At 62.2% G+C, this 54,273-nt stretch carries 62 protein-coding genes; 24 read left to right on the top strand and 38 right to left on the bottom strand.

Going from position 1 to position 54,273, the window contains the following annotated elements:
• The first annotated feature begins 52 nt into the window (after positions 1 to 52).
• The 7 genes from AC2VLV_RS09135 (at position 53) to AC2VLV_RS09105 (ending at position 5,849) form a co-directional block, all read left to right on the top strand.
• Positions 53 to 472 carry a gamma-butyrobetaine hydroxylase family protein gene (locus tag AC2VLV_RS09135; protein WP_486989691.1) on the top strand — a complete coding sequence of 140 codons (420 nt, stop codon included), beginning with the start codon at positions 53 to 55 and terminating at the stop codon, positions 470 to 472.
• 19 nt (positions 473 to 491) lie between these two features.
• A complete protein-coding gene (gene ubiE / locus AC2VLV_RS09130) occupies positions 492 to 1,241 on the top strand; it encodes a bifunctional demethylmenaquinone methyltransferase/2-methoxy-6-polyprenyl-1,4-benzoquinol methylase UbiE (RefSeq protein WP_486989690.1) in 750 nt (249 codons plus the stop codon).
• An 86-nt stretch (positions 1,242 to 1,327) separates the two neighbouring features.
• A complete protein-coding gene (locus AC2VLV_RS09125) occupies positions 1,328 to 2,242 on the top strand; it encodes a Tim44 domain-containing protein (RefSeq protein WP_486989689.1) in 915 nt (304 codons plus the stop codon).
• Positions 2,243 to 2,382: 140 nt separating this feature from the next.
• On the top strand, positions 2,383 to 3,042 hold the full coding sequence (locus AC2VLV_RS09120; protein WP_486989688.1) for a ubiquinone biosynthesis accessory factor UbiJ: 660 nt from the start codon (positions 2,383 to 2,385) through the stop codon (positions 3,040 to 3,042).
• 7 nt (positions 3,043 to 3,049) lie between these two features.
• On the top strand, positions 3,050 to 4,621 hold the full coding sequence (gene ubiB, locus AC2VLV_RS09115; protein ID WP_486989687.1) for a ubiquinone biosynthesis regulatory protein kinase UbiB: 1,572 nt from the start codon (positions 3,050 to 3,052) through the stop codon (positions 4,619 to 4,621).
• A 12-nt stretch (positions 4,622 to 4,633) separates the two neighbouring features.
• Positions 4,634 to 5,494, top strand: coding sequence for an aldo/keto reductase (locus tag AC2VLV_RS09110; RefSeq protein WP_486989686.1), 861 nt, complete (start codon positions 4,634 to 4,636; stop codon positions 5,492 to 5,494).
• Between the two features lie 79 nt (positions 5,495 to 5,573).
• Positions 5,574 to 5,849, top strand: coding sequence for a DUF4404 family protein (locus tag AC2VLV_RS09105; RefSeq protein ID WP_486989685.1), 276 nt, complete (start codon positions 5,574 to 5,576; stop codon positions 5,847 to 5,849).
• On the opposite strand, the gene pdxA is transcribed toward AC2VLV_RS09105, so the two are convergent.
• Together pdxA and AC2VLV_RS09095 are read right to left on the bottom strand one after the other, a co-directional pair.
• Positions 5,844 to 6,905: a 4-hydroxythreonine-4-phosphate dehydrogenase PdxA gene (gene pdxA, locus AC2VLV_RS09100; protein ID WP_486989684.1), complete on the bottom strand. Its 1,062-nt coding sequence runs from the start codon at positions 6,903 to 6,905 to the stop codon at positions 5,844 to 5,846. The genes AC2VLV_RS09105 and pdxA overlap by 6 nt on opposite strands.
• Positions 6,874 to 7,617, bottom strand: a complete 744-nt coding sequence (locus AC2VLV_RS09095; RefSeq protein WP_486989683.1) for a Nif3-like dinuclear metal center hexameric protein — start codon at positions 7,615 to 7,617, stop codon at positions 6,874 to 6,876. Before AC2VLV_RS09095 ends, pdxA begins: the two co-directional genes overlap by 32 nt.
• A gap of 64 nt (positions 7,618 to 7,681) precedes the next feature.
• Between AC2VLV_RS09095 and AC2VLV_RS09090 the strand changes: the two genes are divergently transcribed.
• Complete coding sequence (locus AC2VLV_RS09090; protein WP_486989682.1) at positions 7,682 to 8,863, top strand: S1C family serine protease; 1,182 nt, start codon at positions 7,682 to 7,684, stop codon at positions 8,861 to 8,863.
• Positions 8,864 to 8,888: 25 nt separating this feature from the next.
• On the opposite strand, the gene tatC is transcribed toward AC2VLV_RS09090, so the two are convergent.
• The 24 genes from tatC to AC2VLV_RS08970 all read right to left on the bottom strand — a co-directional run bounded on the left by tatC (position 8,889) and on the right by AC2VLV_RS08970 (position 26,379).
• Positions 8,889 to 9,692 carry a twin-arginine translocase subunit TatC gene (tatC, locus tag AC2VLV_RS09085; protein WP_486989681.1) on the bottom strand — a complete coding sequence of 268 codons (804 nt, stop codon included), beginning with the start codon at positions 9,690 to 9,692 and terminating at the stop codon, positions 8,889 to 8,891.
• Between the two features lie 78 nt (positions 9,693 to 9,770).
• Positions 9,771 to 10,259, bottom strand: a complete 489-nt coding sequence (tatB, locus tag AC2VLV_RS09080) for a Sec-independent protein translocase protein TatB (protein WP_486989680.1) — start codon at positions 10,257 to 10,259, stop codon at positions 9,771 to 9,773.
• A 116-nt stretch (positions 10,260 to 10,375) separates the two neighbouring features.
• Positions 10,376 to 10,618, bottom strand: a complete 243-nt coding sequence (gene tatA, locus AC2VLV_RS09075; protein ID WP_486989679.1) for a Sec-independent protein translocase subunit TatA — start codon at positions 10,616 to 10,618, stop codon at positions 10,376 to 10,378.
• Between the two features lie 25 nt (positions 10,619 to 10,643).
• Positions 10,644 to 10,994, bottom strand: coding sequence for a histidine triad nucleotide-binding protein (locus AC2VLV_RS09070; protein WP_486989678.1), 351 nt, complete (start codon positions 10,992 to 10,994; stop codon positions 10,644 to 10,646).
• A 29-nt stretch (positions 10,995 to 11,023) separates the two neighbouring features.
• Positions 11,024 to 11,392 carry a DUF4870 family protein gene (locus AC2VLV_RS09065; protein WP_486989677.1) on the bottom strand — a complete coding sequence of 123 codons (369 nt, stop codon included), beginning with the start codon at positions 11,390 to 11,392 and terminating at the stop codon, positions 11,024 to 11,026.
• Positions 11,393 to 11,402: 10 nt separating this feature from the next.
• The gene (gene hisIE / locus AC2VLV_RS09060; protein WP_486989700.1) at positions 11,403 to 12,158 is read right to left on the bottom strand and encodes a bifunctional phosphoribosyl-AMP cyclohydrolase/phosphoribosyl-ATP diphosphatase HisIE; all 756 of its coding nucleotides are present in this window, start codon (positions 12,156 to 12,158) and stop codon (positions 11,403 to 11,405) included.
• Between the two features lie 47 nt (positions 12,159 to 12,205).
• Positions 12,206 to 12,979 carry an imidazole glycerol phosphate synthase subunit HisF gene (gene hisF / locus AC2VLV_RS09055; RefSeq protein ID WP_486989676.1) on the bottom strand — a complete coding sequence of 258 codons (774 nt, stop codon included), beginning with the start codon at positions 12,977 to 12,979 and terminating at the stop codon, positions 12,206 to 12,208.
• 22 nt (positions 12,980 to 13,001) lie between these two features.
• The gene (gene hisA, locus AC2VLV_RS09050) at positions 13,002 to 13,736 is read right to left on the bottom strand and encodes a 1-(5-phosphoribosyl)-5-[(5-phosphoribosylamino)methylideneamino]imidazole-4-carboxamide isomerase (RefSeq protein ID WP_486989675.1); all 735 of its coding nucleotides are present in this window, start codon (positions 13,734 to 13,736) and stop codon (positions 13,002 to 13,004) included.
• Positions 13,737 to 13,823: 87 nt separating this feature from the next.
• Complete coding sequence (hisH, locus tag AC2VLV_RS09045) at positions 13,824 to 14,483, bottom strand: imidazole glycerol phosphate synthase subunit HisH (protein WP_486989674.1); 660 nt, start codon at positions 14,481 to 14,483, stop codon at positions 13,824 to 13,826.
• Between the two features lie 93 nt (positions 14,484 to 14,576).
• Positions 14,577 to 15,164, bottom strand: coding sequence for an imidazoleglycerol-phosphate dehydratase HisB (gene hisB / locus AC2VLV_RS09040; RefSeq protein ID WP_486989673.1), 588 nt, complete (start codon positions 15,162 to 15,164; stop codon positions 14,577 to 14,579).
• Between the two features lie 56 nt (positions 15,165 to 15,220).
• Positions 15,221 to 16,306, bottom strand: coding sequence for a histidinol-phosphate transaminase (hisC, locus tag AC2VLV_RS09035; protein WP_486989672.1), 1,086 nt, complete (start codon positions 16,304 to 16,306; stop codon positions 15,221 to 15,223).
• 12 nt (positions 16,307 to 16,318) lie between these two features.
• On the bottom strand, positions 16,319 to 17,638 hold the full coding sequence (gene hisD, locus AC2VLV_RS09030; RefSeq protein ID WP_486989699.1) for a histidinol dehydrogenase: 1,320 nt from the start codon (positions 17,636 to 17,638) through the stop codon (positions 16,319 to 16,321).
• Positions 17,639 to 17,640: 2 nt separating this feature from the next.
• The gene (gene hisG / locus AC2VLV_RS09025; protein ID WP_486989671.1) at positions 17,641 to 18,309 is read right to left on the bottom strand and encodes an ATP phosphoribosyltransferase; all 669 of its coding nucleotides are present in this window, start codon (positions 18,307 to 18,309) and stop codon (positions 17,641 to 17,643) included.
• A 10-nt stretch (positions 18,310 to 18,319) separates the two neighbouring features.
• Complete coding sequence (murA, locus tag AC2VLV_RS09020) at positions 18,320 to 19,612, bottom strand: UDP-N-acetylglucosamine 1-carboxyvinyltransferase (protein ID WP_486989670.1); 1,293 nt, start codon at positions 19,610 to 19,612, stop codon at positions 18,320 to 18,322.
• A gap of 70 nt (positions 19,613 to 19,682) precedes the next feature.
• Positions 19,683 to 19,934 carry a BolA family protein gene (locus tag AC2VLV_RS09015; RefSeq protein ID WP_276727690.1) on the bottom strand — a complete coding sequence of 84 codons (252 nt, stop codon included), beginning with the start codon at positions 19,932 to 19,934 and terminating at the stop codon, positions 19,683 to 19,685.
• 5 nt (positions 19,935 to 19,939) lie between these two features.
• Entirely contained in the window at positions 19,940 to 20,695 is a 756-nt protein-coding gene (locus tag AC2VLV_RS09010) for an ABC transporter permease (protein WP_486989669.1), read from the bottom strand.
• Entirely contained in the window at positions 20,692 to 21,591 is a 900-nt protein-coding gene (locus tag AC2VLV_RS09005; protein ID WP_486989668.1) for an ABC transporter ATP-binding protein, read from the bottom strand. Before AC2VLV_RS09005 ends, AC2VLV_RS09010 begins: the two co-directional genes overlap by 4 nt.
• 62 nt (positions 21,592 to 21,653) lie before the next feature.
• Positions 21,654 to 21,944, bottom strand: a complete 291-nt coding sequence (locus AC2VLV_RS09000; RefSeq protein ID WP_486989667.1) for an STAS domain-containing protein — start codon at positions 21,942 to 21,944, stop codon at positions 21,654 to 21,656.
• A gap of 13 nt (positions 21,945 to 21,957) precedes the next feature.
• The gene (locus AC2VLV_RS08995) at positions 21,958 to 22,590 is read right to left on the bottom strand and encodes an MlaC/ttg2D family ABC transporter substrate-binding protein (protein ID WP_486989666.1); all 633 of its coding nucleotides are present in this window, start codon (positions 22,588 to 22,590) and stop codon (positions 21,958 to 21,960) included.
• A gap of 72 nt (positions 22,591 to 22,662) precedes the next feature.
• Positions 22,663 to 23,487, bottom strand: a complete 825-nt coding sequence (locus AC2VLV_RS08990) for an MlaA family lipoprotein (protein ID WP_486989665.1) — start codon at positions 23,485 to 23,487, stop codon at positions 22,663 to 22,665.
• The gene (mlaD, locus tag AC2VLV_RS08985) at positions 23,484 to 23,960 is read right to left on the bottom strand and encodes an outer membrane lipid asymmetry maintenance protein MlaD (RefSeq protein ID WP_486989664.1); all 477 of its coding nucleotides are present in this window, start codon (positions 23,958 to 23,960) and stop codon (positions 23,484 to 23,486) included. The genes AC2VLV_RS08990 and mlaD overlap by 4 nt, the downstream gene beginning before the upstream one ends.
• Before the next feature lie 27 nt (positions 23,961 to 23,987).
• Entirely contained in the window at positions 23,988 to 24,773 is a 786-nt protein-coding gene (gene mlaE, locus AC2VLV_RS08980) for a lipid asymmetry maintenance ABC transporter permease subunit MlaE (protein WP_486989663.1), read from the bottom strand.
• On the bottom strand, positions 24,770 to 25,603 hold the full coding sequence (locus AC2VLV_RS08975; RefSeq protein ID WP_486989662.1) for an ABC transporter ATP-binding protein: 834 nt from the start codon (positions 25,601 to 25,603) through the stop codon (positions 24,770 to 24,772). The genes mlaE and AC2VLV_RS08975 overlap by 4 nt, the downstream gene beginning before the upstream one ends.
• A gap of 98 nt (positions 25,604 to 25,701) precedes the next feature.
• The gene (locus AC2VLV_RS08970; protein WP_486989661.1) at positions 25,702 to 26,379 is read right to left on the bottom strand and encodes a Crp/Fnr family transcriptional regulator; all 678 of its coding nucleotides are present in this window, start codon (positions 26,377 to 26,379) and stop codon (positions 25,702 to 25,704) included.
• 174 nt (positions 26,380 to 26,553) lie between these two features.
• On the opposite strand from AC2VLV_RS08970, the gene AC2VLV_RS08965 reads away from it, so the two are divergent.
• From AC2VLV_RS08965 to AC2VLV_RS08930, 8 genes are all read left to right on the top strand, one after another.
• Positions 26,554 to 28,509 (top strand): AMP-dependent synthetase/ligase, encoded by a 1,956-nt coding sequence (locus AC2VLV_RS08965; protein WP_486989660.1) that lies wholly within the window; start codon positions 26,554 to 26,556, stop codon positions 28,507 to 28,509.
• An 88-nt stretch (positions 28,510 to 28,597) separates the two neighbouring features.
• Positions 28,598 to 29,371: an ABC transporter ATP-binding protein gene (locus AC2VLV_RS08960; protein ID WP_486989698.1), complete on the top strand. Its 774-nt coding sequence runs from the start codon at positions 28,598 to 28,600 to the stop codon at positions 29,369 to 29,371.
• Between the two features lie 6 nt (positions 29,372 to 29,377).
• A complete protein-coding gene (locus AC2VLV_RS08955) occupies positions 29,378 to 30,274 on the top strand; it encodes a branched-chain amino acid ABC transporter permease (protein ID WP_486989659.1) in 897 nt (298 codons plus the stop codon).
• Positions 30,275 to 30,288: 14 nt separating this feature from the next.
• Complete coding sequence (locus tag AC2VLV_RS08950) at positions 30,289 to 31,353, top strand: branched-chain amino acid ABC transporter permease (protein ID WP_486989658.1); 1,065 nt, start codon at positions 30,289 to 30,291, stop codon at positions 31,351 to 31,353.
• A 64-nt stretch (positions 31,354 to 31,417) separates the two neighbouring features.
• Positions 31,418 to 32,761 carry an ABC transporter substrate-binding protein gene (locus tag AC2VLV_RS08945; RefSeq protein WP_486989697.1) on the top strand — a complete coding sequence of 448 codons (1,344 nt, stop codon included), beginning with the start codon at positions 31,418 to 31,420 and terminating at the stop codon, positions 32,759 to 32,761.
• A gap of 64 nt (positions 32,762 to 32,825) precedes the next feature.
• Entirely contained in the window at positions 32,826 to 33,656 is an 831-nt protein-coding gene (locus tag AC2VLV_RS08940; RefSeq protein ID WP_486989657.1) for an ABC transporter ATP-binding protein, read from the top strand.
• Positions 33,657 to 33,699: 43 nt separating this feature from the next.
• Positions 33,700 to 35,013 (top strand): phenylacetate--CoA ligase family protein, encoded by a 1,314-nt coding sequence (locus tag AC2VLV_RS08935; protein WP_486989656.1) that lies wholly within the window; start codon positions 33,700 to 33,702, stop codon positions 35,011 to 35,013.
• A gap of 15 nt (positions 35,014 to 35,028) precedes the next feature.
• The gene (locus AC2VLV_RS08930; protein ID WP_486989655.1) at positions 35,029 to 35,655 is read left to right on the top strand and encodes an SAM-dependent methyltransferase; all 627 of its coding nucleotides are present in this window, start codon (positions 35,029 to 35,031) and stop codon (positions 35,653 to 35,655) included.
• Here AC2VLV_RS08930 and AC2VLV_RS08925 read toward each other — a convergent pair.
• The 5 genes from AC2VLV_RS08925 to AC2VLV_RS08905 form a co-directional block, all read right to left on the bottom strand.
• Positions 35,574 to 36,413, bottom strand: coding sequence for a Crp/Fnr family transcriptional regulator (locus AC2VLV_RS08925; RefSeq protein WP_486989654.1), 840 nt, complete (start codon positions 36,411 to 36,413; stop codon positions 35,574 to 35,576). The two genes, AC2VLV_RS08930 and AC2VLV_RS08925, sit on opposite strands and share 82 nt — an antisense overlap.
• A 187-nt stretch (positions 36,414 to 36,600) precedes the next feature.
• Complete coding sequence (locus tag AC2VLV_RS08920; RefSeq protein ID WP_276707111.1) at positions 36,601 to 36,900, bottom strand: H-NS histone family protein; 300 nt, start codon at positions 36,898 to 36,900, stop codon at positions 36,601 to 36,603.
• 116 nt (positions 36,901 to 37,016) lie between these two features.
• Positions 37,017 to 38,441 carry an NAD(P)(+) transhydrogenase (Re/Si-specific) subunit beta gene (locus AC2VLV_RS08915; RefSeq protein ID WP_486989653.1) on the bottom strand — a complete coding sequence of 475 codons (1,425 nt, stop codon included), beginning with the start codon at positions 38,439 to 38,441 and terminating at the stop codon, positions 37,017 to 37,019.
• Positions 38,442 to 38,556: 115 nt separating this feature from the next.
• On the bottom strand, positions 38,557 to 38,859 hold the full coding sequence (locus AC2VLV_RS08910) for an NAD(P) transhydrogenase subunit alpha part 2 (RefSeq protein ID WP_013122565.1): 303 nt from the start codon (positions 38,857 to 38,859) through the stop codon (positions 38,557 to 38,559).
• Positions 38,860 to 38,904: 45 nt separating this feature from the next.
• The gene (locus AC2VLV_RS08905) at positions 38,905 to 40,026 is read right to left on the bottom strand and encodes a Re/Si-specific NAD(P)(+) transhydrogenase subunit alpha (RefSeq protein ID WP_486989652.1); all 1,122 of its coding nucleotides are present in this window, start codon (positions 40,024 to 40,026) and stop codon (positions 38,905 to 38,907) included.
• A gap of 238 nt (positions 40,027 to 40,264) precedes the next feature.
• Between AC2VLV_RS08905 and AC2VLV_RS08900 the strand changes: the two genes are divergently transcribed.
• Together AC2VLV_RS08900 and mnmA are read left to right on the top strand one after the other, a co-directional pair.
• Positions 40,265 to 40,753, top strand: a complete 489-nt coding sequence (locus AC2VLV_RS08900; RefSeq protein WP_486989651.1) for an NUDIX hydrolase — start codon at positions 40,265 to 40,267, stop codon at positions 40,751 to 40,753.
• A 28-nt stretch (positions 40,754 to 40,781) separates the two neighbouring features.
• Positions 40,782 to 41,888 carry a tRNA 2-thiouridine(34) synthase MnmA gene (gene mnmA, locus AC2VLV_RS08895; RefSeq protein ID WP_486989650.1) on the top strand — a complete coding sequence of 369 codons (1,107 nt, stop codon included), beginning with the start codon at positions 40,782 to 40,784 and terminating at the stop codon, positions 41,886 to 41,888.
• A 6-nt stretch (positions 41,889 to 41,894) separates the two neighbouring features.
• Here mnmA and AC2VLV_RS08890 read toward each other — a convergent pair whose 3' ends face one another.
• From AC2VLV_RS08890 to AC2VLV_RS08860, 7 genes are all read right to left on the bottom strand, one after another.
• Positions 41,895 to 42,188 (bottom strand): metal-sensing transcriptional repressor, encoded by a 294-nt coding sequence (locus AC2VLV_RS08890; protein ID WP_486989649.1) that lies wholly within the window; start codon positions 42,186 to 42,188, stop codon positions 41,895 to 41,897.
• Between the two features lie 105 nt (positions 42,189 to 42,293).
• Entirely contained in the window at positions 42,294 to 43,289 is a 996-nt protein-coding gene (locus AC2VLV_RS08885; RefSeq protein ID WP_486989648.1) for an SLAC1 family transporter, read from the bottom strand.
• A 12-nt stretch (positions 43,290 to 43,301) separates the two neighbouring features.
• Positions 43,302 to 43,526 (bottom strand): YgaP family membrane protein, encoded by a 225-nt coding sequence (locus AC2VLV_RS08880; RefSeq protein ID WP_486989647.1) that lies wholly within the window; start codon positions 43,524 to 43,526, stop codon positions 43,302 to 43,304.
• Positions 43,527 to 43,564: 38 nt separating this feature from the next.
• Entirely contained in the window at positions 43,565 to 46,891 is a 3,327-nt protein-coding gene (locus AC2VLV_RS08875; RefSeq protein WP_486989646.1) for an efflux RND transporter permease subunit, read from the bottom strand.
• A complete protein-coding gene (locus tag AC2VLV_RS08870; protein ID WP_486989645.1) occupies positions 46,884 to 47,975 on the bottom strand; it encodes an efflux RND transporter periplasmic adaptor subunit in 1,092 nt (363 codons plus the stop codon). The genes AC2VLV_RS08875 and AC2VLV_RS08870 overlap by 8 nt, the downstream gene beginning before the upstream one ends.
• Positions 47,976 to 48,061: 86 nt before the next feature.
• A complete protein-coding gene (locus tag AC2VLV_RS08865; protein WP_486989644.1) occupies positions 48,062 to 49,531 on the bottom strand; it encodes a TolC family protein in 1,470 nt (489 codons plus the stop codon).
• Positions 49,532 to 49,775: 244 nt separating this feature from the next.
• On the bottom strand, positions 49,776 to 50,216 hold the full coding sequence (locus tag AC2VLV_RS08860) for a thioredoxin family protein (RefSeq protein ID WP_486989643.1): 441 nt from the start codon (positions 50,214 to 50,216) through the stop codon (positions 49,776 to 49,778).
• A gap of 219 nt (positions 50,217 to 50,435) precedes the next feature.
• On the opposite strand from AC2VLV_RS08860, the gene AC2VLV_RS08855 reads away from it, so the two are divergent.
• From AC2VLV_RS08855 to AC2VLV_RS08830, 6 genes are all read left to right on the top strand, one after another.
• The gene (locus AC2VLV_RS08855; RefSeq protein WP_486989642.1) at positions 50,436 to 51,008 is read left to right on the top strand and encodes a hypothetical protein; all 573 of its coding nucleotides are present in this window, start codon (positions 50,436 to 50,438) and stop codon (positions 51,006 to 51,008) included.
• Between the two features lie 50 nt (positions 51,009 to 51,058).
• Positions 51,059 to 51,520: a PTS sugar transporter subunit IIA gene (locus tag AC2VLV_RS08850; RefSeq protein WP_486989641.1), complete on the top strand. Its 462-nt coding sequence runs from the start codon at positions 51,059 to 51,061 to the stop codon at positions 51,518 to 51,520.
• Entirely contained in the window at positions 51,489 to 51,758 is a 270-nt protein-coding gene (locus tag AC2VLV_RS08845) for an HPr family phosphocarrier protein (protein ID WP_486989640.1), read from the top strand. Before AC2VLV_RS08850 ends, AC2VLV_RS08845 begins: the two co-directional genes overlap by 32 nt.
• 108 nt (positions 51,759 to 51,866) lie before the next feature.
• Positions 51,867 to 52,451 (top strand): Spy/CpxP family protein refolding chaperone, encoded by a 585-nt coding sequence (locus AC2VLV_RS08840; RefSeq protein WP_486989639.1) that lies wholly within the window; start codon positions 51,867 to 51,869, stop codon positions 52,449 to 52,451.
• Positions 52,452 to 52,547: 96 nt separating this feature from the next.
• Positions 52,548 to 53,294, top strand: coding sequence for a response regulator (locus AC2VLV_RS08835; protein WP_486989638.1), 747 nt, complete (start codon positions 52,548 to 52,550; stop codon positions 53,292 to 53,294).
• 2 nt (positions 53,295 to 53,296) lie between these two features.
• The coding region (locus AC2VLV_RS08830) for a sensor histidine kinase (protein ID WP_486989637.1) at positions 53,297 to 54,273 on the top strand (977 nt) is incomplete at its 3' end.

The following is a 54,273-nucleotide window of genomic DNA, read 5'->3' as shown; positions in this document are numbered from 1 at the left end:
CTGTCGGAGACTCTGAGAGACAATAGATCTGTCTCAAGCCCGGTATCTGCGTATGTCCTCTCCCCCCCCTCGCACCGATTGGCCTCAGGCCATCGTTCTGCACAAGTTATCTCGCGTGCTCGAACTCACCTATGCCGACGGAACGCAATACCTCCTGCCGTTTGAGCTGATGCGAGTCTTTTCGCCGTCTGCCGAGGTACGCGGGCACGGGCCTGGGCAGGAAACCTTGCAGACTGGCAAGCGTCTCGTCGAGATTGATAGTGTGATGCAGGTCGGGAACTACGCCATCCAGCCGCACTTCTCGGACGGCCATGACAGCGGCATCTACAGTTGGGACTATTTGCACTTCCTGGGGCAAAACCAGGAGTCGCTCTGGGCCGACTATCTGAACCGCCTACAGGCTGCCAGTGCCGACCGCGACGCGCCCATGCCCGAGGCAACGTCCAACGCGCACCACTGCTCGTCTCACTGACCCTCATATTGAGTTTCCCATGTCCGATACCCACTCCACCTCCACCACCCATTTTGGCTACCAGCAGGTCGCCGAAGATGAAAAAGCTGCGCGCGTGCGGGGTGTGTTCGATTCGGTCGCGTCGCGCTATGACGTGATGAACGATTTGATGAGTGGCGGCCTGCACCGCGTCTGGAAGGCGTTCACGATTGCCGTCTCGGGTGTGCGCACAGGTCAGCGCGTGCTGGATGTCGCTGCGGGAACCGGCGATCTGTCGCGCGCGTTCGCCCGCAAGGTCGGGCCCACGGGCCTGGTGGTGATGAGCGACATCAATGGCTCCATGCTGCGGGCGGGCCGAGACCGGCTCATCGACTCTGGCGTGCTGGTGCCAACGGTCTTGTGCGATGCTGAAAAGCTGCCCTTCCCAGACGCGCAATTCGATCTGGTGAGCGTGGCATTCGGTCTGCGCAACATGACCCACAAAGATGCGGCTCTGCGTGACATGCAGCGTGTGCTCAAGCCGGGCGGCAAATTGCTCGTACTAGAGTTTTCCAAGCCCTGGACGCCGTTGCGCGGGGCCTACGACCTCTACTCTTTCCAGGTTTTGCCGCGCCTGGGCAAGATGGTTGCGGGCGATCCGCAGAGCTACCAATACCTGGCCGAATCCATCCGTATGCACCCGGATCAGGAAACCCTCGCCGGTCTGATGCGAGATGCGGGTTTCGGCCATGTCGATTGGCACAACCTCACGGCTGGCGTCGTCGCGCTACACATCGGGCAGAAATTTTGAGCTGACGCAATGCAAAACGCGCGCATTGAACTTTTCCATCGATCTGGTAACAAAATGTCAACTCTTCTCGACTTTCTGGAACTTGCATGAAAACGAACGGTTTGCTTCGCACCCTTATGACTTTCGGCCTGACGCTGACTCTCGCTCTGGGTCTCGCACTGAGCGCCGTCGATGCGCATGCCAAACGCATGGGCGGCGGCAAGAGTATGGGGCGGCAGAGCAATGCCGTTACGCAGCGCGAAGCGGCACCGCCGCAACAAGCCGCGCCCGCCGCCACGCGTCAGCAGGCCGCGGCCACACCGCCCGCCAAGCAGCCCAGCCGCTGGGGTGGCATTCTCGGCGGTCTGGCTGCCGGTCTGGGTCTTGCAGCGCTGTTCCACGCACTCGGCTTCGGCGGCGCGCTGGGCTCCTTCCTCGGCTCGGCGCTGATGATCGGTCTGCTCGCGCTGGCCGCGTTCTGGATTTTCAATTTGCTGCGCCGCAAGTCCAGCACCAACAAGTCCGCCCAGCCCATGCAATATGCAGGCGCTTCGCAGGGCTATGCGCAGGCGCCCCTGGGCGTCGAAACGCAGATGCCGGCGCAATGGACACCTGGCGCCGGTTCGCAAAACGCAAGTGTGGCTGGCATTCCTGCCGATTTTGATCGCGAAGGGTTTCTGGCGAGCGCCAAGCAGCACTACACCCGCTTGCAGCAAGCCTGGGATGCGGCTGATCTGAACAGCCTGAAAACCTTCACCACCGCCGAGATGTACGACGCCTTGGCTGCCGATTTGCAGCAGCGCGGCATGACGCCCAACAAGACGGAAATCGTCACCCTCGAAGCCTCCCTGCTTGCGCTGGAAGAGACCCCGGCCGAATACATCGCCAGCGTCGAGTTCTCCGGTCTGGTGCGCGAAGAAACCTGGGGTGGCGCGAGCCCAGTGCGCGAGGTGTGGAACCTGGTTAAACCTCGCGATGGCTCCAGCGGTTGGCAACTGGCCGGTATTCAGCAGTTGAATTGACGCGCCGAATCTACCCTGCAACTCGCTCACCCTACGCCGCAGTCGCGCAAGCGCTGCGGCGTTTTTCATGCAGCGCTTGCTGCGACCGAATTCCTCAACGGAGACAGACTCCTAGAATGCGTCATTAAACGCCATTCCTCATGCGCATTCCCGACATTCAGCCCTTGATTCCCGATCGCACTTCGCTGGTGCGCAGACTGCAGTACCTGGTCTTGCCAGCGCTCAATCATCTGCTCGCTGCCGACCCGCACGCCCAGGGCAAGCTTGGCGCCCATGCAGGCAAGAAGGTGGTGTTCACCGCAATGGGTATTGATTTGCCGTGGGAGATCGAACCGGAAGGTTTGCTGCGCGCCGCAACGTCAGCCGTGCCCGGCAATGATGAGGCCGACCTGCACATCACCCTCGATCTGGACGCCTTGCGTGAGGCCATCGCCAAGCGCGCGCCGCTGAATCTGACGGGCGCCCGCATCACCGGTGACGCCGAGCTTGCTCAGACGCTGTCCTGGCTGATGGCGCATGTGCGCTGGGATGCGGAAGACGATCTCGCGCAACTCGTCGGCGACATTCCCGCACACCGCATTTCCCGGGCCGGGCAAAAGCTGGCGACACAGGGGCAGCAAACCTGGACACGTACCCACAACGATGCGCGCGACTGGTTTGCCGCGAGCCCGCGCGCGCTGGTCAGCCGCGGGGAATTGGCGCAGATGCAGGATGAAGTGCGCGAATTGCGCGATCAAGCCGCACGGCTGGAAAAGCGTCTCGCTCTGTTGCGCAAGCAATTCGGCGCCCGCGAGAACTGAACGACCCATGCGCCGCCTGCTCCGCCTGCTGAAGATTGTTTCCGTCATCCTGCGCCACGGCCTGGACGAAATGGCGCTGTCGAGCTTCCGCCATCCCTGGCTGCGCCGACTCTCCCGCATGCTCAGCTTCGGGCGTCCGCTCAATCGCCCGCGCGGCGAGCGTTTGCGTCTGGCGCTGGAGAGTCTGGGGCCGATTTTTGTCAAATTCGGCCAAGTGCTTTCAACCCGCCGCGACCTGCTGCCACCCGACATCGCCGACGAACTCGCCAAGCTTCAGGACAACGTGCCCCCGTTCGACTCCGAGGTCGCCGTAGCCATCATCGAGCGTTCGTTCGGCAGACCCATCGATACCTTGTTTGCCACCTTCGAGCGCAAGCCGGTGGCCAGCGCCTCCATCGCGCAGGTGCATTTCGCCACCTTGCCCTTGCAACAGGGCGGCGCCGAGGTGGCGGTCAAGGTGCTGCGCCCGGGCATGCACAAAGTCATTGAAGAAGACCTTGCGTTGATGCACACCATGGCTGCCTGGGTGGACCGGCTATGGAGTGAGGGCAAACGCCTGAAGCCGCGCGAAGTGGTCGCTGAATTCGACAAATACCTGCATGACGAGCTCGACCTGGTTCGCGAGGCGGCCAATGGCACGCAACTGCGGCGCAATATGGCTTCGCTCGACTTGCTGCTGATTCCCGAGATGCACTGGGAGCTGTGCCGCAGCGACGTGATCGTGATGCAGCGCATGTACGGCGTGCCGATCGGCCGCGTCGATGCGCTGCGCGCTGCCGGCGTCGATTTCAAGCAACTGGCCAAGGCCGGGGTGGATATCTTTTTCACCCAGGTGTTCCGCGACGGGTTCTTTCATGCCGACATGCACCCGGGCAACATCATGGTCAGCCTGCAACCCGAGACATTCGGCCGCTATATCGCGCTGGACTTCGGCATTGTCGGCACCCTGTCCGACTTCGATAAAGACTATCTGGCGCAGAACTTCATTGCTTTTTTCCGCCGCGATTACAAGCGCGTGGCCGAACTGCATGTGGAGTCTGGCTGGGTGCCGGCCGATGCCCGCATCGACGAACTCGAAGCGGCGGTGCGCAGCGTTTGCGAGCCGCAGTTCGCCCGCCCGCTGAAAGACATTTCGCTCGGCCAGGTGCTGCTGCGGCTGTTTCAGGTTTCGCGCCGCTTCAAGGTGGAAATCCAGCCCCAACTCGTGCTGCTGCAAAAAACCCTGTTGAACGTCGAAGGGCTGGGTCGCCAACTCGACCCCGATCTCGATCTCTGGACGACAGCGCAGCCCTTTCTCGAAAAGTGGATGAAAAGCCAGGTGGGCTGGCCTGCCTTCCGCGACAAGTTCAAGAACGAATCGACCCGCTACGCGCAATACCTGCCGGAAATCCCTCGCCTGCTGCATCAGGCACTGCTGGCGCAGGAAAAGCGCGACGACCCCGTGCTGCGCGAACTGCTGCAGGAACAACGGCGGACCAATGCCCTGCTGCAGACGTTGATGGCGTTCGTCGTCGGCTTCATCGTGGCCGTACTGCTGCTCGCCGCGGTGGACAGCCGCTGGCTGCAATTTCTGTTTTAACGTCCCTCTGCCATGCTCATGCCACAACGCACATTACCCGACGGTAGCGCCATCCCCGCACTGGGGCTGGGCACTTGGCGTATGGGCGAACGCGCCGAGGCGCGCGCCGCTGAAATCCTTGCGGTGCGCGAAGCGCTGCGCATGGGATATCGCCTGATCGACACCGCCGAGATGTACGGCGAAGGCGGTGCCGAGAGCATGCTGGGCGAAGCACTACGGCTGGCGTTTGCCGCTGGCGAGGTGCAACGCGGAGACCTCACCATCGTCAGCAAGGTGTACCCGCACCATGCCAGCGCCCGCGGGGTGGTCGAGGCCTGCGAACGCAGCCTGCAGCGCTTGAAGCTCGACCGCATCGATCTATACCTGCTGCATTGGCGCGGCGAGTATGCGCTGGCTGAAACGCTGGCCGGGTTTGCCCAGCTCCAGAGCCGCGGTTTGATCCGTCACTGGGGCGTGAGCAATTTCGATGTGGCTGATCTGGAAGAGCTGTTTGCGCTGCCAGGCGGATCGGCCTGCGCCACCAATCAGGTCTATTACAGCCTGGGCGCGCGCGGCGTGGAGTTCGATCTGCTGCCCTGGCAGGCGAGCCACCGGCTGCCGCTCATGGCCTACAGCCCCATTGATCAAGGCGCGCTCGGAGGCCACCCCGCAGTGCAGACGATCGGCCGGCGGCTCGGCGTCAGCGCGGCTCAGGTGGCGCTGGCCTGGGTGCTGCGCCAGCCCGAGGTCGTTGCCATTCCCAAGGCCGTGCGTACCGCGCACCTGCAAGACAATCTGGCCGCGGCCGAGTTGCAACTCTCGACAAGCGATCTGCAAGCTTTGGACGCCGCCTTTGTCCCGCCAGGCCGCAAACAGCCTCTGGCCATGATTTGACCGCTGTGTTTGAGCTGTATGCTTGCCGCGCCTGGCGCGTCTGGGCACAATGCCTTCGTCCCCTGCAATCAACTACATCATGTCTGACACACAAATCCGCGACACCCTGCAGCGCCTGCACACCGTGCTGCAATCGCAACCCGCCCTCGACCCCGAGCTCAAGAGCCTGCTGCAAACCCTGGATCGCGACATTCAGGCCGCACTCGATCGCAAGCAGACCGAATCGGCTCCCGCGCAGAACGACGATCTCGCGGAACAGGCGCAAACCCTGGCCACCCGTTTCGCCGCCGAGCACCCGAATGTCGATCTGGTCCTGCGCGAACTGCGCAGCCTGCTGCTCGGCCTTGGGCTATAAAAACACCCGCTGCGCTGAAAGATCGCGGGCCATACGAATGGCCGCAATCAGGCTGGAGGGGTCGGCCAGATCGCGTCCGGCGATGTCGAACGCCGTACCGTGATCAGGGCTGGTCCGCACGAAGGGCAGCCCCAGCGTGACGTTTACGCCCTGCTCCACGCCGAGATACTTCACCGGAATCAGGCCCTGATCGTGATACATCGCCACCACGATGTCGAAGGCACCCGGGTGCTCGGGCGGTGCGTGACGCGCCCGCATGAACACGGTATCGGGCGGGTAAGGCCCGCTGGCGGCGATGCCTTCGCTGCGCGCCTGAGCGATCGCCGGGGCGATGATCCGCTCTTCCTCGTCGCCGAACAGGCCTGACTCGCCCGCGTGCGGGTTCAGCCCGGCAACGGCGATGCGCGGCTGCGCCAGCCCCCAGCCACGGGCAGCCTGATGGGCGATGCGCAAAGTCTGCAAAACGGCTTCGGTCGTCACCGCATCGATGGCCTGCCGCAAGGCCATGTGCACAGTCACCAGCACGGTCTTGAGTTGCGCGTTGGCCAGCATCATGCGCACGGGTACGCCGCCCGCGATGTGCTGCAGGATTTCGGTATGCCCGGGAAAGTTCACGCCCGCGGCATGCAGCGCCGCTTTGTGGATGGGCGCCGTCACCACGGCGGCCACCCGGCCCGCGAGGGCGTCTTGGGCCGCGGCTTCGATGCACGCATAGGCCGCCGCACCGGCGCGGGCGTCCACCTGCCCGATGACCAGATCGGCAGGCAAGGCGATGATGGGCAGCACGGGAATGGCCCCACGCGGAACCTCCTTCCACTCTGCCAGCTCGTCGAGTTCCACGATGGACGGACGGCTGCTGTCGGGTGAAAACCGCAGGGCGCGCACCGTGCGAGCCAGCCAGGCCGCATCGCCATAGACCACGCACCCGTTCGCCTCGCCTTGCGCAAACGCCCGTACGAGGATTTCAGGGCCGATACCGCAGGGGTCGCCCAGAGTCAGGGCAATGGGACGGCTGGGCGACGATTCAGGCGGGGTTGTCGAGGTCGATGAAGACATGGTCGAGTCCGTAGTGAGCGGCCAGATGGTCGCCGAGCGCACGAATGCCGTCGCGCTCGGTGGCATGGTGGCCGCAGGCCAGATAAGTAATGCCCATTTCACGCGCGAAATGCGCCGTGGGTTCGGAAATCTCGCCGCTGACAAAGGTGCGCGCACCGGCAGCCCAGGCGTCTTCGATCCAGTCCTGCGCGCCGCCGGTGCACCAGGCCAATGTCCCGACAGGCGCATCGGCCTCGCCCACCACCAGGGGCGTGCGCCCCAGATCGCGCGCAACGGCCTGCGCGAGTTGGCCGACCGTCGCCTGCGGCGCGCTGCCCAGACAGCCCAGTTGCTGTTTGCCGAAGCGGCCCTGCACCGACCAGCCCAGACGCCGCGCCAGCATGACGTTGTTGCCGACTTCGCAGTGCGCGTCGAGCGGCAGGTGATAGGCGAACAGGTTGAGATCAGCGGCGAGCAGCAGCCCCAGGCGCTTGCGCTTCTGGCGGATGATGCGTGGATCTTCGCCGCGCCAGAAATAGCCATGATGCACCAGCAGCGCATCGGCCCGCAGCGCGATGGCGCGCTCGATCAGCGCCAGGCTTGCCGTAACGCCGGTGACGATGCGCGCAATCTCTTCACGACCCTCGACCTGTAGGCCGTTTGGGCAATAATCGGTAAAACGCGCGCAATCGAGGTAAGTGTCGATTTCGCCCTGCAAATGGTCTCTGCGCATGGTGGCCTTGAAGCGTGATGACGCGCCGCCATGTGGGGAGACATCTCCTCACTCGGTCTTTTGTATGCGACGCCTCTGGCTGCTATTTTCCCAGACTGTGACGATTGCGCTCGCCGCGCTGTTCGTCGTCTCCACCCTCAAGCCGGAATGGGTGCGTTTCGGCGCCCCGGTTTCCACGCTGGCCAACGCGCCGGCCGTCGTCACCATTCAGGACGCCCCGGCTGCGCCTACCGCTCTGCCCGCCGCAGGCAGCTATAGCGCGGCGGCGCTCAAGGCCATGCCGGCCGTCGTATCCATCACCACCTCGAAGGCTCCGCGCCGTCTGCCGGGCCGTGACCCTTGGCTACGCCAGTTTCAGGGCAGCCGCCAGCCGACCGTCGGCCTCGGTTCGGGCGTGATCGTCAGCCCGGACGGCTACATCCTCACCAACAACCACGTCATCGAAGGCGCGGACCAGATCGAAGTCAAGCTGGCCGATGGACGCGAAGCCCGGGCCACCCTGGTCGGGCGCGATCCCGATACCGATCTCGCGGTGCTGCGCATCGGGCTGAACAAGCTGCCGGTCATCACTTTCGGCAGCGATGCCAACGCACATGTGGGCGATGTGGTGCTGGCCATCGGCTACCCGTTCGGCGTGGGCCAGACCGTCACGCAGGGCATCATCAGCGCCCTGGGCCGCACCCAGCTGGGCATCAACACCTTTGAGAACTTCATCCAGACCGATGCCGCCATCAACCCCGGCAACTCCGGCGGCGCGCTGGTGGACGCCAACGGCAACCTCATCGGCATCAACACCGCCATCTTCTCGCGCAGCGGCGGCTCGCTGGGTATCGGTTTCGCCGTACCCGTCTCAACGGCGCGCAATGTGATGCAACAGCTCATCAGCACCGGGCAGGTGGTGCGCGGCTGGATCGGCGTGGAACCTCAGGACGTGACCGATCAGCTCGCTCGCACCCTGAATCTCCCGCATCCGGAAGGCGTGGTGATCATCGGCGTGCTGCGCAAAGGCCCGGCTGACGAGGCGGGTGTGCGCCCTGGCGATGTGGTGCTCGATGTGGCGGGCAAACCGGTGATCAACACCGGCCAGTTGCTCAACGCCGTGGCCGCGCTCAAGCCCGGAAGCGAAGCCGCGATTCAGGTGCTGCGCGGCGGCAAAACCACCACCTTGCAGGTCCGCATCGGCACCCGACCGCAGAACATCAGCCAGACGCCGCCCGCCGAAGACGGCGAAGGCGTGCTGCCCTGAGAAAAAAAAACGATGTGCGCAGTGCTCAGGCTGCTGGCGACTGCGCGTCTTTTTCTTCGTCGGAAGGCGGCGCCGAATACTTGACCAGATACTTCGCGGCGAGGATGCCGACCTCGAACAGCAGAATCATCGACAGCGCCAGCGAAGTCTGCGACACCACATCCGGCGGGGTGACGATGGCCGCCACAATGAACGCCACCACGATGAAATAGCTGCGCCACGATTTGAGCTGCTCAACCGTCACCAGCCCGAAGCGCACCAGCACCATGAGCACCACCGGCACCTCGAACGCCGTGCCGAACGCCATGAACATGGTCAGCATGAAACTCAAGTACGCCTCGATGTCCGGGGCGGCGGTGATCACTTTCGGGGCAAACCCCTGAATGAAGGTGAACAGACGCCCGAACACGAAGAAGTAGCAAAACGCCACCCCCATGTAAAACAACAGCGTGCTGCTGATGATCAGCGGCATGACCAAGCGCTTTTCATGGGTGTAGAGGCCGGGCGCAACAAAGGCCCAGACCTGATAGAGCACCGCAGGCAAGGCGATCATGAACGCCACCAGCAGCGTGACCTTGATGGGCACCACAAAAGGCGAGATCACGCCAATGGCGATCATCGTCGAGCCCTTGGGCAGATGCGCGATGAGCGGTTGGGACAGCAGGTCGAACAGACCCGAAGGGCCGGGGTAGATCGACAGCACGATGAACACCACACCGATGGCCGCGATGGCGCGGACGAGCCGGTTGCGCAGTTCGACCAGATGCGTGATGAACGGCTGCTCGGCCTCGGGGCTGTCCGGTGTCACTGTTTTCTTGGGGTCAGACACGGGCGATGCACTCGTTTGCAAAGAGAAGATGGAACAGGCAGAAGGGGTAGCAGAAGAGGCGCCGCATCAGCACGGCGATCAGCGTTTGACGCGATAACGCGCCATGCGCGCCGCACCCGACAAGGCCTGGGTGCGCACACGCGCCTGCCGCCGGTACCACTGCGGAACCGTATTGCCCGAGAGCTTTTTTCGCTTCTTGGTCGGATAGTCCGGGCTGGGCAGACTGGGGGACGAAAAACCATCGGCCATGGAAGGCTCTGACTCGCCACTCAGACCCGACGTGGCTTCCTTCCAGGCATCGTCAAAACTCCCCTGAACCTCGGCCACGTTGTCGCTCACCGACTTTTTCATATCTTGCGCCGCGGTCTCAAGGGACGATTTCACGTTGCGCAGTTCTTCAAGATCGATTTGACGATTGACCTCGGCTTTCACGTCTGCCAAGTAGCGCTGCGCCCGGCCCAGCAGATTGCCCGCAGTGCGAGCCACGCGCGGCAATTTTTCGGGCCCCAGAACGACGAGCGCTACCACGCCGATCAAGCCGATTTCGGACATTCCGATGTCAAACATGGGCGGTCAGTGGGAGCAATGGCGCAGCAGGAGGGCCGAGCAAGAAAAGAGATGCGGAAAAAATAGGGGCAAGACAAAAAACCGGCATCGCTGCCGGCTCGCGGTGAGGGCCAATTTCAGGAAGACGACTTCTCTTTGGCTTGCACGTCAATGGCTTCCTTCTTGGCGCTAGCTTCAGCGGCAAACTGCTTGTCGGCCTCGGCAGGTTTGTCATCTGCGCTGGCATCGCGCATGCCGTCCTTGAAGCCTTTCACCGCAGAACCGAGGTCGGAACCCATGTTCTTCAGCTTCTTGGTGCCGAACACCATCATCACAATCACCAGCACGATCAGCCAGTGCCAAATGCTAAATGAGCCCATGTTTTACTCCTTCGCCGCAAAAAAATTAAGGGGCCTGTTTTTTCCACGGACGGGGGCCGCCCATAACGTGCAAGTGCAGGTGAAACACTTCCTGCCCTCCGTTCTGGCCGGTGTTGATGACGGTACGAAAACCATCATCACAACCCTGCTCACGCGCCAGTCGGGGTACAAGCTGCAACATTTTACCGAGTAAAGCATTGTGCTCAGTACCCACATCGAACAAAGACGATAGATGCAGTCGGGGAATGATCAGGAAATGGACGGGCGCGGCCGGGTGAATGTCGTGAAATGCGACCACATCCTCGTCCTGGTACAGCACTTTGGCGGGCAGTTCACCCGCGGCGATTTTGCAGAAAATGCATTGGGAATCAGTCATGGCGGGACGGCAACAACGAGGGAAAAGATTCAGAGAGAAGGACGCACCTGCTTGCGCTCGGTGAGCTTGAGCCAGCCTTTGACCACACGGTAGATGGTCCAGAAATACACCACGGCCAGCACCAGAAACCCCAGGCCGAAAACCCAGATCAGGGCAAAGCCGAGAACCGACCAGAATAGCGCCCACCAGAAGGTGCGAATCTGCCAGCGCAGGTGATTTTCCACCCAGGTGCCGCGGGCGTCATCGAGCTTCACATAGTCGATGATCACGCCGATGACCGCCGTGATGCCCCAGAAAAAACTCAACGCCTGCAGCACATAGACGACCAGTGCCATCGTTTTGAGCCCCTCGACGTCTTGAGGGCCGGGTTGATCGATGATGATTTTTGGATCGTTCATGGCGCCGTGCTCAGGGGTTAGCCGCGCGTGCGGCAAACTCGGCCAGACCCGACCTGCCTTCGCGACGCTCCAGTTCGGCAAGCACTTGCTGCGGCGTGAGGCCATGCTGGGCCAAGGCGATCAGACTGTGGAACCACAGGTCAGCGGTCTCATACAGAATTTTCTCCGCCTCGCCATCCTTGGCCGCCATGACGAGTTCGGTGGCTTCTTCGCCGATTTTTTTCAGAATGGCGTCTTCGCCCTTGTGAAACAGCCGCGCCACATAAGACGCGCTCGGGTCGGCCCCTTTGCGGCTGACGATGGTGGCGTAGATGCGCTCCAGCACCGCGCGGGAGTCGGCGGACCCGGCCGCGTCAGCCTGCCCATGCGCGGCCGCGCCGTCATAGATCTGTGCCGGGTCTTTCAGTACCGGATCGGCCTCCTTCCAGTGGCCGTGATCGAGGCTGTTGAAAAAACAGGACTCCCGCCCGGTGTGGCAGGCGATGCCGCCCGCCTGCTCCACCTGCAGCAGCACCACGTCGCCGTCGCAATCGAGGCGGATGTCGCGCACGGTCTGTACATGGCCGGATTCTTCGCCCTTGTGCCAAAGCCGGTGCCGCGAGCGCGACCAATACACCGCTTCGCCGCGTTGGTGCGTCAGTTGCAGGGCCTCACGGTTCATCCAGGCGAACATGAGCACGCGCCCGGTGTGCGCATCTTGCGCGATGGCGGGCACAAGCCCGCGGGCGTCCCATTTGACTTGATCGAGCCAGTTCATGGAATGGATTTTAGGCGCTCCACCCCCGCGCTGGCCCAGCAGTTTGCGCACGAAGCTCACAGCGACAAATCGGGCCGCATGGCAATGCCGCGCCCAGCCAGATGTTGCTTGGCCTGCCCCACGGTGTATTCGCCATAGTGGAAGATGCTGGCGGCGAGCACGGCGTCGGCGTGGCCTTCGAGAAACCCTGCGGCCAGATGATCGAGATTGCCCACGCCGCCCGAGGCGATGACGGGCACGCTCACCGCGTCTGACACGGCGCGGGTGAGCGCCAGATCGAAGCCGATCTTGGTGCCGTCGCGGTCCATGCTGGTGAGCAGGATTTCACCGGCCCCGGCGCGCACCATGTCCGCGGCCCACTGTACGGCGTCGAGCCCGGTCGCCTTGCGGCCGCCGTGGGTGTAGACCTCCCAGCCCTCGCCGTCGGTGCGGCGCTTGGCGTCGATGGCCACGACGATGCATTGCGCGCCATATTTGGCCGAGGCATCGGAGATGACTTGCGGGTTGGCCACTGCGGCGGAGTTGAAGCTGACCTTGTCGGCCCCAGCATTGAGCAAGCGGCGCACGTCGTCCACGGTGCGCACGCCACCGCCCACGGTGAGCGGAATGAAGACCTGCGACGCAACCGCCTCGATCTGGTGCAGCAGCAGATCGCGGGCGTCGCTAGTGGCGGTGATGTCGAGAAAGGTGAGTTCGTCCGCGCCCTGGGCGTTGTAGCGGGCGGCGATTTCCACCGGATCGCCGGCATCGCGCAGTCCGACGAAGTTGACGCCCTTGACCACGCGGCCGCCGTTCACGTCGAGACAGGGGATGATGCGTTTGAACAGCATGATGGGGTCGCTTAGAGCCGCGTCAGCGGCTGGTGACGTAGCGTTGGGCGGCGGCGAAATCGAGCGCGCCGGTGTAGATGGAGCGGCCGCAGATCACGCCTTCGACGCCGCTGCTTTCCACCGCGCAGAGCTTTTCGATGTCGTCCATGCCCGACAGGCCGCCGGAGGCGATGACCGGCACGTCGAGTGCTTCCGCCAGACGCACCGTCGCCTCGATATTGATGCCGGTGAGCATGCCGTCGCGGCCGATGTCGGTGTAGATCACGCCTTCGATGCCATAGTCTTGGAACTTGCGTGCCAGATCGGCAACTTCGTGGCCGGTGAGTTTGCTCCAGCCATCGGTGGCGACTTTGCCGTCGCGGGCGTCGAGGCCGACGATGATGTGCCCGCCGAAGGCGCTGCAGGCATCCCGAAGGAAACCAGGGTTCTTCACGGCGGCCGTGCCGATGATGACAAAGCTCAGGCCTTGGTCGAGATAGGCCTCGATGGTGTCGAGATCGCGGATGCCGCCACCGAGTTGCACCGGAATCTCATCGCCCACCTCGTCGAGAATCGCGGCAATGGCCTCGGCATTGCGCGGTTTTCCAGCGAAGGCGCCGTTGAGATCAACCAGATGCAGGCGTTCAGCGCCCTGGTCGATCCAGTGCCGAGCCATGGCAGCGGGATCTTTGGAGAACACCGTGGCGCCTTGCATTTCACCTTGTTCGAGGCGAACGCACTGGCCGTCCTTGAGGTCGATTGCCGGAATGAGCAGCATGATGTCAGGGCAGTGGAAAGAGATCAGAGATCAGAACTGAAAGGTCAGAACAGGAAGCAATGCAGGAAACTCGGCTTCACCGGCAACTCAGGGCGACCAGTGTAGAAAATTGCGATACAGCATCAGCCCCGCGTCGGCGCTTTTTTCGGGGTGAAACTGGGTGGCGAACAGATTGTCGCGCGCCACCGCGCTGGCAAACCGCACGCCATACTCGGTTTCGCCCGCACTGTGGCTGCCGTTTTGCGGCGCGGCGTAAAAGCTGTGGACGAAGTAGAACGCCGCGCCATCGGGCACCTGTGCCCATAGCGGATGCAGCGCCCCACGCGTATCGCGCCCCTGCCACACCGCGTTCCAGCCCATATGCGGCACTTTGTAGCGGCTGCCATCGGGCTGAAACTGGCCGTCGAGCTCGAAGCGTTGCACCTGGCCGGGAATCAGACCGAGTCCATCGACATGACCTTCGGTGCTGTGATCGAGCAGCATCTGCATGCCCACGCACACGCCGAACAGCGGTTTGCTGGCGGCGGCTTGCAGCACGGCATCCTGCAGGCCGGATTCGCGCAACTCGCGCATGCAGTCGGGCATGGCGCCCTGGCCGGGCAGCACCACGCGGTCGGCCGCGCGCACCACGGCGGGGTCGGAGGTCACGACCACGTCAAACTCGGAACCTGCGGCAACATGCGCCACAGCTTGCGACACCGAGCGCAGATTGCCCATGCCATAGTCCACAACGGCAACGCGTTTCATCGATTCAGGAAAGGAGGCGGTTTGACTTCAGGAAGCAGCGCGAAAGACAGAAAGGCAAGAGCAAGTCTCTGATGCCAATTTACAGCGGCCAATTTACAGCGAACCTTTGGTCGAGGGAATCACTTCGCCCATGCGGGGATCGCGCTCGGCGGCTGCACGCAGGGCGCGACCGAAGGCCTTGAACACGGTTTCGCACTGGTGATGAGCGTTGTCGCCGCGCAGATTGTCGACATGCACGGTGATGGCGGCATGGTTGACCAGTCCCTGAAAGAATTCGTGGGCCAGATCGACGTCGAATTCACCAATCATCGCACGGGTGAATGGCACCTGCCATTCCAGGCCGGGGCGGCCTGAAAAATCGATGACCACGCGGCTCAGGGCTTCATCGAGCGGCACATAGGCATGGCCGTAACGACGGATGCCCTTCTTGTCGCCGATGGCGCGCGCCAGCGCCTGGCCCAGCGTGATGCCGACATCTTCGACCGTGTGATGCGCGTCGATATGCAGGTCGCCCTTGGCCTGGATGTCGAGGTCGATCAGTCCGTGCCGGGCGATCTGGTCGAGCATGTGGTCAAAAAAGCCAACACCCGTGGACAGTTTGGAGACGCCCGTGCCATCGAGGTTGATGGAGACGGTGATTTGCGTCTCGGCGGTGTTGCGGGAAACCTGAGCAGTGCGCATGGGAAAGTGGCGTGAAAACGGCGGTCGACAGGCGGCCAATAGGCGCAATCGTAACGTCAGCGGGGCGCGGGCGTCTGTTCGGTGATGGTGTCGTAGGCGTTCAGCAAGGCTTCACACTGCTGCGGGGTGCCGATGGTGATGCGCAGGAAGTCGGCAATGCGCTGCGGGCGCGCGAACTGCCGCACGAGAATACGGTGCTCGCGCCACTGCGCCGCCAGCCGTGCGCCCTCGTGTGCGGGGTGGCGCGCGAACAGGAAATTCGCCTGGGAGGGCAGCACCTCGAAACCGCGCGCGCGCAGGCCTTCGCTCAACGCCTCGCGGCTGGCCTGAATGCGTGCGCAGGTCTGGGCCAGCCACGCGGCATCGGTCATGGCGGCCGTGGCGCCGGCCAGCGCCAGACGGTCGAGGGGATAGGAGTTGAAGCTGTCTTTAACCCGGCTGAGTGCATCGATCAGATCGGGGTGACCCAGCGCATAGCCCACGCGCAAGCCGGCCAGCGCCCAGGCCTTGGACAGGGTACGGATCACCAGCAATTGCGGATAGCGATCGATCAGCGCGGCGGCGGTCTGCGCACCGAAATCGACATAGGCCTCATCGACCACCACCACGGAATCGGGATTGCCCGCCAGCAGACGTTCCACTTCCGCGAGGGGCAGCGCCATGCCTGTCGGGGCATTCGGATTGGGGAAAATGATGCCGCCGTTCGGCCCGGCCTGCAGATAGTCATCGACCGCAATCGAGAAATCGGCGCGCAGCGCGATCTCGCGGGTCTCGATGCCATACAGGCGAGCGTAGACGGGATAGAAGCTGTACGAAATATCGGGGTGCAGCAGCGGCGCCGTGTGCCGCAGCAAGGCCATGAAGGCATGGGCCAGCACTTCGTCCGATCCGTTGCCGACAAACACTTGCTCAGGCTTCAGCCCGTGATGGTGCGCGATCGCCGCCTTGAGCCCTGCGGCCTGCGGATCGGGGTAGAGGCGCAAGTCGCCCGTGGTCTGCGCCGCGATGGCCCGCAACACCAGGTCGCTGGGCGGATAGGGGCATTCATTGGTGTTGAGCTTGATCAGCCCGTCGATGCGCGGCTGTTCGCCCGGCACATAAGGGGTCAGACCGTGAACGACTTCGCTCCAGAATCGGCTCATGGCATTTTCGTCTCAGCGCAGCCGCATTTCGGCGGCGCGGGCGTGCGCGGTGAGGCGCTCGCCGTGGGCCAACACGCTGGCAATGCGGCCGAGTTTCTGCGCGCCCTCGGCGCTGACCTCGATGATGCTGGAGCGCTTGATGAAGTCGTAAACCCCCAGCGGCGAGGAAAAGCGCGCCGTGCCCGAAGTGGGCAAGACATGGTTGGGCCCGGCGCAGTAGTCGCCCAGCGATTCGGAGGTGTACGCCCCGAGGAACAGCGCGCCGGCGTGCTTGAGCGCGGGCACGTACTGGTGCGGGTCTTTGGCGGAAATTTCCAGGTGTTCCGGCGCGATGCGGTTGGCCAGCTCGCAGGCCTGCGCCATATCGCGCACCTGCACCAGCGCACCACGGCCGTTCAGCGAGGCGGTGATGATGTCCTTGCGCGGCATGTCGGGCAGCAGCCGGTGGATCGCCTCGGCCACGGCGTCGATGTAGGCCGCATCCGGGCACAGCAAAATGCTCTGCGCCAGCTCGTCGTGCTCGGCCTGGCTGAACAGATCCATCGCCACCCAGTCGGGCGGCGTGCTGCCGTCGGCCAGCACCAGTATCTCGGAGGGCCCGGCGATCATGTCGATGCCGCAGACGCCGAACACCCGGCGCTTGGCCGCGGCCACATAGGCGTTGCCGGGGCCGACGATCTTGTCCACCGCGGGCACGGTGGCCGTGCCGTAGGCCAGTGCGCCCACCGCCTGCGCGCCGCCGATGGCGAAGGCCCGGCTCACGCCGGCCACGGCCGCCGCGGCCAGCACCAGCGGATTGCGCTCGCCGTCAGGGGTGGGCACGACCATGATGATCTCTTGCACGCCCGCCACATGCGCCGGAATGGCGTTCATCAGCACCGAGGAGGGATAGGCGGCCTTGCCGCCGGGCACATAGATGCCCACACGGTCGAGAGGCGTGACCTTCTGTCCGAGCAGCGTGCCGTCTTCGTCGCGGTACTCCCAGCTCTGGCCCACTTGCTGCAACTGGCGCTCGTGGTAGCGGCGCACCCGCGAGGCGGCTACTTCGAGCGCGCTGCGCTGCTCCGGGGTGATGGCGGCAAGCGCGGCCTGCAGTTCGGCCTGGCTGATTTCGAGCGCTGCCATGTCGGGCGCATCGAGGCGGTCGAACTTGCGCGTGCAGTCGAGCACGGCGGCATCGCCGCGCTGCTGCACGTCGCGCAGGATGTCGGCCGCACGGGCATCGATCTCGGCGTTTTCATCGGCCATGCGGGCAAACAGGGCGCGGTATTGGGTCTCGAAGTCGAGACCGGTGGCGTCGAGCCTGCGCAGCGGCAGGGCATGGAGCGGCATATTCATGCGGCGGTCTCCTCCGGCGTCTGCGCGGCTTCGCGCAGTTGGTCGATCAGGGGCTTGAGCAAAGCCGTGCGGGTTTTGAGCGCGGCCTGGTTGACGATGAGACGCGCTGAGATGTCCATGATGTGCTCGACTTCGACCAGGCCATTGGCCTTGAGCGTGCCACCGGTGGACACCAGATCGACGATGGCATCGGCCAGCCCGGTGAGCGGCGCCAGCTCCATCGAGCCGTAGAGCTTGACCAGATCGACGTGCACGCCCTTGGTGGCGAAATGCTCGCGCGCCATGTGCAGGTATTTGGTCGCCACCCGCAGACGCGCGCCCTGTTTGACCTGGCCTGCGTAGTCGAAATCATGCCGCACCGCCACACTCAGGCGGCAGCGGGCAATGCCCAGATCGACCGGCAGATACAAGCCGTCCGCCCCGCTGCCGGCGAAGTATTCGCGCAGCACGTCCAGCCCGGCCACTCCGATGTCGGCGCCGCCGTAGCGCACATAGGTGGGCACATCGCTGGCCCGCACCAGCACCACGCGCACATCCGGCCGATTGGTCGGAAGGATGAGTTTGCGCGTGGACTCGGGATCGCCCGACACCGTGATGCCCGCCCGCGCCAGCATGGGCAGGGTGTCTTCGAAAATTCGTCCCTTGGACAGTGCGAGGGTCAGCATGTCGGTTTCCTTACTTGCCGCTGATGCGGTCGCTGATACGTTCGATCTGCGCGCCCAGGCCGCGCAGCTTGACCTCCATGGCGTCATAGCCGCGGTCGAGGTGATAGATGCGGTCGATCACGGTTTCGCCTTCGGCCGCCAGCGCCGCCACCACCAGGCCGGCCGAGGCGCGAAGGTCGGTCGCCATGACGGTAGCGCCCGAAAGCTGCGGCACGCCATGCACCACGCAGGTGTGACCGTCGATATCGATCTGCGCGCCCAGCCGCATGAGCTCCTGCACATGCATGAAGCGATTCTCGAAAATGGTTTCCGTCATGCGCGCGGCACCGTCTGCCAGGCAGTTGACCGCCATGAACTGAGCCTGCATGTCGGTGGCAAAGCCGGGGTATTCGGTCGTGCGCACGGAGACGGCGCGCGGACGGCCGCCGGGCAGCGCATCGGCCCGCAGGCGTATCCAGCCCTCGCCAGTGTCGATCTGCGCGCCGGCTTCGCGCAGCTTGTCGAGCAAGGCGTCCTGATGTGCCGGTTCAGCGCCCTGCACCGTCACATCGCCCCGCGCGGCCAAGGCGGCGCACAGAAAAGTGCCGACTTCGATGCGGTCGGGGATGATGCGGTGCGACGCGCCGTGCAAGGCGTCCACACCCTGAATGCGAATCTGCGAGGTGCCGTCGCCGCTGATCTGCGCGCCCATGGCACGCAGCAAATTGGCGAGATCGACAATCTCGGGCTCGCGCGCCGCGTTGTCGATCAGGGTCTCGCCCTCGGCCAGCGTGGCGGCCATCATCAGGTTTTCGGTGCCCGTCACCGTGACCATGTCGGTGCTGATGCGCGCGCCGCGCAAACGGCCGGAAGGCGTCGCCACGCGGGCCACGATATAGCCGTGTTCCACCGCGATGTCCGCCCCGAGCGCCTGCAAGCCTTTGATGTGCTGATCCACCGGGCGTGCGCCGATGGCGCAGCCTCCGGGCAGACTCACCCGCGCCTGGCCGAATCGCGCCAGCAAGGGCCCGAGCACCAGCACCGAAGCCCGCATGGTCTTGACCAGCTCATACGACGCCTCGTAGTGATTCACCGCCGCAGCACTGAGGCGGATCTGCCCGCCGTCCTGTTCGACCTGAGCGCCCAGGCTGCGCAGCAGTTTGGCCAGGGTGCGCACATCCATGAGCTGCGGCGCGTTGCTCAACTGCACCGTCTCGGCGGTGAGTAGCGCGGCGGCGATCAGCGGCAGCGCGGCGTTCTTCGCCCCACTGGCCTGCACCACGCCTTGCAGCGTGCGCTGCCCGGTGATTCTGAGTTTGTCCATGATGACCTTCAGCTCGGCAGTCTTGCGCTACCCAGCAGCACGCATAGTCGCGTGCGAAAAAGGCAGGATTCTAGGCGTTCGGTAATGCCGCGAATTCCTGCGGGGTGAGCGTTTTCATGGACAGCGCGTGAATTTCCGCGCGCATGCGCTCGCCGAGTGCCCCGTAGACCAGTTGGTGCCGCTGCACCCGGTTGCGTCCTTCGAAAGCCGCGCTGACGATGGTGGCGTAAAAATGCTGGCCATCACCTTCGACGTGCAGATGACTGCACTCCAGCCCCGCGGCGATGTAGCGGTGGAGGTCTTGGGGGGTGGGAAGAGACATGGGGTTCAGTTCCGAAGTTTGGTGCCGCGCACCAGCATGGCCAGGGCGATGCCGCCGCAAAGCAGGTTACCCAGCAGCGCCGCCAGCAGACTGACCCAGGGCGAGACGTCGCCCGAGCCGAAAAAGCCATAGCGGAAGCCGTCGATCAGATAGAAAAACGGGTTGAGGTGGGAGGCCAGTTTCCAAAAACCCGGCAGGCTGTGCACCGAGTAGAACACGCCCGACAGAAACGTCGCGGGGGTGATGATGAAGTTCTGGAAGGCGGCCATCTGGTCGAACTTCTCCGCCCAGATACCGGCAATCAAGCCGAGCGCACCCAGCATGCTGGCCCCCAGAATGGCAAAGACCAGAATCCACAGCGGATACACAAAGGTCAGCGGCACGAACCACATCGTCACCAGCAGCACCCCGGCGCCGACCATCAGCCCCCGCAGCACCGAAGCGCCCACATAGGCCGCGAACAGTTCCCAGGGTTTGAGCGGCGACAGCAGCACGAACACCAGATTGCCGGTGATCTTGGACTGTATGAGCGAAGACGAGGTGTTGGCGAACGCGTTCTGCAGCACGCTCATCATCATCAGGCCGGGGATGAGGAAGGCGGTGTACGGCACATGCCCAAACACTTGCAGGTGCGCCGTGAATGCGTGGGAGAAAATCAACAGATAGAGCAGCGCCGTGACCACGGGGGCCGCCACAGTCTGGAAGCCCACTTTGAGAAAGCGCTGCAGTTCTTTCTGCAGCAGGGTGTGCAGCCCGGTCATCGCGCAGCTCCGATCAATTCGAGAAATACATCTTCGAGGTCGGCGCGGCGCAGTTCCAGTTCATCGATCTCGCAGCCCGCCTGGCGCAGCGCGGCGAGCTTGGCCTCCACGTCCTGCGCGCCCCGCACGGCTAGCGCCACGCGCCCGCCCTGATCGGCTCCCAGCCCCTCGGGCAAGCGCCCCTTGAGCAGGCGGAAGTACAGCACGGACGAGGCAAACCGCTGCAGCAGCGCCTCGGTGCGATCAAGCGCAACCACCTTGCCGCCCTTGATCACCGCGATGCGTTTGCACAGCGCCTCGGCCTCTTCGAGATAGTGCGTGGTGAGCAGCACGGTATGGCCTTCGGCATTGAGCCGGGCGATGAACTCCCACAGCGATTGCCTCAGCTCGACGTCCACACCCGCCGTGGGCTCGTCGAGCACGATGACCTGTGGCCGGTGCACCAGCGCCTGCGCCACCATCACGCGGCGTTTCATGCCGCCGGACAAAGCTCGCATGTTCTTGTCTGCCTGCGCGGTGAGTCCGAGGTTGTGCAGCAATTCGTCGATCCACAGATCGTTCTGCCTGAAGCCGAAATAGCCCGATTGAATGCGCAGCACCTGGCGCACGGTGAAAAACGGGTCGAACACCAGTTCCTGCGGCACGACGCCCAGCAGACGGCGGGCCGCCGCGGCGTCGCGCTGCACATCAAAACCGGCCACCCGCACATGACCCGAAGACGGGCGCGTGAGGCCGGCCAGCATGCTGATGAGCGTGGTCTTGCCCGCGCCGTTGGGGCCGAGCAAGCCGAAGAACTCGCCGTCGGCGATGTCGAGCGCAACGCCATCGACGGCCAGGTTCTGGCCGTACTGCTTGACGACGCGATCAAATGAAACAGCAGGAGGATTTGATGACATGAGCGATGAACAGCGCCCGTGCGGAGTGGACGCGATGCGCCGCTCCGCACGGGCGAGAAAAATCAGGGGTGCTCAGCTGCCGGGCCGAACAGAAACTCAAGCCCGTAGGCCTGCGCCAGATCACGCAATCGGGCGGGAATGGCATTCACTTCGAGGGCTTCCTGAGGGGCGGCACGGCGCAATTCGAGCAGGAGGGCCAGCGCGGCGGAGTCGAAGGTCTGCAAGGCGCCCGCATCGACCACCCAAGGCGTTGACTGCGCACCTGAAGTCTCACCTAAGGCCGCCAGCGCCTGGCGCCGCACGGCCGAGGCGGTATCGAGGGTCAGATCGGCAGGCAGGGCGTAAACCGGCATGGTGAAATCCAGATCAGCCCTTGGCCTGGGCGAGGTTCTGGTTTTTTTCCTTCAGCGTGGCGATCAGCCCATCGATGCCTTTTTGCCCGATCTCCTGGGCGAACACGCTGCGGTAGTTGTCGACCAGCCAGATACCCATGACGTTGACATCGGTGATCTTCCAGCCTGCCGGGGTGTTCTCCAGGCGGTAGTCGAGTTGCAGCGGTTCGCCGTTGTTGATCACGCGGGTGCGCACCGTCACATCCTGCGCATTCGCGGGCTCACGATAAGGCAGCATCTTGACCTTCTGATCCTTGATCTGCTTGACGGCGCCGGCGTAGGTATAGACCAGCAGTTGTTTGAACTGCTGCTCCAGCGCGCTACGCTGCGCAGGAGTGGCTTCGCGCCAGTAGCGCCCCACGGCGCTCTGGGTGATTTTCTGGAAGTCCACATTGGGCAGAATTTTCTGCTCGACAAACTGCATCACGACTTCCGGGTTGCCGCTGCGCAGCTTGGGATCTTGCTGCACGTCGCGGAGGATTTCGTTGGACATGGACTCGATCAGTTGCGGTGGAGTTTGCGCGTCTGCGGCCTGGGCGAGCACGGGCGCCCCGGCGAGAAAGGCTGCAGCGCTCAGAGATAAAGCCATGAAGTGGCGTCGAAGCATGGGAGGTTCTCCAGTTCTTGTGTTGTGTCGATTAACGCGCCGCCGCCCCTGAGGATGACAGCGGCAGTCGGGTCAGTGCGAGGGGGCGTCTGCCTTGGCGTCCGATTTCGCCGCGCTGGCCGAGGCAGTCGGCGTCGGGGAGGCAAAACTCATCAGGCCTCCGTTCGCGTCGCCGTAGCTGTATTTGGCCAGCGGATTGGGCTCGCCCAGATCGATAATGGGCCGGTCGCGCACCTCTTCAACCTGGGATTTGCGGCGCTGTTCATAGGCGCTGCGTGTGAATACGTAGGGATCGAGCGCAATCTGGTCGAACAGATTGGAGGCGTTGAGCAGATTGGCGCGGGTATTCACCAGATTGAGCGCCAGCGCGCCGTAGCTGGCGCTGGGCGGGCTGATCTGCGCCGTTGGGCCATAAGCGAGAAACACGCCGGTGCCAGCGGCATCGCGCACCGAACTCGGCCCGTAGAACGGCAGCACCACGTACGGCCCGGAACCCACGCCCCAGCGCGCCAGCGTGAGCCCGAAGTCGTTGGGATGTTTGTAAATGCCCATCTCGGTAGCGATGTCGAGGGTGCCAAACAGACCGAACACCGAGTTGACCCCAACGCGCATAAAGGTGCTCAGGCCATCGTGCACATTGCCCTGCAGAAAATCATTGGTCATCGACCACACATCGCCAAAATTGCCGAAGAAATTGGTCACGCCGTGGCGAATCGGCGTGGGCGTGATGTCCTTATAGCCGGTGGCAACCGGTTTGAGCACGGCCTTGTCGACCTTGTCATTGATGGTGAACATCGCCCGGTTGTAGGGCTCAAGCGGGTCTTGCGGGTTGTGCGTGGCACAACCACCCAGAGTGGCCAGCGCCAGCAACGGCAGAAGTCGCGCGGCTTGATTCATTTGCTGTCCCCCGCCCCGCTCGATGCGGCCTTGTTGTAGAGGAATTGACCAATCAGATTTTCGAGCACCACGGCCGATTGGGTATTGCGGATCACCGAGCCGTTGGCAAGATTCTTTTCACTGCCGCCGGGGCTGAAGTCAATGTATTGATCGCCCAGCAAACCGGCCGTCAGAATCTTGGCCGAGGTATCCACAGGGAATTTGAAGCGCTGATCGATAGCCATATGCACATCGGCCTGGAAAGTCTGATTGTCAAACGTGATGGACGTCACCCGCCCCACCACCACGCCCGCGCTCTTGACCGGCGCGTCCGCCTTGAGGCCGCCGATATTGTCAAACCGGGCCGTCACCGTATAGGTCGGCCCCCAGTTGATCTGCAGCAGATTACCCGCCTTGAGCGCCAGAAACAGCAAGGCGGCAGCTCCCAGCACAACGAGTATGCCCACCCACAGATCGATTTTTCGTTGATTCATTTGCGACAACTCCAGGGCCTCATGCCCTCAGGTGCTGAACATCATGGCGGTCAGCACAAAATCCAGTGCCAGCACCGCCAGCGAAGCAATGACCACGGTGCGCGTGGTGGCCCGCGAAACGCCTTCGGGCGTCGGCTGACTGCGCCAGCCCTGCAATAGCGCGACGAAGGTGACGGCCAGGCCGAACACCACGCTCTTGATCACCCCATTGCCCACATCCTTGAACACATCGACGCCGCTTTGCATCTGCGACCAGAACTGCCCGGCATCGACGCCGATCATCACCACGCCAACCACATAGCCGCCCATGATGCCCACCGCGCTGAACACGGCCGCCAGCAGGGGCATGACAATCACACCAGCCCAGAACCGCGGAGCGAGCACGCGCACCACCGGATCGACGGCCATCATCTCCATCGCCGCGATCTGCTCGCCGGCCTTCATCAGGCCGATCTCGGCAGTAAGCGAGGTGCCCGCGCGACCAGCGAACAGCAAGGCGGTGACAACAGGCCCGAGTTCGCGCACCAGCGACAGCGCCACCAGCACCCCCAGCGCGCTCGACGAACCGTAGCGCGACAAGGTGTAGTAACCCTGCAGCCCCAGCACGAAACCGACGAACAGGCCTGATACCGCAATGATGACGAGCGACAGATTGCCGAGAAAATACATCTGCTGAATCAGCAGGCTGGGACGCATGAACACCCGGCCAGCCAGCCACAGCAGCCGCGCGAACAAGCGCGCCGCATAACCCAGGCTGGACAGCAGTTGCCGCGTGCCTGCACCGATGGAAACCAGCCTGTCGGCAACCGTCATGCCCGCTCCTTGCGCACACTGTCAGGCCGCAAAAAATCATCACCAATCGCCACGGCAGGGTAATGAAAATGCACCGGGCCGTCGGGTTCGCCGCGCACGAATTGATGCACCAGAGGATCGGTGCTCTCGCGCATCTGCTGCGGCGTGCCGTGCGCGATCAAGCTGCCGTTGCCCAGGATGTAAACGTAATCGGCGATGTCGAAAGTCACCTCGACATCGTGCGACACCACAATGCTGCTCAGGCCCAGTGCGTCGTTGAGGCTGCGGATCAACCGCGCCGAAATCCCCAGCGAAATGGGGTCGAGCCCGGCAAACGGCTCGTCGTACATCACCAGCGCCGGATCGAGCGCAATGGCCCGCGCCATCGCCACGCGCCGCGCCATTCCGCCCGAAAGCTCCGCGGGATACAGATCGCGCGCTCCGCGCAGCCCGACGGCGTTGAGCTTCATCAGCACCAGATCGCGAATCATCGAATCCGGCAAATCCGTGTGCTCACGCAGCGGAAAAGCCACGTTGTCGAACACGCTCATATCGGTAAACAGGGCGCCGAACTGAAACAACATGCCCATGCGTCGGCGCATGGCGAAAATCTGATCCTGCGACGCCCCGGCCAGGTCTTGTCCCTCGAACCGCACCGAACCCCGCTGGGGCCTGACCTGCCCGCCGATCAGCCGCAGCAGCGTGGTTTTTCCACCCCCAGACGCCCCCATCACCGCGACGACCTGACCCCGATGAATGGTCATGTCGATGTGACGCAGAATCGGCCGCTCGCCATACCCAAAATCGAGCGCGTCGATCTGGACAATGGGCCGAGCAAAAGTGTCTTGCATGTTTAGAGGGATATTGGGCAGAAAAGACGGGCGAGACAATTCAGTCTTCACTTCGGAAAATGCCCCATACCGTAGGGCAAGTGGCGCATTCTAAGGACTTACCCTAGACCTCGCAGAACCGATGCTTCGCCCTCAGCCCCGTCGGATTCGTATGCCCGCAGCGCATTGAGATCGGGCACTTCAATTCCGCCATAGCGTAGCTGCAGTAATCCCAGACTGCAGAGATGACTCAACGCCTTGTTCACCCGTTGACGCGATAGACCGCAGAGATATCCAAGCTCTTCCTGAGAGATACGCAGCCACCTATCCACGCCGGGATAAAGGATGGGATGAAACATGGCGGCAACTGTACGGGCAACCCGTTCATCTGCACCTGAAAGTCGGTCAATTTGGAGTTGACCTATGAACTGTCCGAGCCGCTCGTTGAGTTGGTTGACGATGACCCGATTGAACTCGAGACTGCGGTCCAACAGCCAGAAAAAGCACTCGGCCGGCAACAGACCGATATGGCTATTGCGCAACGCAATGACGTCATAGCGCCATTGCTCGCTTTTCAGCAGAGTGCCCTCACCGAACCATCCGCCCGGCGCCACGCCCGTGTAAGTCAGAGATTTTCCGCTGACCGAGACCGAGGAAATCTTGACCAGCCCGTCCAGCACACCTACCCAGTACCGCGCCTCATCGCCACGGTGACAAATCATCGCACCCGCATCAACATTTTGCCGATGCAAGGAGCCACGCACCCGCTCTCGCTCGTTCTCGGTCAGGACATGCATCCAAGCGCACGACCTTTCACTCTCCGTGTAATCCCTAGTCATTTTCTGGATGAATTGTCAGCTGGAAGACAAATATGCACCAAACAACTGCATACACTCCGTTTCAAAATGTAATTTCACCTGGGTTTTTGTCATTCGGTTGTAACCGTCTACCCGGTAGCCAAAGGAGGAGACATGGAGTATGCGCATTCCGCTGGGAGGACATTCCCCCAGCTTCTTTGCGAGCAGGCCAGAATCCGTCCCAAGGGAATCGCGTGGCGCGAAAAGGAGTTGGGCATCTGGCAGGAAACCACCTGGGATCGGGCGCTCGACTGGGTACAGCAGCTTGCAGGTGGTCTCGCCAAATTGGGGGTCAGCCGAGGCGACCATGTCGCAATCATCGGCGAGAACCGGCCTCGCCTTTATGCCACCATGCTGGCCGCTCAATGTTTAGGCGCAATCCCCGCACCGCTTTACCAGGACGCCGTCGCAGCCGAGTTGGTCTACCCACTGCAAATCGCCGAAGTGAAACTCGCGGTGGCGGAGAACGAGGAGCAGGTCGACAAGCTGCTGGACATCCGCGATCAGCTTCCATTTCTGCAGCACATTCTTTATCACGATCCGCGCGGGCTCAGAAAGGCCGAGGCGGCCTGTCTCCTCAGTCTTGATCAGATTGAAACCGAGGGCGCTGACTGGTGGACTCAGCATTCTGGCGGCTTCGATGCCGTCGTGCAGTCCATCGAGGCAGACGACGTGGCTGCACTCTTCTTCACTTCAGGCACCACGGGCAAACCCAAAGGGGTTGTGCACACACACGGTAGTTTGATCGACCGCGCTCGTGCCGGTGCTGCCTTTGACCGACTTGGGCCACAGGAAGAGGTGCTCGCCTACCTGCCACCGGCCTGGATCGGACAGAACATCTTTTCCTACGCCCAGCATCTGGTCTGCGGATACACGGTGAACTGCCCGGAATCGCCTTCAACCGTGGCGATCGACCTGCACGAAATCGGCCCGACTTATTACTTCGCCCCGCCCCGGGTATTCGAAGCGCTGCTCACCGACGTGCGCGTGCGCATGGACGATGCCGCACCCCCCAAGCACCGCTTGTTCGACGCCAGTCTGGCCATCGCCCAAAGGGTGCACGCGGCGAAAGACAACGGGAAACCGCCCCGCAAGCTCGACCTCCTGTTGTTGCCCATAGCCGACCTATTAATGCTGGCGCCGCTGCGCAACGTGCTGGGAATGAGCCGAATCCGCGTGGCCTATACCGCGGGAGAGGCAATCGGGCCGGAACTATTCCGTTTCTATCGGTCGATTGGCATCAACCTCAAACAGCTCTATGGCTCCACTGAAACCGCCGTCTTCGTCTGCATGCAACCCGATAACGGCGTGCGCAGCGACAGCGTCGGTCTTCCAGCGCCGGGCGTGGAACTGCGGGTCGCTGAGCACGGAGAAATTCTGCTTCGCAGCGCTGGTCTGCTGCGCGAGTACTACAAGAACCCGGAGGCCACTTCCGAAGTGCTCGATGCCGACGGTTGGTACCACACCGGAGACGCCGGTTGGCTGGAACCGGACGGTCAGCTGCGCATTATCGATCGCGCCAAGGATGTGTCGGAACTCTCGGGCGGAGCGTTGTTTGCCCCCAAACTGATTGAAAACAGACTGAAGTTTTTCCCGGCGATCAAAGAGGCGGTGGCCTTTGGGGCAGGACGCGACCATGTGGTCGCAATGATCAATATCGACTTTCCAGCGGTTGGGAGTTGGGCCGAAAAGTTCGGTCTGCCGTACACCGGTTACGCCGATCTTTCAGGCAAGTCAGAAGTCGCCGATCTCGTGGCTGAATGCGTAGCCAAGGTCAACGCCGATCTTGCCGCCGACCCACACACGGCCGTATTGCAGATCCACCGCTTTGCCGTACTCCACAAGGAGCTCGATCCGGACGACGACGAACTCACACGGACCCGAAAGGTGCGCCGCCGTTTTGTGGCAGAAAAATACGGCAGTCTTGTCGCTGCGTTGTATGACCCCGCTCAGACCCATCACCATCTGAGCGTGCAGGTGCGCTTTGACGATGGCCGCACGGGCACCGTTCAGTCTGACTTGAGACTGCGCAATGCCCAGGTTTACCCGGCACTGCGCTCGGCTGCCTGATCTCGTGAGACCCACCATGGCCGCCCTGCTCGACACCGCATCAGACCTCACGCAACCTTCGTCGGCGCAAACGTTCGCCGCAACCCATATGCCGGTGTTGCGCCTGGAAGATATCCACCTGCGATTCGGTGGCATCAAGGCGCTGCAGAGTATCGGCTTCGATGTTCAGCCAGGCGAAATCCGGGCGATCATCGGACCCAACGGCGCCGGAAAGAGTTCGCTGCTCAATGTGATCAATGGCGTCTATCAGCCCCAGCAGGGACGCTTGACTTTTGCCGGCCAAACGCTGGGTTTGATGCGCCCCGTTCTCGCGGCGAAATTGGGCATTGCACGTACCTTCCAAAATTTGGCGCTGTTCTCGGGCATGAGCGTGCTCGACAACATCATGGCGGGTCGCAATCTGCACATGCGCTGCGGCCTGCTCTCTCAGGCCTTGCGGCTCAGACCAGCCGTGCGCGAGGAGGTCACGCACCGCTTGGTGGTCGAACGAATCATCGATTTCCTCGAAATCCAGGCTTGGCGCAAAGTGCCTGTGGGACGTCTGCCTTACGGTCTGCAGAAACGGGTAGACCTGGGCCGCGCCTTGGCGATGGAGCCTAAGTTACTACTGCTCGATGAGCCTATGGCCGGCATGAATCTGGAAGAAAAGGAAGACATGAGCCGCTTCATCCTCGAAGCGCGCGAGGAGTTCGGCACCACGATCGTATTGATCGAACACGACATGGGGGTGGTGATGGATCTGTCAGACCGAGTCGTTGTGCTGGACTACGGCCGCCAGATTGCCGATGACACCCCTGATGCGGTACGCGCGAACCCGGAAGTGATCCGCGCCTACCTCGGATCCGCCACACAGGAAGGGTGAGAAGCCATGGGATTTTTCATCGAAACCATCATCGCCGGCCTCATGTCCGGCGTGCTCTACGCCCTGATCGCGCTGGGCTTCGTGTTGATCTACAAAGCCTCCGGGGTGTTCAACTTTGCCCAGGGTGCAATGGTGCTATTCGCCGCGCTGTCCATGGCGCGACTCCAGGAACACATGCCCTGGCCGCTGGCCTTTCTGCTGGCTTTCGCCATCATGGTGGTGCTTGCCTGGTTGATTGAAAGGCTGGTGCTACGCCATTTGATCAATCAGGAAGGCGTCACCTTGTTGATGGCGACCCTTGGCGTGGCTTACTTCCTCGAAGGGCTGGGACAAATGGTCTGGGGTGACGACATTTACCCCATTGATCTCGGCATGCCCAAGCAGCCCACCATCATGTTGGAGTCATTGATACCGGGCGGCATCCTGGTGAGCAACGAAGACCTCATCGCCGCAGGTTCGGCAGCGGCCCTGGTTGCTCTGCTCACCCTGTTCTTCCAGAAATCGGGCGTTGGTCGGGCATTGCGTGCCGTCGCCGACGACCACCAAGCAGCGCAGTCCATCGGCATCCCGCTGTCACGCATGTGGGTGATTGTGTGGTCCATCGCCGGCTTGGTCGCTTTGGTGACCGGAATGATCTGGGGCTCCAAGCTGGGGGTGCAATTTTCGCTATCGCTTATTGCGCTCAAGGGTCTGCCGGTGGTCATTCTTGGCGGGCTCACCTCGGTGCCAGGAGCTATCGTCGGCGGCCTCATCGTCGGCCTCGGCGAGAAGCTTGCCGAGGTCTACCTCGGCCCTTTGCTCGGTGGCGGAATTGAAAGCTGGTTTGCCTACCTGTTAGCCCTACTGGTACTTCTCGCGCGGCCGCAAGGGCTTTTTGGCGAACGCATCATCGACCGCGTTTGATAGGAGGCAACTCGATGCTCTATCGTGAAAATGGCCAGTTCAAGACCCGCTACGTCGATGACGCCCAGATCTTCCCGATCCGTCAGGATCGCTTGTTCATCGGCGCCGTGTTGTTGATCGCCTTTGTCGTCGCGCCAATGCTGGGCTCGGATTATCTGCTTCGCGCTTTATTGGTGCCGTTTCTCATACTGGCGCTAGCCGCAATTGGTCTCAATGTATTGGTCGGCTACTGTGGCCAGATTTCGCTTGGCACGGGCGCTTTTATGGCAGTAGGCGCTTACGCGGCCTTCAACTTGATGGTGCGTCTGCCCGGCATGCCGCTACTGATCGCGCTGGTACTGGCCGGACTGATTGCTGCCCTGGCTGGCATGGTGTTCGGTCTACCGAGTTTGCGCATCCGTGGGCTATATCTGGCCGTAGCCACACTGGCCGCGCAGTTCTTTTCCGACTGGGTATTCGCTCATGTGCCGTGGTTGACCAATGGGTCATCGTCTGGGTCTGTTACTGCCCCTCAGTTGCAGGTCTTTGGCTTCGTGATTGACAGCCCCATCCGTAAATATCTGTTCTGTCTAGCCATACTGAGCGTTCTCGCCCTACTCGTCAAAAATCTGGTGCGTGGCCGTAAGGGTCGCGAATGGATGGCCACGCGCGACATGGATGTGGCGGCCAGCGTGATCGGAATTTCTCCGGTGCGTGCCAAGTTGTCCGCGTTCGCCGTGAGCAGCTTCATTGTCGGCATCGCGGGCGCACTCTGGGCCTTCGTTCATCTCGGATCCTGGGAGCCTGCCGCGTTCAATATTGATCTCTCGCTCAAGCTGCTGTTCATGATCATCATCGGCGGCCTGGGCTCGGTGATGGGCAGCCTGTTCGGTGCAGCCTTCATCGTGCTGCTCCCCATTTTTCTCAACCGTCTGCCCAGCCTTCTCGGGCTGCAAGCGTCCACTAGTTTCGTCTCGCACCTGGAGTTGATGACCTTTGGGGTGTTGATCGTGCTGTTCCTGATTGCTGAGCCGCATGGCATGGCAAGGCTCTGGAGCACGGCCAAGAACAAACTGCGGCTATGGCCTTTTCCGCACTGAGTTTTCCAAGCGGCGTAATCGCCGCGCCTTGCCTGACCTCACCAAAACGATGAAGGAGAACCTCATGAACATGCGAAAAACCCTATTGGGCGCGACCGTCATGGTCGCGCTGGCAGCCTCGCTCGCTGGCCCGCTGGCGCAGGCTGCGGCAAATGAACAGTTCTTCCCAGTGCTTGTCTACCGTACCGGCCCCTACGGCCCGAACGGCGTACCGTGGGCCAACGGGTACGTCGACTATCTCAAAATGATCAACGCACGAGATGGTGGCGTCAATGGCGTAAAGCTCACCTGGGAGGAGTGCGAAACTGCCTACGCAACAGACCGCGGCGTTGAATGCTACGAGCGCCTCAAGGGGAAAGGCCCGACTGGCGCTACCGTAGTGCAACCACTATCCACTGGTGTGACGTTTGCTCTCACGGAAAAAGCCCCCAAGGACAAGATTCCGCTGATCACCGCAGGCTACGGACGGTCTGAATCCGCCGACGGCGCAGTCTTCAAGTGGAACTTCCCGATGCTCGGCACCTATTGGACCGCTGCGGACATCATCGTGCAGGCGCTCATCAAGCGTGAGGGCGGGGCCGGAAAGCTCAAGGGAAAGACGATCGCACTCGTCTATCACGACTCGCCCTACGGGAAAGAGCCCATCGCGATGCTTGAGGCCCGCTCCAAGATGCACGGTTTCAAGTTCATCAAGTTGCCGGTCACCCACCCTGGCGTCGAGCAGAAGGCGACTTGGCTGCAGGTCCGCCGGGAACGGCCCGATTATGTGCTGCTGTGGGGATGGGGCGTGATGAATGCAACCGCGCTGAAAGAGGCCGTCGCCACGGCCTATCCACTGGATCGGATGTATGGCGTGTGGTGGTCTGGCGCTGAGCCGGATGTGAAGGATGTCGGCGAATCTGCCAAGGGCTACAACGCGCTTGCCATGCAGTACGGCGCTGGAGTCGGCAAGGTGCAGCAAGACATCTTGAAGTACGTCTATGACAAGAACAACGGCACTGGTGCACGAGATCTGGTCGGTCAAGTGCTCTACAACCGCGGTCTGTATTCCGCCATGCTCGCAGTCGAGGGCGTGCGCCGCTCACAGGAACAATATGGCAAGAAGCCCATGACTGGGGAACAGGTGCGCTGGGGCCTGGAGAATCTGAACCTCAACGACGCTGCGCTGAAAAGACTGGGCATTGAAGGGCAGCTTAGACCCCTGCGAACCACCTGCGATGACCACATGGGATCAAGCTGGGCGCGCATGCAGACGTGGGACGGGAAAAAGTGGGTGATGCACGACGCCTGGTATGAGGCCGACATGCAGATCATCAAGCCCATGGTCCGCGAGGCCGCAGCCAAATACGCCAAGGAGCACAACATTGCGCCGCGCGACTGCGCAAAGGAAATGACCTCGGGCTCCTGATGATCCACCCTGCCCGGCCAAGCTCACTGCAGGTCGGGCGCCCACCCGATTTTCTAGGCGACCCATGACTACCCACACCACTGCGCAGGCTGTCCCACCCATGCTCGACGTGCAGGGCATTGAGGTGATTTACAACCATGTCATCCTCGTCCTCAAGGGGGTGTCCATTCGCGTCGACAAGGGACGCATTGCCGCGTTGCTCGGAGGCAACGGGGCAGGGAAAACCACGACCTTGCGCGCAGTGTCGTGCCTGCTTCGTGCCGAGCGTGGCGAGGTCACCAAGGGCTCCATTCACTATGAAGGCCACCGGATCGACAAGGAGGACGCACCCGCCTTGGTTCGCCAAGGTGTGGTGCAGGTCATGGAGGGACGACACTGCTTTGCCCACCTGTCCATTGAGGACAACCTGCTTGCCGGCGCCTACAGCCGCCGCGATGGCAAGGGTGCGGTGCAAGCGACCCTCGATAAGGTCTACACCTATTTTCCACGCCTGAAAGAGCGTCGTCACAGCCAGGCCGCCTATACCTCAGGCGGCGAACAGCAAATGTGCGCCATCGGCCGTGCGCTCATGGCGAGTCCCAAGCTCATCCTCCTCGACGAACCTTCGATGGGCCTTGCGCCGCAGGTCGTCGACGAAGTGTTCGCGATCGTTCGCGAGCTCAATCAGCGCGAAGGTACGACTTTCCTGCTGGCCGAGCAGAACACGGCCATGGCCTTGCGCTATGCCGATCACGGCTACATCCTGGAGAACGGCCGTGTGGTCCTCGATGGCGCTGCGGCGGATCTGGCCGCTAACGATGACGTACGGGAGTTCTATCTCGGTCTGGCCGACCGGGGTCAGAAGTCCTTCCGGGAGGCGCGAAGCTACCGTCGTCGAAAACGCTGGCTGAGTTGACCCGGCGGAAACCGTCAACAGATACCGAGGAGTAACCGTAGTCATGGAATACCACGATACCCCCTATGACGCCCTTGAGACTCGGTCCGCAGATCAGCGAGAAGCCGAGTTCTGGGGGGCACTGAAGCTCACCGCCGCGCATGCCAAAGCCAATGCATCAGCCTGGGCAGATAGGCTACGCGAGATAGAACCCGAAGAGCTTACAGGGCGCGATGCACTCGCACGCATTCCAGTCTTGAGAAAGAACGAGCTGCTGGCATTGCAAAGAGCAAGTTGCGAGCGCGGTGGCGATGTGTTCGCTGGCCATGCCACCGTTGGTTGGAGCACGCGGCAGCCACACCGGGCCACCGCACACCGCGTATTCAGTTCCCCCGGCCCCATCTATGAACCTCAAGGCAGCGGCATCGATCCCTGGCGCATGGCGCGCGCCCTGCACGCAGCTGGGTTGCGCCCTGGGGAATTGCTGCACAACAGCTTCTCGTACCACTTCACCCCGGCAGGGGCCATGCTCGAAGGCGGCGCGCATCGGCTCGGATGTACGGTTTTTCCCGCTGGAATCGGACAGACCGAGTTGCAAGTGCAGGCCCTCGCCGATTTGGGCGCGCATTGTTATGGCGGAACGCCCTCATTTCTCGGCATCCTGGTCGATCGCGCCCAAGCGTTGGGCATCGCGCTGCCACGACTGACCAAGGCACTCGTCTCTGGAGAAGCATTGAACAGTGCGCTGCGCGAGCGGCTGGATGCCGCAAACATTACCGCATTGCAATGCTATGCCTCCGCAGATGTGGGTCTGATCGCCTTTGAAACCCGAGAACGAAACGGATTGCTTGTCGATGAATCCGTGCTGATCGAAATTTTGGATCCAAACAATCGTCCCGTCCCTGATGGCGAGGTCGGTGAAGTGGTTGTCACCGTACTCAACCCGGCATACCCGCTGATTCGTTTCGGCACAGGTGATCTGTCCTCTATCCTTCCCGAATCGCGTCACACCCCGCTATCTTGCGGCCGCACGCAATTGCGCATCGCAGGCTGGATGGGCCGAGCTGATCAGGCCACCAAAGTAAGAGGCCTTTTCGTTCACCCGCATCAGATTCAGGATGTTCTGAAACGCCATCCAGAAGTCCGCTGGGCACGACTGGAAGTGTCGCAGCGCGACGGAGAGGATCAAATGCAACTTATCTGCGTCTCGGAAGTGGCATCGCCCAACCTGGCCCGATCCCTGCAACAAACGATGCGCGACCTCACAAAACTGCGCGCCGAAGTTACCTGGCAGTCCAGCGAAAATTGGCTGCAGAATGCACCTACCATTTCAGACCTTCGCCCCAGACCTTCAAGCCAGGTTCAGGCCGATGGTTGAGGCGACAACCCCATCATGCCCGGACCGACCGCTGAATTTTGGAACGAACGCTTTCGCACCCACACGACTGGATGGGATCGCGGCGCTGTGCATCCGCAACTTCTGCACTGGATCGCAGAGGGTACGCTCAAACCCTGTCGCATTCTGGTGCCGGGCTGTGGCGCGGGGCATGAGGTTTTGCATCTGGCGGCCGCAGGGTTTGAAGTCACCGCGCTGGACTACGCGGAGCAGGCCGTCGCCCTGGTGACCGAGCGCTTGCAGAAACAGGGCTTGAGTGCGACCGTCTTGCAAGCCGATGTGCGGCAATGGGATGCGTCGCAACCGTTTGACGCCATCTGGGAGCAAACCTGCCTGTGCGCGCTTTACCCGGACGATTGGATGGCTTACGCAAATCGGCTGCACCAGTGGCTGGCGCCACAAGGGCGGCTTTTCGCCCTGTTCATGCAGACCGCAAAACCCGGCGCAGAGGAAGGGTGGATACAGGGCCCGCCTTATCACTGCGACATTCTGGCCATGCGCGCGGTATTTCCGTCCACACAGTGGCAGTGGCCCAAGCCGCCCTACTCGCGCGTTCCGCACCCCGGAGGTTCGGCCGAGCTGGCGCTCGTGCTCCGTCCAGTCGCATCAGACGCGCGGGAATAGTCGGCCACGCCGCTCGATCGGGACAGCGCAGCGGCTCGCAGTTTGCTCTGCGATTTTTCCGACGTTCTGGCACTCAAACCACGAAACTCCCAAGCCCGCAGTTTGTCCGTGTCGAGAATTTCCACTCCGCCATACCGCAGATGCAGCACGCCGTCCGCCTCCAGGCGTTGAAAGGCCTGATTCACCCGCTGGCGCGACAAATGACAAAGCTGGCCGATTTCTGACTGCGTGACTTTCAGCGCGCCGCCATTCGCGCCGGCGAGCGGGTGAAACAAATGCCGCAGGGTTCGGGCGACAATCGATTCAGCACCGCTTTGCTGATCGTCCAGCGCCTGCAAGGTCATCAGTTCGAGGCGGTCGTTGAGTTGCTGCAGCAGATAATGGTTGAAGGCAATATTGCGCTCAAGCAACCAGAGAAAAGTTTCGCGCGGCACCAGCGCCAATTCGCAAGTGCGTATGGCTTGGGCCTGATAGCGCCACACCCCCAGTCGCATCAGCGTTCCCTCGCCGAACCAACCGCCAGCCCCCACGCCGGAATAAACCAACGGTTTGCCAGTGGTCGTTGTCACGGTAAATTTCGCAAGCCCCGACATCAAGCCGATCCAATGCTGGGCCGTTTCGCCCAGAGGCTGCAGCGCCTGCCCTGCTGGCACACTCTGATAGCCCACTTCCGAAGCCACGCGGGCCTTTTCAACAGGCTGCAAACGCCCCCACCAGCCGCTGCGGGCTGCCCAGATTGGCGTTTTAGAGTCGTTCATGCACATGTTTCCTGTCTCAGGCTCTATGCTCGCGATTTTTTGCCGTCACTCGTATTTCTGTGTGTAAATATCATGACTTGACGCAATGCACTGTTGAGAACGTCACCCACAAAAAAACCGGGGCATCCCCGGTTTTTTTGTGTTGCGAGTGACGCTCGCAACATGCAGGCAAAGCGCCGTGCTGTATTCAGATCAGGAAAGATTCCTTGCTTTTGCCGCCGTCCACTGCGCTTTGAAGCCAGCGCGGCATTTTTCCCCGCCCGGTCCAGGTTTCACCCGTCTGCGCGTTGCGATATTTCGGCGCGACCGTCGATCCCTTGGACGACGCCCCGCCGCGACGCGAACCGAGATCGGCCAAGGTAATACCGTATTCATCCATTTTGGCGCGAATATCGCTCACCACGGCGGCAATCTCTGCCTTGCGTTGCGTTTCAGCCTGCTGTTTGAGGGCTTCAATCTGTGACTGCAATTCTTTATACGTTGCCATGAGCACCTTCTCCTGTGTTGAAAGTTAAAACCGGGCTCATCATACGACAAAACAAAAAATAAAAAAAAGCCCGCACAAGGCGGGCTCATTCATAAGCACTGGAATGCTTCAAGCGATCATTCGATGGCCTTGGTGATATCTTCCACGACCTTTTTGGCATCACCGAAGACCATCATGGTTTTGTCCATGTAAAACAGTTCGTTATCCAGACCCGCATACCCTGCAGCCATCGAACGTTTGTTCACGATGACGGTTTTTGCCTTGTAAGCCTCAAGAATTGGCATACCGGCAATCGGCGATTTTGGATCGGTCTTCGCCGAGGGATTGACCACGTCATTGGCGCCAAGAATCACGGCGACATCAGCTTGTCCGAACTCTGGATTGATATCGTCCATTTCGAAAACCTGGTCGTAGGGCACCTCGGCCTCGGCGAGCAGCACATTCATATGGCCCGGCATGCGGCCAGCTACGGGGTGAATCGCATACTTCACATTCACTCCGCGCTCGGTGAGTTTCAGCGCCAGTTCCTTGACAGCATGCTGCGCGCGGGCCACAGCCAAACCGTAACCGGGCACGATGATGACCGTTTCGGCGTTGGACAGGAGAAACGCGGCGTCATCCGGGCTGCCCGATTTCACCGGGCGTTGCTGCACCGCCGCGGTCGTTGTGGAAGACTCGGCGCCAAACCCGCCCAGAATCACGCTGATGAAAGACCGGTTCATCGCCTTGCACATGATGTAGCTCAGAATCGCACCGGAAGATCCGACCAATGAACCGGCGATGATGAGCATATTGTTTTCGAGCGAAAAACCAATGCCGGCCGCAGCCCATCCGGAATAACTGTTGAGCATCGACACCACGACCGGCATGTCGGCGCCGCCGATGGGAATAATCATCAGCACGCCCAACACGAAGGCCAGCGCCATCATGATGAGAAAGGGGGTCCACGCCGCCGTCGCCCAGAACCAAAGGCCAAAACCAATGGCCGCCAGAAAAATGATCAGGTTGAGCCAATGCTGCCCGGCAAACCGCACGGGCGCGCCCTGGAACAGGCGGAACTTGTAGCGCCCGGCGAGTTTGCCAAAGGCGATGACCGAACCGCTGAAGGTAATGGCACCCACGACCGTGCCAATGAACAGCTCGATACGGTTACCCGGAGGCAGCGGGTCACCAGCAGCCTGGACAATGCCAAAGGCGTGGGGCTCGGCGACTTCGGCCACGGCGATACACACTGCTGCCAGACCGATCATGCTGTGCATGAAAGCCACCAGCTCGGGCATTTTGGTCATTTCGACGCGGTTGGCCATGTAGGAGCCAATGCCGCCGCCGACCACCAGCCCGAGAAGCACATATCCGAGACCAAGCGCCCCGGCATCGCCTCCGACCTTGATAATCAAGGCCACTGTCGTGAAGACGGCGATGGCCATACCTGTCATGCCGAACACATTTCCGCGCCGGCTGGTCGTCGGGTGCGACAAGCCTTTGAGCGCTTGAATGAAAAAGACCGCTGCGAGCAAATACAGCAGGGTCACGAGATTCATGCTGAGTGTCATAAATTGAGTCCTTGATGCTGCGCGTCACCTGCCGCGGCTCGAAACAGATCGGTGCGACATCTGTTGGCTAAGCGGTAACGTCAGATATCTATTGGGGTGTGATTTAGCTCTTGCCGGCTGTTTTCTTTTTGAACATGGCCAGCATGCGCCGCGTCACGAGAAACCCGCCGAATACATTGACCGCTGCCAGCGCAACCGCGAGGGTTCCCATGATTTTGCCCAGAGGCGTCACGGTCAACGCGGCAGCCAGCATGGCGCCCACGATGATGATGGCAGATATGGCGTTGGTCACCGCCATCAGCGGGGTATGCAAAGCCGGGGTGACATTCCACACCACGTGGTAGCCCACATAGATTGCCAAAACAAAAATGGTGAAATTGATCACCAGAGGAGAGATTTCATGCATGGTTCAGTCCTTGTTCAGGATGAAAATCATTGACAGGGTGGAAAATCAGGCCGACTTGCGCAGCAACTGCCCGTCTCGGCACATCAGGCAGGCGGCGACGATGTCGTCTTCCATATTCACCACAAAACCCTTTTCCTTGTCGAACACCAGTTTCAGAAAATCGAGCACATTGCGCGCGTACAGAGACGATGCATCGGCGGCCACGAGGGCGGGCAGATTGGTTTCGCCCACCAGGGTCACACCATGCTTGACCACAATTTTTCCGGCTTCGGTCAAAGGGCAGTTGCCACCCTGCGCCGCGGCCATGTCGATAATCACCGAGCCCGGCTTCATCGACTTGACCATTTCCTCGGTAATCAGCACTGGCGCCCGGCGGCCCGGAATCAGCGCCGTGGAAATGACCACATTGGCCTGCTTGACCCGCTCGGCAACAAGGGCGGATTGCCGCTGCATCCAACTGGCGGGCATCGGACGGGCATAACCGCCGACGCCTTGGGCAATATCGCGCTCTTCATCGGTTTCGAAAGGCACGTCGATGAACTTCGCGCCCAGCGACTCGATCTGCTCTTTGACCGCAGGACGCACATCCGAAGCCTCGATCACCGCGCCCAGACGTTTTGCCGTGGCAATGGCCTGCAAACCCGCCACCCCGGCACCCAGAATCACCACGCGCGCGGCTTTCACCGTGCCGGCTGCCGTCATCAGCATGGGCATGAAGCGCTGGTAAAGATTGGCCGCCAGCATGACAGCTTTGTAACCGCCGATATTGGCCTGGCTGGACAACACGTCCATGCTCTGTGCCCGTGAGGTACGCGGCGCCGCTTCGAGCGCAAACGCCGTCAGCCCTGCGTCGGTCATGGCCTGCAAGCCTTCGGCGTTGAACGGATCGAGCATGCCGACCAATACGGTGCCGGTCTTCATCAGCCCGAGTTCCTCGGCTGTGGGAGGCCTGACCTTGAGCACCATTTCGGCCGCAAAGGCCCCGGCGCGATCGCCGATGGTGGCGCCTACGGCGATGTAATCTGCGTCAGGGGCGTCTGCGCGCAGGCCGGCATCGGCCTGCATCACGACGTTGTGTCCCTGGGCAATCAATTTTTTGACTGTTTCCGGTGTTGCTGCAACACGGGCTTCGCCGGCCAAAGTTTCTGCCGGAATGCCGATACGCATGGAGTCTCTCCTTTGAAGTCTGCTTTATCGGGGTCTGAACGCAGCACGAACACGAAGTCGTTTCAGCCCCACTCTGTCGGAACAAATCTGCTTGCCTAAGCAATAGATCCAAGCGCAGCATTATCCCGCGTTTTCCCTAAGATTGCTGCAGCGCAAATTACGTACATCAGGAAATCTCTTTTGCTTTTTTTAATATTTTGCATCAAGCCCTATTTCTATTTCATGCATTCTTGCCGTCATGCACCCTGATCCCTCTGCGCGCCCTCGCGTCACGGTTGCAGCCATCGTCGAACAGGCCGGCCGTTTTCTGCTCGTCGAAGAGCAGACGGCCGATGGCTTGCGTCTGAATCAGCCCGCAGGCCATCTGGAAGCGGGTGAAAGCCCGCTGCAGGGCGCGGTACGTGAAGCACTGGAAGAAACCGGCCGGGTGTTCGTCCCCACCGGCCTGGTGGGCGTGTATCTGTCGCGCACCCAGCGTCACATTGCAAGCGGTCATCAGGATGTGAGCTATCTGCGACTCGCATTCTGCGGTGAAGTCTCCGCTGCAGACCCCGGGCGCGCGCTGGACGAAGGCATCGTGCGCACGGTGTGGATGGGCCTCGACGCCCTGCGTGCCAGTGCCAGCCGTCATCGCAGCCCGCTGGTGTTGCGCTGCGTTGAGGATTACTTACGGGGGCAGCGCTATCCCCTGGAACTGATCGCCACCGACCCGAGTGTGTTCGGTTGAGCTTGGCCCGTTTTTCTACAATTTGCGCATGACATCTTCTTCTCGCGGCACCGTTGTGGTCGGGCTTTCCGGCGGGGTCGATTCCTCCGTTTCCGCCTGGCTGCTCAAACAGCAGGGCTACACGGTCGTTGGCCTGTTCATGAAAAATTGGGAAGACGACGATGACAGCGAATACTGCTCCACGCGTCAAGACTGGCTCGACGCCGCGAGCGTGGCCGACCGCATCGGCATCGACATCGAGGCGGTGAATTTCGCGGCGGAATACAAAGAGCGGGTGTTTGCCGATTTCCTGCGCGAATATGCCGCCGGACGCACACCCAACCCGGACGTGCTGTGCAACGCCGAAATCAAGTTCAAGGCCTTTCTCGACCATGCCATGCGCCTGGGCGCAGACCGCATCGCCACCGGGCATTACGCACGGGTGCGTGAAACCGATCACGGCTTCGAACTGCTGCGCGGGCTGGACGCTTCGAAAGACCAGAGTTACTTTCTGCACCGTCTCAATCAGGCGCAACTGGCGCGCACGCTGTTTCCGGTGGGCGAACTGAACAAGACTGAAGTACGCAAAGTAGCCGAAGCGATTGGCCTGCACAACGCCCGCAAGAAAGACTCCACCGGCATCTGTTTCATCGGCGAGCGCCCGTTTCGCGACTTTCTCAGCCGCTACCTGCCCACGCAACCCGGCGCGATGAAAACCCCCGAGGGCAAGACGGTAGGCCAGCATCTGGGACTGGCGTTCTACACCCTCGGACAGCGCAAAGGCATCGGCCTGGGTGGAAGCAAGAGCGGCAACGGCGAGCCCTGGTTCGTGGCGGCAAAGGATCTGGAACGCAATCAGCTCATCGTGGCGCAGGGCCACGATCATCCGCTGCTGCTAAGCCACACGCTGCAGGCGCTGTCGGCCAGTTGGGTGTCGGGCACGGCGCCCGCTGAAGGGGCCTGCGGCTACGGTGTGAAGACCCGCTATCGTCAGGTGGACGCGGCTTGCCGTTATCAGGGCCAAGGCACTAAGCGCTTCACCCTGAAGTTCGACTCACCGCAATGGGCGGTAACGCCGGGACAGTCGGCCGTGCTGTATGACGGCGAGGTTTGTCTGGGCGGCGGCATCATCGAGGCCGCATCGAGGAACGCCTGAAAACTTTCAATTCATCCGGGCCAGCAGGGTTTCAACTTCGTCGAGCATGGCGCTGAGCTTGGGCTGCTCGCCGCCCTCGGTGGGCTCCAGACGCCCGTCAAGTTCCTGCTCCAGATAGCACACGGTCATTCGCACAAAGGTGCTGTCGAGCGCCTTGCGCACGGCTGAGAGTTGCTGAGCCACCTTCAGGCAGGGCTCGCCCTCTTCGATCATGCGCTGTACGCCGCGCATCTGCCCTTCGGCACGCTTGAGACGGTTGAGAATGTCTGTGCGAGAGGCTTCGTTGGTCAGAACTGACATGGTGATGGCTCCGGGAATCTGTATGGGCTTGGTACTGCGTTTCATCCGATCTTCTCCATCATAGGCGAGCGGCCCGAATCCGTCGGCCGCACCAGCCAAGCCCGTTCAGGCCGCATGAATCAGCGCCACCGGTTCAGGTGCGAGCAAGCTGCCATCGCGCAGGCCGCGCGCAGTCGCCAGGGTCAACCAGCCGATGATCACCGAGGCCAGCGCCAGTGCCAGAATGGCAAAGGTCTGCATCGCGCCGTTTTGCGTCATGAGGGCGAGGTGCATCGACAGTCCGGCAAACGCGGCCAAGGGGAAGGACAGCGCCCAGTGGCCGATGGTGAAGGCCTCCTGCATCATTGGCTTGAACGACAGAAAGCTAAGAATGACGAAGAACAGCGCAATGCCCCACGCCCCCTCCAGTGCCTCGACGGGCGCGCCCAGTTGAGCCAAGCCCAGGCCGCCGGCCGCCGGAGGTGCAACGGCGATGAACAGCATGGGCAAGAGCTTGCGCGGCAGCATGCCGAAGGCCGTGACGCGCACCATGAACAGCACCTGCACCACGACAAAAAAGAGCGCACCGATCGTCCACTGCGCTACGGACCAGATCTGAAAACCGAGTGCGGCGCCGGCAAAGGGCACGACGACATTGCCTGCCGCGGCCAGAAAGAGCGCAGGGGTAATGCCCGCCCAATTCGGCCCTTTGTCAGTCGCTGCGCTCTGCCGCAGGCGATGAAAGACCCACACCGTCACGGCCAACTGAGCCCAGGCGCCGAGCATCCAGAATCCGGCCATCCAGACATTGTTGGCGCCCAGCACCTGCACGGCAAACCCGGCGGTCACCAGCATCGCCATGGGCACCAGGGCCAGCACGGGGTGGCGCACGTCGGCCAACCAGTCGGAGGCATGCCGCTGCAATCTCAGTCCGGTGAGCAGCGCGAGCAAGCCCAGCGCGCCAATGGCGGCCCAGCCCAGCACCTGCGAGATCATGGCCGCGGGTTCGCCGAGCAGGGCCGTGGCCTGATGCCAGGCCAAAGCAAGGCCGCCCCAGCCCACGACCACGGCAAACCAGCCGGGCGCGAGGAACTTGAGGCGGGGATGAGCAGAACGTGCCATCACCCTGCCCGATCAGCCGCAGCTGTTGACTTTGGAATCGGGCACGCCCAGCTTGCGCAGAAAAAAGCCCAGCGGGCACAGATTGGTGAAACCGAATTGCAGCAGGTTGGCGCCCACAAAACCGGTGAACAGCAGGAACCACTGCGAGACGAAGATCGGGCTGGCGGGCGCGCCCAGCAGCACGGACAGCAGCACGAAGGTGCCAGCGATAACACGGATATAGCGTTCGACAGTCATTTCAAATCTCCAAGGTTGTGATCGTTGAGTCGTCAGATTCAAGTCGTCAGCACAGGTTCAGCCGGAGCGGCCGGGGCCTTGGGCGGAACTTTGGGCTTCACCCGGATCTGCCAGACGTAGTAGAGCAGAGGGATGACGATCAGGGTGAGGATGGTGGACAGCAGAGTGCCGAAGATCAGCGACACGGCCAGGCCGCCAAACACCGGGTCGGACACCATGATGGCCGAGCCGAACATGATGGCCAGCGCCGTGAGCAGAATGGGCCGCAGGCGCACCGCCCCGGCCTGCGCGACCGACTCCTGCAGGCTGTAGCCGCGGGCCCGGTAATCGAGGATGAAGTCGATCAGCAGCAGCGAGTTGCGCACCACCACACCCGCGAGCGCGATGACCCCGATCATCGAGGTGGCGGTGAACGACTGATGCGTGATCCAGTGGCCGGGGAACACGCCGATGAGCGTCAGCGGAATGGCCCCCATCACAATGACCGGCAGCAGGAAGGACTTGTAATACGCCACCAGCAGCAGGTAGATGAACACCAGCGCCACCATGAAGGCCGCGCCCAGATCGCGGAACACGTCGAGCGTCAGGCGCATTTCGCCGCCCCAGAGCAGTTGATAGCCCTTGAGATCGCTGGCCGGGGTTTCGGTGAAGCCGAGGTTGCCGGTGGTGAAGGTGGTGCCGTTGGCGAGCTTCTTGCCGTCGAGCATGGAGTTCAGGCTCAAGGTGGCATACACCGGGCTGGAATGAATCATTTCTCCGCCCACATAAACCACCGGATGCTGGTCGCGGCTGTAGATCGGTTTGGCCAGCGTGGTCTTCTCCACCGTGGCGATGCTCGAGAGCGGAATCACCTTGCCTTGCGCATTCTGGATCGGCACGTCGAGCAGTTGCTGCGGGCTCTGGCGATCGGCGCGCGGCACGCGCACGATGATGTTGACCGGCTCCAGCGCGTTGCTGTCATGCACCGCGCCGACCTTCAGCCCGGATACATAGTTGTGCAGCAACTGGATGATCTGCCCGGGCACGATGCCCGACATCGCCGCTTTCTGACGGTCGATCTTGATGCGGTACTCCGAGGTCGTGGTCGTCACCGAGTCGTCCCGGTTCATCAGGCCGTAGGTTTTGTCGAAGTCGCCCAGCACGTCCTTGGCGGAGGAGCGCAGAGTCGCATAGCTCGGGCCATACAACTCGGCCATGACCTGCGCGCGCACCGGCGGGCCCGGCGGTGTCTCGAACAGCTTGATGAAGGTGGACGGGAAACGTGCGCGCACCGGGGCAAGCTGGTCATAGAGCTTCTGCACGATTTCGTGCGACTCGACCGAACGCTCGCCCTTGCCCACCAGATTCACGCGAATCTGTGCAAAGTTGTCGCCGCGCTTGAGCATGTCGCCGCGCACCAGCGAAGCGAAGTCGATCGGCGCCGCCTGGCCGACGAAGGTCTGGTAATCGACCACATAAGGATTGGTCGCCAGCACATCGCCCACCGCACGCGCCACCTGATCGGTGCGCTCGAGCGTCGAGCCTGCCGGGGTGTCAACCTGCACCAGGAAGGTATTGGTGTTGTCGTTGGGCAGCATCTTGAGTTCAACGCCCAGCGCGGACAAGGGGCCGTTCATGCCCGAGGGCCGGATGAACTGCCAGGCCGGCATGAGCATGGCCGCGATGAGCAGCAGCAGCACGGCGAGGAACATCAGGTTGCGTTGAACACGGTTGCGCAACAGCGGCTCGATCATTTTCAGATACGCCGTGTGCAGCTTGTCCTGCTTGTGCGCGCCTTCTTCTTCCAGACTGCTGCTGTGCGCCAGTGCCTCGCGCATGGCCTTTTTGCTTAGCCAAACCCGCGCCGCCCAGGGCACCACGGTATAGGCCAGGATGAGCGAGGCGATCATGGCCACCGGCACGTTGATCGGAATGGGCCGCATGAACGGCCCCATCATGCCGCTGACAAAGGCCATCGGCACAAAGGCGAGAATCACCGCCAGCGTGGCCATATTGGTGGGATTGCCGATTTCGTTGGTCGCCTGAATTACCGTTCGATTGAAGTTCTTGACCGGCCCGCCATGCAGGTGTCGGTGGATGTTCTCGATCACCACAATGGCGCCATCGACCAGCAGGCCCAGCGAGAGAATGAGCGCGAACAGGGTGATGCGGTTGATGCTCTGGCCGACGATCAGATCGACCGTGAGCACGGCAAACAGCGTCAGCGGCACGGTGAGCGTCACGATGCCCGCCTCGCGCCAGCCGAGGAAAAACCACAGTAGCAGCGACACGCTGACAATGGCGATGCCCAGATGCTCCACCAGCGTGTTCACCGCCTCGTTGGCCTTGTGGCCGTCGTCGCGGGTCACGGTGACATGCACCCCCTGCGGCAGCGCATAACTCTCGATCTCGCTGAGCTTGGCGAGCACATCGTGCACCACGACCACCGCATTGGTGCCCGATTTTTTGGCGATGGCCAGCGTGACCGCGCTCATCTCCTGACCCTGCGGCTTGCCCTTGGCGGCCAGGCCCCAGGCGAAGTGCGAGAGGTCGTCCACCTGTTCCGGACCTTCGGTGACTTTGGCCACGTCCTTCAGATAAACCGGCTTGCCACCCGGTGCGCCGATCATGATGTCGCCCACCTGCTGCGCATTGCCGAGGAAGCTGTCGATGCGTACCGGGGTGACCTTGTTGCCATCCACCAGATTGCCGATGGGCGCCGCTGCGTTGCTGCCTTGCAGAATCTTGTCGAGCTGTTCGAGCGGAATGCCGGCTGCCGCCAGCTTGCTCGGCGAAATCGCCACGTTCACCGCGCGAGGCGCGCCGCCCACCACCTCGGTGAACGACACTCCGGGCACATTGCGCAGATGCGCCAGCACCTTTTCGCCCACGTCGCGCAACTGCATGCCGTTCATCGTGGCCGACGACAGCGTGAGGGTGAGAATGGGCACGTCATCCACATTGATCGGCTTGATCACCGGCTGCATCGCCCCGGGGGGAATGCGGTCGAGGTTCTGCATCAACTGGTTGTACATCTTGACCAGGCTTTTCTCCTGGTCTTCGCCCACCTTGAACTGCACCGTGACCACGCCGAAGTCGTTGGTCGCATAGCCATAGGTGTGATCGACGCCGGACATCGAGGCCATGATGGCTTCAAGCGGCTTGACCACCAGATTCTGAATCTCCTGCGGCCCGGCCCCCGGCTTGGCGACGATGATGTTCGCCGCCGGCACCACGATCTGCGGGTTGTATTCGCGCGGCGTGACCAGCAAGGCCAGCACCCCGGCGAGGGTGAGGCCGACCATGATCAGGGCGGTGATTTTTGATTCGATGAAAGCGCGGGCCAGCTTGCCCGCGCTGTTCATGGGAGCCGCATGTTCAGCCACGGTTGCCTCCGCCGATCTTCACGCCGTTTTCCACTTCAGGCAGATTGCTGGTGACGATGGTGTCGTCCGCGTTCAGCCCGGCCTGAATCTCGACATCGGCGCCCATCTCCGCACCCACACGCACCAGCCGGAAGTGGGCGATGCCGTCCTTGTCGACCACGAACACCCCGGTCATCCCGGCGCGATCAACCACGGCGCTTTGCGGCACGCGCAACTGCGGCGAGCTGCCCACGGCAAAGCCCACGCGCACGAAGCTGCCGCTATCCAGCCCGGCCTTCGCGGGCAAGTCGATTTTCACCGTGTGGGTATGGCTCATCGGGTCGGCCACCGGCACGGCCTGGGCGATGGCGCCCTGCAGCGATTTGCCGTTGGCCAGCACCTGCACCTTGTCGCCCACCTTGATCTTGGCGAACACCTCGCCCGGCACCTGCGTCGTCACCTGCAACTTGCCCTGCCCTTCGATCACCAGCACCGGACGGCCCGGCGCGGCCAGATCACCCTGGTTGGCCATCTTCTGAACCACCACACCACTGATCGGCGAGGTGACGGAGGAATAGCGCATCTGCGCCGCAGCGGTGTTGTAGCCGGCCTGGGCTGCGGCCACCTGCTCCTGCGCCACCTGGTAGCGCAACTGGATCTGATCCCACTGCTGTTTCGGGATGGCTTGCTCTTTGTACAGATTGCCGAAACGCTCGAGATCACCCTTGGCGTTGGCCAGATTGGCCTGCGCCTGCGCCAGCCCGGCGCGCGCCTGCGCCACCTGGCCCTGAATGTCGGTGGGATCGACCTGGAAAAGCAACTGCCCGGCCTTCACGTTCTGCCCCTCTTTGACATTGAGAGTGCGGATATAGCCCATCAGCCGCGATGCAATCTGCACCTGATTGCTCGACACCACCGTGCCCGACAGCAGGGTGAGGTTTTGCTGATCGCTCGATGCGAGCTTGAGGGTTTGCGCCGCCACGACTCGGGGCGCGGCCGGTGTTTGCGCAGTATCAGTCTGATGGCCGCAGGCCGACAACAGGGCTGTGGACAGCACGAGGGCCAGCGGCGCGCGGCGCAGCAAAGGCAGGACAGAATGGTTCATGGCGGTCATGAGAAAAAGATCAGGTTCGGATGCACTTCAGGAAACGGCGCGCAGCAGACGGGCAAAGCGCCCGGTCGGCAGCGCTTTCAGGGTTTGGAGGGCGCGTCAGCTGCAACGGTCTGCGCCACCGCGGCTTGCGCTACCGGCTTGATTGGCTGCGTGGCGTCAAGCGTCAGATCACCGATCGCCAGCCGCAACGCGGCGCGCTGCATATTGACCTGCTGCTTGGCCATGATGAGATCGGCTCGCGCCTTGTCGAGCTGTGCTTGCGCGCCCTGCACTTCGACCAGCGTGCCCACGCCATCGGCATAGCGCTTGCTGACGATGCGCGCGGCTTCTTCAGATTGCTTGACCGCCAGCTCGCGGGTCTTGACCTGATTGGCCGCTTCGATGGCCTTTCGGTAGCTGTCCTGAACCTGCATGCCAAGCTGGTTTTGTTCGCTCTGCAGTTTGGCCTGCAGCTCCATGCGTTTGGCCACGGCCTGATCGACCGCGTTCTGCGTCACACCGCCGTCAAAGATTGTCCAGTTGAGCTGCGCGCCCACGGTGTAGCTGCGCGACTCGAAGCCGACGTTCGGGTCATTGGTATCGAACCGCGCCATGGCGCCGATTTGCGGATAACGGTCAGCGCGCGCCACCTCGATCTTGCCGCCAGCCGCGGCAATCTGGTGCTGCAGCGCCTGAATTTTCGGGTTGCGCTCCATCGCCTGTCCGACCCAAGCATTCGGGTCGCCCTCAGGCAGGGTCACCATGACTTCCGGCCCCAGGGTGATGGGCTGGTTCAGCGGCACGCCAAGCACCACATGCAGCGCGTCCATCGCCTGCGCTTCCATATTGGCGGCCTGATCCTGCTGCAGCTTCACGTCCTCCTGCCGCACCTGCGCGGAAAGCAGATCGCTCTTGATCACCACGCCTTGCTTGAACAGGCTGTCCACCGTTTTCACCTGGCTTTGCGACGCTTCCAGCGCCTTGCCCGCCACGCCCTTAAAGGCACGCGCGGTGTACACGCCGTCATACGCCTGCAGGGCGTGATAGATGATCTGCTGCCTGGCCGCCTGATCACCGGCCTGCGCCGCCATCAGCATGGAACGGGCCTGTTGGAGATACCCCTGCAACTTGCCGCCGGTGTAAATCGGCAGCTCGGCCTGGATGCGAGTATTGAAATTGTTGACCGAACCGGGGTAGTTGAGCGAGTTGGGCGCCACGCTCAGCACATTGGGGTTAGTCGGGTCGAACTGCCCAGCGCCAAAATCGTTGAACGTCGCCTGCCGCTGCGACAGCTTGATACCGAAGGCATTGAGCGCGTCGTTGGTACGGGTAACCCCAGCCGACACGGTGATTTTTGGCAGGCGCGCACCCTCTGCCTGATTGATGCCGGCACGCGCCTGCGCCATCTGCGCCTGTACGCCGAGCAAATCGGGGTTCTGCCTCAGCGCCACGTCCACCGCCTGGCGGAAATCCAGCGTCTCAGCCTGCGCCGACGCCATACTCCAAAAAACGTAAAGACAAGCACCTGCCAACAACCCGACGCGCACGCGTCGGGGCATGGAATCCATCATCATCCAGCTCCGCCAGAAAGAGGAAAACTAAACAAGGAATGCGTGAAACCGATCCCGAAGCGCCTACACCCTCAGGTGTATAAGCCCCCAAGCGGGGCAGACTGCTTCGAGGATAGCCGCCCCGTTCGGCGAGGTCACGCGATACATACAGGCAGGAGTATATCAATACCCATGGGGGTATCCGATTTCCCGCCTTGCCAAGAGGCGATTTGTCGCCGCAATGCGACAAGCGGCAGGCCGCTCAGGCCGCGCCCGACTTGGCCTTGAGCGCCTGCGCACTCTCTTTCAGCGCGCGATCAATGAAGGCGCCGTAAAAATCCGCCGTGGGCGCACCGGTGATGCGCTCGCCGATCTCTTTGCCGCCGGGCCCGAAAAACAGCACCGTCGGCGCAAGCCGGATGCCGAACTGCCGAGCCAGTTGCACACCGGTCGTCGGCTTGCCATCGAACCCGGTGACCGGGCTGCGGCTGGTGATCTCGATCTGCTGCACCACATAGCCTTCTTTGGCCATGAACTGATATTGAGTGCGCCGCAGTTTTTCGCAGAATGGGCAGTTGGGCAGGCTGAACATGACGATGAGGGGTTGATCCTTTGCCGCGGCCTGAATTGCGCTTTGCTGCAGGTTCTGCACCGGCGGCAGCGGCGTTTCAGCCCAGGCCGCACCCGCAGTCAGGCTCAGCAAAAGCAGTGAAACAAGGCGCAGAAACTGTCGCCACTGTTGGCTTAATGCGACGAAGCCCTCTCGGGGCTTGCACTGAGCGCCCCCAGGGCTGGACTGCGCCCAGCCCGCCCCCCGTGGGGGACAAGGAAACTTGGGGCGGCCCTGCGTTTCCTTGAGAGAAAACACCTTCACCTTCGACATACAGACACCTCGACTCCGAAGTCACGGGATAATGGGGGTATGTTATCCACAGCCCGATACCCAGCGGCAGCGTCGGTGATCCGTTTTTCCACCCTGCTGCTTACCGTTGCGGCGCTTCTCAGCGCCTGCTCTCCCGCACTCGACTGGCGTGATGTGCGACCAAAAGACATCAACATTCTGCTGACCTATCCCTGCAAACCGGAGCAGATCGCGCAGGACGTGGATCTGGCCGACCAGAAGATAAAAATGAGTATGACCGGCTGCGTGGCCGACAAAATGACCTTTGCGCTCGCCCATGCCCAACTACCCAACCCCGCGCTGGCCGCCCGGGCGCTGGCTCAGTTGCATCACGCCGCGGTTGACAATGTGCATGGCAAGGTCACCTTCTCTTCGCCTGACATTCCCAAAAATGCCACACCGGGTCTGCCCGATAGCCTTGACCTTCGCATCGACGGTCAGACGCCCGACGGCAAACCGGTGCGAGAGCGGGTTTTGCTGTTCAGCCAGGGCAATAACGTCTATCAGGTCACTGCGTTTGCACCCTCTGACGAATTCAAAGATGAAGCGGCGCAAACTTTCGCCGGATCTGTGAATTTATCCCCATCCCCCTGAAAATCAGCGACCTATCATGCAAAGCAGATTCACTCGCCGGTAAGTTCCGTATGCCCGGTCTATTCATCGTTGCCCACGCTCCGCTCGCCAGCGCCTTGAAAGAATGCGCCAGCCATGTGTACGCCGGATGTCCGCAAAAACTGCTGGCTTTCGACGTGGCACCCGACGCCGTGGTCGAAGACACGGCGCAGGCCGCCCTGCCCGCGCTGCGCCAGGCTGCAGCAGATGGCAGCGCCTTGGTGCTGGTCGACGTTTTCGGCGCCACGCCGAGCAATATCGCGCTGCGGCTGTCCGAACTGGCAGATGACCTCAAGCTCAAGATCGTGGCCGGGGTGAACCTGCCCATGCTGCTGCGGTCGGTGTGCTATCAAGACGAGTCGCTCGACGGTCTGGCCACCCGCGCGACGGCTGGCGCCATTCAGGGCGTGATTCAGGTTTCCGCAAGCGCCCCACAACAACAGCCCCTCCGCAGCCCTTCTCATGCCGCAACGCATCATTCAAGTCAGCAATAAGCTCGGTCTGCACGCCCGCGCGTCGGCCAAGCTCACCAAGCTCGCGGGACAGTTTCCCTGCGACCTCTTCATTTCCAAGGGCGCGCGTCGCGTCAACGCCAAAAGCATCATGGGGGTGATGATGCTGGCGGCGGGCATCGGCTCCACCGTCACGGTCGATGCCGAAGGCGATCAGGCCGATATCGCACTCGACGCGGTGCAGGCGCTGTTCGACGACAAGTTTGGCGAAGGCGAGTAAGCGCGGCGGAAGATTTCGCAGCTTTACATATCTTCACCCCCGCGAGACTTGCGGGCAATCGCCGCCTCGCAAAATGGATTCATCGTTACTTCCTTCTCAAGGACTGCCATGAATCCTCAAACCTCATCTCCTTCCCCGTCCGCCAAGGTGTCGCGGCTGCGCCGCACTCTGGGCATGGTCAGTGCCGCAGTAGTCGTCGCCGTGGCCAGCCACGCCGCGCTGGCCAGCGCGCAAACCCCGCCGCCCGATGCCCCCATGCAGCACGGCGGCATGGGGGGAAAAATGGGCCATTGCGGCCCCGGCAAACACGGCGAGCGGGGCATGGAGCGCATGCTCTCCAAGGCTGGCGTCAGCCCGGAGCAACGTGACAAAATGCGCGCGCTGCAAAAACAATCCTGGGGAAAAGCCCGCCCGGAAATGGAGCAAATGCGCGGTCTGATGCAGCAGCGCATGAAGCTGCTGGCCGCGCCGCAGATCGATCGCGGTGCACTCGAGGCCTTGCGCGACAAGCAGATGGCCCTGGCCAACCAGCTCTCGCGCAACCGCACGCAGACGCAGTACGAAATGGCGCAAATCCTCACTCCCGAGCAACGCGCCAAGCTCTACGCCATGATGGAACACCGCATGGAGCGCATGGAACATCGTCACGGCCCTGGCATGAAGCCAATGGGCGGCCCGGGCATGATGCAATAAGGCTTCTTCACAGAGGGACGCAGGCCGCTTCGCGGCCTGTGTGTTTTTGATGAAACTGCGTTTTTTGAAACTGCGACTTCCTGAACGGGATTTCCCATGACCCCGCAAACCCGCACCTCCCCCAGCCAGCTACTGCTGGTTGAGGATGACCTCCGGCTGGCCCAACAGGTCAGCGATTTCCTGCAGACCGCCGGCTGGCAGGTGACGCATGCGGCCAATGCCGCGCAGGCCGAGGGCGAACTCAACCCGCGGCGCGGTGACGCCCCAGGTTTCGACGCGCTCGTGCTCGACCTCATGCTGCCCGACGGCGACGGCCTCGACATCTGCCGCCGCCTGCGCACGCACAGCGATCTGCCCGTGCTCATGCTGACGGCGCGCGGCGACCCGTTCGACCGCGTGGTCGGGCTGGAGATCGGCGCCGACGACTATCTCACCAAGCCGTTTGAGCCGCGCGAGTTGCTGGCGCGGCTGCGCGCCATTACCCGCCGCCGCGCGGGCAGCCTGTCGCCGCGCGATCCGCAGGCCGAACAAATCCTGCGCTTTGGGCGACTCGATATCGACCCTGCCGCCCGTCAGGCGCGCATCGACGGAGAAGACCGGCCGATGACGGCCTACCAGTTCGATCTGCTGCAAGTGCTCGCGCGCCACCCAGGTCGGGTGCTGACGCGCGAGTTCCTGCTGGGCGCCGTCAAGGGTGAATCGCTCGAAGCCTTCGACCGCTCCATCGACGTGCATATCAGCCGCATCCGCGCCGCCATCGAAGACGATCCGCGCCACCCCCGCCGCATTCTCACCCTGCGCGGCGCGGGTTATGTGTTCACCAAATCGCAGGACGGCATCTGAATATGTCCTCGCCCACGCCGCCAGACGGCACACCGAAACAGGCCAAGCTCTGGAAGCGTCTGTGGATCGCCCTGATTCTGGCGCTGCTGGTGCAGGCGCTCGTGTCCGCCCTGGTGTTTCACTGGGTGTTCGAGATGGATCCGCAGCAGGCCCAGTTCCGGCGCGAAGTCTTCCGCGCCTTCATGCAGCAGCACGGCATCGGCCCGCCCTCGCCCTGGCGTCATCTGCTGATGTCGCCTTTCACCGGCACCGTGGTCACCGCCATTCTGCTCAGCCTGGTCACTTACCCCATCATGCGGCGGCTGACCCGGCGGCTGGAAAATCTCCAGCAGGGCGTGCGCGCCTGGGGCGGCGGCGACCTGAGCGCGCGCGTGCCCGTGCAAGGACGCGACGAAGTGGCGCAACTCGCGCAAAGCTTCAACACCGCCGCCGGGCGAATTGAATCGCTGATGCAGAGCCATAAATCGCTGCTGGCCTACACCTCGCACGAGCTGCGCACCCCGCTCACGCGACTGCGTCTCAGCCTGGAAACGCTGTCCACCCCCGTGCCCGCCGCTGCGCGCGATGTCGCCGCGCGTGCCGCCAAGCACGATCTCGCCGAGCTCGATGCGCTGATCGACGACATCCTGCTCTCCAGCCGACTCGATGCCGCGACCGGACAAACCCTCCAGCTCGAAGAACTGGACCTGCTCGCCCTTCTGGCCGAAGAAGCCGCACGTTTCGACGTTGAAGTGCACGGCGACTGGATCACTCTGCAGGGCGACGAACGCCTGCTGCGCCGCGCTGTGCGCAATCTGCTCGACAACGCCCAGCGCCACGCGCCGGGCGCCGCGCCCCAAGTCAGCCTGACCGCGGTGCAGGGCGGCGGCATCATCCGCGTCTGCGACCAGGGGCCGGGCATTCCCCCGGCCGATGCGCAGCGCATTTTCGAGCCTTTCGAGCGCCTGTCCGGGCGCGGCGAAGGCACCGGGCTGGGCCT

The organism is Thiomonas sp. TH-17, assembly GCF_057473305.1.
The sequence above is the reverse complement of the archived record's forward strand: the minus strand, read 5'-3'. Positions and strand labels throughout refer to the sequence as shown.

Bases quoted from the DNA above. Each gene is read 5' to 3' on its own strand.
- AC2VLV_RS09135 (WP_486989691.1), top strand. From the start codon at position 53: ATGTCCTCTCCCCCCCCTCGCACCGATTGGCCTCAGGCCATCGTTCTG.
- ubiE (WP_486989690.1), top strand. From the start codon at position 492: ATGTCCGATACCCACTCCACCTCCACCACCCATTTTGGCTACCAGCAG.
- AC2VLV_RS09125 (WP_486989689.1), top strand. From the start codon at position 1,328: ATGAAAACGAACGGTTTGCTTCGCACCCTTATGACTTTCGGCCTGACG.
- AC2VLV_RS09120 (WP_486989688.1), top strand. From the start codon at position 2,383: ATGCGCATTCCCGACATTCAGCCCTTGATTCCCGATCGCACTTCGCTG.
- ubiB (WP_486989687.1), top strand. From the start codon at position 3,050: ATGCGCCGCCTGCTCCGCCTGCTGAAGATTGTTTCCGTCATCCTGCGC.
- AC2VLV_RS09110 (WP_486989686.1), top strand. From the start codon at position 4,634: ATGCTCATGCCACAACGCACATTACCCGACGGTAGCGCCATCCCCGCA.
- AC2VLV_RS09105 (WP_486989685.1), top strand. From the start codon at position 5,574: ATGTCTGACACACAAATCCGCGACACCCTGCAGCGCCTGCACACCGTG.
- pdxA (WP_486989684.1), bottom strand. From the start codon at position 6,905: ATGTCTTCATCGACCTCGACAACCCCGCCTGAATCGTCGCCCAGCCGT.
- AC2VLV_RS09095 (WP_486989683.1), bottom strand. From the start codon at position 7,617: ATGCGCAGAGACCATTTGCAGGGCGAAATCGACACTTACCTCGATTGC.
- AC2VLV_RS09090 (WP_486989682.1), top strand. From the start codon at position 7,682: ATGCGACGCCTCTGGCTGCTATTTTCCCAGACTGTGACGATTGCGCTC.
- tatB (WP_486989680.1), bottom strand. From the start codon at position 10,259: ATGTTTGACATCGGAATGTCCGAAATCGGCTTGATCGGCGTGGTAGCG.
- tatA (WP_486989679.1), bottom strand. From the start codon at position 10,618: ATGGGCTCATTTAGCATTTGGCACTGGCTGATCGTGCTGGTGATTGTG.
- AC2VLV_RS09070 (WP_486989678.1), bottom strand. From the start codon at position 10,994: ATGACTGATTCCCAATGCATTTTCTGCAAAATCGCCGCGGGTGAACTG.
- AC2VLV_RS09065 (WP_486989677.1), bottom strand. From the start codon at position 11,392: ATGAACGATCCAAAAATCATCATCGATCAACCCGGCCCTCAAGACGTC.
- hisF (WP_486989676.1), bottom strand. From the start codon at position 12,979: ATGCTGTTCAAACGCATCATCCCCTGTCTCGACGTGAACGGCGGCCGC.
- hisA (WP_486989675.1), bottom strand. From the start codon at position 13,736: ATGCTGCTCATTCCGGCAATCGACCTCAAGGACGGCCAGTGCGTTCGC.
- hisH (WP_486989674.1), bottom strand. From the start codon at position 14,483: ATGAAACGCGTTGCCGTTGTGGACTATGGCATGGGCAATCTGCGCTCG.
- hisB (WP_486989673.1), bottom strand. From the start codon at position 15,164: ATGCGCACTGCTCAGGTTTCCCGCAACACCGCCGAGACGCAAATCACC.
- hisC (WP_486989672.1), bottom strand. From the start codon at position 16,306: ATGAGCCGATTCTGGAGCGAAGTCGTTCACGGTCTGACCCCTTATGTG.
- hisD (WP_486989699.1), bottom strand. From the start codon at position 17,638: ATGCCGCTCCATGCCCTGCCGCTGCGCAGGCTCGACGCCACCGGTCTC.
- hisG (WP_486989671.1), bottom strand. From the start codon at position 18,309: ATGCTGACCCTCGCACTGTCCAAGGGACGAATTTTCGAAGACACCCTG.
- murA (WP_486989670.1), bottom strand. From the start codon at position 19,612: ATGGACAAACTCAGAATCACCGGGCAGCGCACGCTGCAAGGCGTGGTG.
- AC2VLV_RS09015 (WP_276727690.1), bottom strand. From the start codon at position 19,934: ATGTCTCTTCCCACCCCCCAAGACCTCCACCGCTACATCGCCGCGGGG.
- AC2VLV_RS09010 (WP_486989669.1), bottom strand. From the start codon at position 20,695: ATGACCGGGCTGCACACCCTGCTGCAGAAAGAACTGCAGCGCTTTCTC.
- AC2VLV_RS09005 (WP_486989668.1), bottom strand. From the start codon at position 21,591: ATGTCATCAAATCCTCCTGCTGTTTCATTTGATCGCGTCGTCAAGCAG.
- AC2VLV_RS09000 (WP_486989667.1), bottom strand. From the start codon at position 21,944: ATGCCGGTTTACGCCCTGCCTGCCGATCTGACCCTCGATACCGCCTCG.
- AC2VLV_RS08995 (WP_486989666.1), bottom strand. From the start codon at position 22,590: ATGCTTCGACGCCACTTCATGGCTTTATCTCTGAGCGCTGCAGCCTTT.
- AC2VLV_RS08990 (WP_486989665.1), bottom strand. From the start codon at position 23,487: ATGAATCAAGCCGCGCGACTTCTGCCGTTGCTGGCGCTGGCCACTCTG.
- mlaD (WP_486989664.1), bottom strand. From the start codon at position 23,960: ATGAATCAACGAAAAATCGATCTGTGGGTGGGCATACTCGTTGTGCTG.
- mlaE (WP_486989663.1), bottom strand. From the start codon at position 24,773: ATGACGGTTGCCGACAGGCTGGTTTCCATCGGTGCAGGCACGCGGCAA.
- AC2VLV_RS08975 (WP_486989662.1), bottom strand. From the start codon at position 25,603: ATGCAAGACACTTTTGCTCGGCCCATTGTCCAGATCGACGCGCTCGAT.
- AC2VLV_RS08970 (WP_486989661.1), bottom strand. From the start codon at position 26,379: ATGCATGTCCTGACCGAGAACGAGCGAGAGCGGGTGCGTGGCTCCTTG.
- AC2VLV_RS08965 (WP_486989660.1), top strand. From the start codon at position 26,554: ATGGAGTATGCGCATTCCGCTGGGAGGACATTCCCCCAGCTTCTTTGC.
- AC2VLV_RS08960 (WP_486989698.1), top strand. From the start codon at position 28,598: ATGCCGGTGTTGCGCCTGGAAGATATCCACCTGCGATTCGGTGGCATC.
- AC2VLV_RS08955 (WP_486989659.1), top strand. From the start codon at position 29,378: ATGGGATTTTTCATCGAAACCATCATCGCCGGCCTCATGTCCGGCGTG.
- AC2VLV_RS08950 (WP_486989658.1), top strand. From the start codon at position 30,289: ATGCTCTATCGTGAAAATGGCCAGTTCAAGACCCGCTACGTCGATGAC.
- AC2VLV_RS08945 (WP_486989697.1), top strand. From the start codon at position 31,418: ATGAACATGCGAAAAACCCTATTGGGCGCGACCGTCATGGTCGCGCTG.
- AC2VLV_RS08940 (WP_486989657.1), top strand. From the start codon at position 32,826: ATGACTACCCACACCACTGCGCAGGCTGTCCCACCCATGCTCGACGTG.
- AC2VLV_RS08935 (WP_486989656.1), top strand. From the start codon at position 33,700: ATGGAATACCACGATACCCCCTATGACGCCCTTGAGACTCGGTCCGCA.
- AC2VLV_RS08930 (WP_486989655.1), top strand. From the start codon at position 35,029: ATGCCCGGACCGACCGCTGAATTTTGGAACGAACGCTTTCGCACCCAC.
- AC2VLV_RS08925 (WP_486989654.1), bottom strand. From the start codon at position 36,413: ATGAACGACTCTAAAACGCCAATCTGGGCAGCCCGCAGCGGCTGGTGG.
- AC2VLV_RS08920 (WP_276707111.1), bottom strand. From the start codon at position 36,900: ATGGCAACGTATAAAGAATTGCAGTCACAGATTGAAGCCCTCAAACAG.
- AC2VLV_RS08915 (WP_486989653.1), bottom strand. From the start codon at position 38,441: ATGAATCTCGTGACCCTGCTGTATTTGCTCGCAGCGGTCTTTTTCATT.
- AC2VLV_RS08910 (WP_013122565.1), bottom strand. From the start codon at position 38,859: ATGCATGAAATCTCTCCTCTGGTGATCAATTTCACCATTTTTGTTTTG.
- AC2VLV_RS08905 (WP_486989652.1), bottom strand. From the start codon at position 40,026: ATGCGTATCGGCATTCCGGCAGAAACTTTGGCCGGCGAAGCCCGTGTT.
- AC2VLV_RS08900 (WP_486989651.1), top strand. From the start codon at position 40,265: ATGCACCCTGATCCCTCTGCGCGCCCTCGCGTCACGGTTGCAGCCATC.
- mnmA (WP_486989650.1), top strand. From the start codon at position 40,782: ATGACATCTTCTTCTCGCGGCACCGTTGTGGTCGGGCTTTCCGGCGGG.
- AC2VLV_RS08890 (WP_486989649.1), bottom strand. From the start codon at position 42,188: ATGTCAGTTCTGACCAACGAAGCCTCTCGCACAGACATTCTCAACCGT.
- AC2VLV_RS08885 (WP_486989648.1), bottom strand. From the start codon at position 43,289: ATGGCACGTTCTGCTCATCCCCGCCTCAAGTTCCTCGCGCCCGGCTGG.
- AC2VLV_RS08880 (WP_486989647.1), bottom strand. From the start codon at position 43,526: ATGACTGTCGAACGCTATATCCGTGTTATCGCTGGCACCTTCGTGCTG.
- AC2VLV_RS08870 (WP_486989645.1), bottom strand. From the start codon at position 47,975: ATGAACCATTCTGTCCTGCCTTTGCTGCGCCGCGCGCCGCTGGCCCTC.
- AC2VLV_RS08865 (WP_486989644.1), bottom strand. From the start codon at position 49,531: ATGGATTCCATGCCCCGACGCGTGCGCGTCGGGTTGTTGGCAGGTGCT.
- AC2VLV_RS08855 (WP_486989642.1), top strand. From the start codon at position 50,436: ATGTTATCCACAGCCCGATACCCAGCGGCAGCGTCGGTGATCCGTTTT.
- AC2VLV_RS08850 (WP_486989641.1), top strand. From the start codon at position 51,059: ATGCCCGGTCTATTCATCGTTGCCCACGCTCCGCTCGCCAGCGCCTTG.
- AC2VLV_RS08845 (WP_486989640.1), top strand. From the start codon at position 51,489: ATGCCGCAACGCATCATTCAAGTCAGCAATAAGCTCGGTCTGCACGCC.
- AC2VLV_RS08840 (WP_486989639.1), top strand. From the start codon at position 51,867: ATGAATCCTCAAACCTCATCTCCTTCCCCGTCCGCCAAGGTGTCGCGG.
- AC2VLV_RS08835 (WP_486989638.1), top strand. From the start codon at position 52,548: ATGACCCCGCAAACCCGCACCTCCCCCAGCCAGCTACTGCTGGTTGAG.